At 70.7% G+C, this 57,671-nt stretch carries 38 protein-coding genes and 3 pseudogenes (1 of these 41 cut by a window edge); 25 read left to right on the top strand and 16 right to left on the bottom strand.

Features of this window, described 5'->3' with window-relative positions; all coding sequences use genetic code 11:
* On the bottom strand, positions 1-1,772 hold the 5' portion of the coding sequence (gene kstD / locus AQJ27_RS42065) for a 3-oxosteroid 1-dehydrogenase (RefSeq protein ID WP_079065663.1). 55 nt of this gene lie to the left of the window's left edge; the window shows 1,772 of its 1,827 coding nt (coding positions 1-1,772); its start codon is at positions 1,770-1,772; the stop codon falls past the left edge of the window.
* A gap of 434 nt (positions 1,773-2,206) precedes the next feature.
* Here kstD and AQJ27_RS42060 point away from each other — a divergent pair, with 434 nt between their 5' ends.
* The 3 genes from AQJ27_RS42060 (at position 2,207) to AQJ27_RS56820 (ending at position 5,551) form a co-directional block, all read left to right on the top strand.
* Positions 2,207-3,082, top strand: coding sequence for a carbohydrate kinase family protein (locus AQJ27_RS42060; RefSeq protein WP_067381477.1), 876 nt, complete (start codon positions 2,207-2,209; stop codon positions 3,080-3,082).
* Positions 3,083-3,369: 287 nt separating this feature from the next.
* Positions 3,370-5,271 (top strand): AMP-dependent synthetase/ligase, encoded by a 1,902-nt coding sequence (locus tag AQJ27_RS42055; RefSeq protein WP_067381353.1) that lies wholly within the window; start codon positions 3,370-3,372, stop codon positions 5,269-5,271.
* 112 nt (positions 5,272-5,383) lie between these two features.
* Positions 5,384-5,551 carry a hypothetical protein gene (locus AQJ27_RS56820; protein WP_159064542.1) on the top strand — a complete coding sequence of 56 codons (168 nt, stop codon included), beginning with the start codon at positions 5,384-5,386 and terminating at the stop codon, positions 5,549-5,551.
* Between the two features lie 213 nt (positions 5,552-5,764).
* Here AQJ27_RS56820 and AQJ27_RS42050 read toward each other — a convergent pair whose 3' ends face one another.
* Both AQJ27_RS42050 and AQJ27_RS42045 read right to left on the bottom strand, forming a co-directional pair.
* The gene (locus AQJ27_RS42050) at positions 5,765-7,633 is read right to left on the bottom strand and encodes a sensor histidine kinase (protein ID WP_096240329.1); all 1,869 of its coding nucleotides are present in this window, start codon (positions 7,631-7,633) and stop codon (positions 5,765-5,767) included.
* Complete coding sequence (locus AQJ27_RS42045) at positions 7,630-8,322, bottom strand: response regulator transcription factor (protein WP_067381350.1); 693 nt, start codon at positions 8,320-8,322, stop codon at positions 7,630-7,632. Before AQJ27_RS42045 ends, AQJ27_RS42050 begins: the two co-directional genes overlap by 4 nt.
* Positions 8,323-8,571: 249 nt before the next feature.
* Here AQJ27_RS42045 and AQJ27_RS42040 point away from each other — a divergent pair, with 249 nt between their 5' ends.
* Entirely contained in the window at positions 8,572-11,565 is a 2,994-nt protein-coding gene (locus AQJ27_RS42040) for a glycosyl hydrolase (RefSeq protein ID WP_067381347.1), read from the top strand.
* 16 nt (positions 11,566-11,581) lie between these two features.
* On the opposite strand, the gene AQJ27_RS42035 is transcribed toward AQJ27_RS42040, so the two are convergent.
* Complete coding sequence (locus AQJ27_RS42035; RefSeq protein ID WP_235613806.1) at positions 11,582-12,421, bottom strand: leucine-rich repeat domain-containing protein; 840 nt, start codon at positions 12,419-12,421, stop codon at positions 11,582-11,584.
* Between the two features lie 158 nt (positions 12,422-12,579).
* Here AQJ27_RS42035 and AQJ27_RS42030 point away from each other — a divergent pair, with 158 nt between their 5' ends.
* From AQJ27_RS42030 to AQJ27_RS42000, 7 genes are all read left to right on the top strand, one after another.
* Complete coding sequence (locus AQJ27_RS42030; RefSeq protein ID WP_067381344.1) at positions 12,580-13,116, top strand: CbrC family protein; 537 nt, start codon at positions 12,580-12,582, stop codon at positions 13,114-13,116.
* 201 nt (positions 13,117-13,317) lie between these two features.
* Positions 13,318-13,974 carry an RNA polymerase sigma factor gene (locus tag AQJ27_RS42025; protein WP_067381341.1) on the top strand — a complete coding sequence of 219 codons (657 nt, stop codon included), beginning with the start codon at positions 13,318-13,320 and terminating at the stop codon, positions 13,972-13,974.
* Positions 13,967-14,908: a CU044_5270 family protein gene (locus AQJ27_RS42020; RefSeq protein ID WP_067381338.1), complete on the top strand. Its 942-nt coding sequence runs from the start codon at positions 13,967-13,969 to the stop codon at positions 14,906-14,908. The genes AQJ27_RS42025 and AQJ27_RS42020 overlap by 8 nt, the downstream gene beginning before the upstream one ends.
* 542 nt (positions 14,909-15,450) lie before the next feature.
* Entirely contained in the window at positions 15,451-16,299 is an 849-nt protein-coding gene (locus AQJ27_RS42015; protein WP_235613811.1) for a class I SAM-dependent methyltransferase, read from the top strand.
* Between the two features lie 143 nt (positions 16,300-16,442).
* Positions 16,443-18,068, top strand: coding sequence for an FAD-dependent oxidoreductase (locus AQJ27_RS42010; protein WP_067381331.1), 1,626 nt, complete (start codon positions 16,443-16,445; stop codon positions 18,066-18,068).
* A gap of 55 nt (positions 18,069-18,123) precedes the next feature.
* The gene (locus tag AQJ27_RS42005; protein ID WP_067381326.1) at positions 18,124-19,386 is read left to right on the top strand and encodes a cytochrome P450; all 1,263 of its coding nucleotides are present in this window, start codon (positions 18,124-18,126) and stop codon (positions 19,384-19,386) included.
* A gap of 81 nt (positions 19,387-19,467) precedes the next feature.
* Complete coding sequence (locus AQJ27_RS42000; protein WP_067381323.1) at positions 19,468-20,031, top strand: cysteine hydrolase family protein; 564 nt, start codon at positions 19,468-19,470, stop codon at positions 20,029-20,031.
* Positions 20,032-20,154: 123 nt separating this feature from the next.
* Here AQJ27_RS42000 and AQJ27_RS41995 read toward each other — a convergent pair whose 3' ends face one another.
* Entirely contained in the window at positions 20,155-21,147 is a 993-nt protein-coding gene (locus AQJ27_RS41995) for a LacI family DNA-binding transcriptional regulator (protein WP_060896767.1), read from the bottom strand.
* A gap of 283 nt (positions 21,148-21,430) precedes the next feature.
* Between AQJ27_RS41995 and AQJ27_RS41990 the strand changes: the two genes are divergently transcribed.
* The 5 genes from AQJ27_RS41990 to AQJ27_RS41970 all read left to right on the top strand — a co-directional run bounded on the left by AQJ27_RS41990 (position 21,431) and on the right by AQJ27_RS41970 (position 29,107).
* Positions 21,431-22,354, top strand: a complete 924-nt coding sequence (locus AQJ27_RS41990) for a carbohydrate ABC transporter permease (protein WP_067381317.1) — start codon at positions 21,431-21,433, stop codon at positions 22,352-22,354.
* Positions 22,355-22,358: 4 nt separating this feature from the next.
* The gene (locus AQJ27_RS41985; protein WP_067381314.1) at positions 22,359-23,321 is read left to right on the top strand and encodes a carbohydrate ABC transporter permease; all 963 of its coding nucleotides are present in this window, start codon (positions 22,359-22,361) and stop codon (positions 23,319-23,321) included.
* A gap of 100 nt (positions 23,322-23,421) precedes the next feature.
* Positions 23,422-24,762: an ABC transporter substrate-binding protein gene (locus tag AQJ27_RS41980; RefSeq protein WP_067381311.1), complete on the top strand. Its 1,341-nt coding sequence runs from the start codon at positions 23,422-23,424 to the stop codon at positions 24,760-24,762.
* A 107-nt stretch (positions 24,763-24,869) separates the two neighbouring features.
* Positions 24,870-26,930 carry a beta-galactosidase gene (locus tag AQJ27_RS41975; RefSeq protein ID WP_067381308.1) on the top strand — a complete coding sequence of 687 codons (2,061 nt, stop codon included), beginning with the start codon at positions 24,870-24,872 and terminating at the stop codon, positions 26,928-26,930.
* Positions 26,931-27,040: 110 nt separating this feature from the next.
* On the top strand, positions 27,041-29,107 hold the full coding sequence (locus AQJ27_RS41970) for an RICIN domain-containing protein (RefSeq protein WP_067381305.1): 2,067 nt from the start codon (positions 27,041-27,043) through the stop codon (positions 29,105-29,107).
* Between the two features lie 69 nt (positions 29,108-29,176).
* Here AQJ27_RS41970 and AQJ27_RS55085 read toward each other — a convergent pair.
* The 3 genes and pseudogenes from AQJ27_RS55085 to AQJ27_RS41960 form a co-directional block, all read right to left on the bottom strand.
* A pseudogene (locus tag AQJ27_RS55085) lies at positions 29,177-29,287 on the bottom strand (LuxR C-terminal-related transcriptional regulator); the annotation flags it as partial.
* A gap of 3 nt (positions 29,288-29,290) precedes the next feature.
* Positions 29,291-29,693 (bottom strand): annotated as a pseudogene (locus tag AQJ27_RS59310) (ABC transporter substrate-binding protein); the annotation flags it as partial.
* Positions 29,694-29,843: 150 nt separating this feature from the next.
* A complete protein-coding gene (locus tag AQJ27_RS41960; protein WP_067381299.1) occupies positions 29,844-30,473 on the bottom strand; it encodes a DUF6629 family protein in 630 nt (209 codons plus the stop codon).
* Positions 30,474-30,659: 186 nt separating this feature from the next.
* On the opposite strand from AQJ27_RS41960, the gene AQJ27_RS41955 reads away from it, so the two are divergent.
* Positions 30,660-31,028 carry a VOC family protein gene (locus AQJ27_RS41955; protein WP_067381296.1) on the top strand — a complete coding sequence of 123 codons (369 nt, stop codon included), beginning with the start codon at positions 30,660-30,662 and terminating at the stop codon, positions 31,026-31,028.
* Positions 31,029-31,059: 31 nt separating this feature from the next.
* Here the strand turns inward: AQJ27_RS41955 and AQJ27_RS41950 are convergent, their stop codons facing one another.
* The gene (locus tag AQJ27_RS41950) at positions 31,060-33,450 is read right to left on the bottom strand and encodes an ATP-binding cassette domain-containing protein (protein ID WP_067381293.1); all 2,391 of its coding nucleotides are present in this window, start codon (positions 33,448-33,450) and stop codon (positions 31,060-31,062) included.
* Between the two features lie 210 nt (positions 33,451-33,660).
* Positions 33,661-34,581 carry a LysR family transcriptional regulator gene (locus AQJ27_RS41945; RefSeq protein WP_067381290.1) on the bottom strand — a complete coding sequence of 307 codons (921 nt, stop codon included), beginning with the start codon at positions 34,579-34,581 and terminating at the stop codon, positions 33,661-33,663.
* An 80-nt stretch (positions 34,582-34,661) separates the two neighbouring features.
* Between AQJ27_RS41945 and AQJ27_RS41940 the strand changes: the two genes are divergently transcribed.
* From AQJ27_RS41940 to AQJ27_RS41925, 4 genes are all read left to right on the top strand, one after another.
* Positions 34,662-35,588, top strand: a complete 927-nt coding sequence (locus AQJ27_RS41940) for a DMT family transporter (protein WP_096240331.1) — start codon at positions 34,662-34,664, stop codon at positions 35,586-35,588.
* Positions 35,558-36,055: a YbaK/EbsC family protein gene (locus AQJ27_RS41935; RefSeq protein ID WP_067381279.1), complete on the top strand. Its 498-nt coding sequence runs from the start codon at positions 35,558-35,560 to the stop codon at positions 36,053-36,055. The genes AQJ27_RS41940 and AQJ27_RS41935 overlap by 31 nt, the downstream gene beginning before the upstream one ends.
* Before the next feature lie 148 nt (positions 36,056-36,203).
* Positions 36,204-44,213 carry a type I polyketide synthase gene (locus AQJ27_RS41930; RefSeq protein WP_067381275.1) on the top strand — a complete coding sequence of 2,670 codons (8,010 nt, stop codon included), beginning with the start codon at positions 36,204-36,206 and terminating at the stop codon, positions 44,211-44,213.
* Between the two features lie 110 nt (positions 44,214-44,323).
* Complete coding sequence (locus AQJ27_RS41925) at positions 44,324-45,424, top strand: M23 family metallopeptidase (RefSeq protein WP_079065670.1); 1,101 nt, start codon at positions 44,324-44,326, stop codon at positions 45,422-45,424.
* 60 nt (positions 45,425-45,484) lie between these two features.
* Here AQJ27_RS41925 and AQJ27_RS41920 read toward each other — a convergent pair whose 3' ends face one another.
* From AQJ27_RS41920 to AQJ27_RS41900, 5 genes are all read right to left on the bottom strand, one after another.
* Positions 45,485-46,882, bottom strand: coding sequence for an FAD-dependent oxidoreductase (locus AQJ27_RS41920; protein WP_067381268.1), 1,398 nt, complete (start codon positions 46,880-46,882; stop codon positions 45,485-45,487).
* A 35-nt stretch (positions 46,883-46,917) separates the two neighbouring features.
* On the bottom strand, positions 46,918-48,123 hold the full coding sequence (locus tag AQJ27_RS41915; protein WP_079065661.1) for a DUF6545 domain-containing protein: 1,206 nt from the start codon (positions 48,121-48,123) through the stop codon (positions 46,918-46,920).
* A 124-nt stretch (positions 48,124-48,247) separates the two neighbouring features.
* Positions 48,248-49,441, bottom strand: a complete 1,194-nt coding sequence (locus AQJ27_RS41910; RefSeq protein ID WP_067381265.1) for an MAB_1171c family putative transporter — start codon at positions 49,439-49,441, stop codon at positions 48,248-48,250.
* Between the two features lie 3 nt (positions 49,442-49,444).
* Positions 49,445-49,999 (bottom strand): toxin-antitoxin system, toxin component, encoded by a 555-nt coding sequence (locus AQJ27_RS41905; RefSeq protein ID WP_235613808.1) that lies wholly within the window; start codon positions 49,997-49,999, stop codon positions 49,445-49,447.
* 347 nt (positions 50,000-50,346) lie between these two features.
* Positions 50,347-51,090, bottom strand: coding sequence for a hypothetical protein (locus tag AQJ27_RS41900; RefSeq protein WP_067381259.1), 744 nt, complete (start codon positions 51,088-51,090; stop codon positions 50,347-50,349).
* A gap of 439 nt (positions 51,091-51,529) precedes the next feature.
* On the opposite strand from AQJ27_RS41900, the pseudogene AQJ27_RS41895 reads away from it, so the two are divergent.
* Both AQJ27_RS41895 and AQJ27_RS41890 read left to right on the top strand, forming a co-directional pair.
* Positions 51,530-53,331: pseudogene (locus tag AQJ27_RS41895) on the top strand (acyltransferase).
* An 82-nt stretch (positions 53,332-53,413) separates the two neighbouring features.
* Entirely contained in the window at positions 53,414-55,120 is a 1,707-nt protein-coding gene (locus AQJ27_RS41890; RefSeq protein WP_079065660.1) for an ATP-binding cassette domain-containing protein, read from the top strand.
* A gap of 24 nt (positions 55,121-55,144) precedes the next feature.
* Here the strand turns inward: AQJ27_RS41890 and AQJ27_RS41885 are convergent, their stop codons facing one another.
* Positions 55,145-56,677 (bottom strand): aminotransferase class V-fold PLP-dependent enzyme, encoded by a 1,533-nt coding sequence (locus tag AQJ27_RS41885; RefSeq protein ID WP_067381255.1) that lies wholly within the window; start codon positions 56,675-56,677, stop codon positions 55,145-55,147.
* A gap of 165 nt (positions 56,678-56,842) precedes the next feature.
* Between AQJ27_RS41885 and AQJ27_RS41880 the strand changes: the two genes are divergently transcribed.
* Both AQJ27_RS41880 and AQJ27_RS41875 read left to right on the top strand, forming a co-directional pair.
* Entirely contained in the window at positions 56,843-57,058 is a 216-nt protein-coding gene (locus tag AQJ27_RS41880; RefSeq protein ID WP_067381461.1) for a DUF4177 domain-containing protein, read from the top strand.
* Between the two features lie 229 nt (positions 57,059-57,287).
* Positions 57,288-57,671 (top strand): VOC family protein (locus AQJ27_RS41875; RefSeq protein WP_167552145.1); only part of this gene is annotated, 384 nt, incomplete at its 3' end.

Here is a 57,671-nt window from a genome sequence, read left to right as displayed (position 1 = left end):
GCCGGGCCGATCGTCGAACCCGCGCCCGCGTAGCTGTGGCCCATGACCGCCGCGCTGGCGTTTCCGGCGGCATACAGGCCCGGGATGACGGATCCGTCCGGCCGCAGTACCCGCGCCCTGGCGTCCGTGCGCAGGCCGCCCTTCGTGCCCAGATCACCCGGAACGATCTTGAAGGCGTAGAAGGGGGCGAGCCACAGGGGCGCCAGGCAGGAGTTGGGGAGGATCGCGGGGTCGGTGTAGTAGTGGTCGTAGGCGCTGTCGCCGCGGTGGAAGTCGGGGTCGTTGCCGCTCAGGGCAAGGCTGTTGAAGCGGTTGACGCTGGTGCGGAGCGCGGCGGCGGGCATGCCGATCTGCCCGGCGAGGGCGTCGAGGGTCCACGCCTTGTGCGCGGCGCCGGACGTGTACCACGCGTCGGGGAACGTGAAGGTGGGCAGCACGTCCTTGAAGAGGTAGCGGTTGCGGTAGTTCTGATCGACGATCAGCCACGCCGGAATGTCGGGCGCGCCGCTGTCACGGTCGTACATGATGTGCACGACGTCGCTGTAGGGGGCCGCTTCGTTGACGAAGCGCGCGCCGGCGGCGCTGACGAGGAGCCCGCCGGGCAGGGTGCGTTCGGCGAGGCAGAAGTACGGCTGGTCGGGCAGCGGGATCGCCGGGCCCCACCATGCGTCGTCCATCAGGTCGAGCGCCGCGCCGGCCCGCTGACCCGCCTGGATGCCGTCGCCGGTGTTCTCCTTGGCTCCGACCGTCCACTCGGTGCCGATGGGCTGTCGCTGGTACTGGTCGCGCATGGCCGCGTTGTGCTCGAAGCCGCCGGATCCGACGATCACCCCGTGCCGGGCTCTGATCAGGCCCGGGGTGCCGTTCCTGGTGACCACGGCTCCCGTGGCGGTGCCGTTCTCCAGGTACAGGTCGGAGAGCGGGGTGTTCAGCCACACCGGAACCTGGGCCGCGAGCAGTCCGGCACGCAGGCCGGCCGCCAGCGACTGGCCCATGGTGAGGGGCTTCTGGCCGAGCAGGGCCGCCTGGGTTCCGCGGGCCAGGCAGGTGGCGGCGACGGCGGCACCCTTCGCGCTGACCGCGGCCAGCGTCAGCCACTTGTAGTCGGAGCTGAAAACCACCATGCCGGTCGGCACGGTCATGTACGACGGGTTCAGATGGGCGAGTTCGGCACCGAGGATGTTGCCGTCGAGCTGGTCGGGTTCGATGGAGCGGCCGCCGGGCAGTCCGCCGGGGAGTTCGGGGTAGTAGTCGCTGTACCCCTCCATCCAGCGGAAGCGGAGCGGGCTGTTCGCCATGACGAAGGAGATCATGGCGGGGCCACTGCCGAGGAAGGCCTGCTGGCGTGCGGCGGAGACGTCGGGGCCGACCACCGCCGCGAGGTAGGTGGCGGCCTTCGCCGGGGTGTCCGGCACCCCCGCGGCGAGGATCACCCGGTTGTTCGGGATCCAGACGCCCGCGCCGGAACGCGCCGCCGATCCTCCGAACGTGGGCGCCTTCTCGACGACGACGCAGCTCAGCCCCTGTTTCGCAGCCGTCAGCGCGGCGGTCATCCCCGCCGCTCCCGAGCCGATCACCACCACGTCGTACGTGCCGAGCAGAGGCAGGTCGGCCGCGTCCGCGGCACCTGGCAGACCGGCCGCGAGCGCGAGCCCGGCTCCCGTCGCCGCGCCGAGCACCCGGCGACGCGACGGGCCGGGTCCGGTGGTGGAAGCGGTGGAGTACGCAGAGGGGGATTCGGTACGTCTCACAGGGTCCGCGTTGGTGGACATGGCAGGGCGCTCCAGCCGGGCGAAGGAATGGGCGAGCGTGCTGTGCCCCGGGAAGCAACGGGTCTTCCGCGTCCCGGTTCTGATGCGGAGTCAGGAATGTCGCGCGGTGGTCTTGTGAAGTCAAGGGCCACGCCGGGCGGTCGGCTGCCGTTCCCTCGGTCACGGCAAGAGGATCCGCTGCCGCAGTCACCTCGTTCACCCCCTTTCAAGGAAACCCCACTCCCATCAAGACCGACGCGGACTCCCGCCGTTCCCGCCGCGGCATGAACCGACCGACTGTCCGCCGCGTTGTGGGATGGCCCGCCATACTGGGGGCGGCGGGGAAGGAGAGGGCAGATGGATCTGTGATCCCACAGCACGCGGACAACAACCCGAACAGCGACCACGACCACGACCCGTACAGCGCATACGACCAGTACGGGACATACGACGTCCTGGTGATCGGAGGCAGCGGCGTGGACACCATCGTCCGCGTCGACTCCCTGCCGGTCCCGCTCGCCGACTCCGTCCATGTCGGCCCGATCGAGGAGTGGCCCGGTCACACCGGAGGGAACGTCGCCCTCGGCGCACGGGCGTTGGGCCTCAAGGTCGGGTTGCTCGACTGCATCGGTGACGACTGGATCGGCGCACAGGTGCGTGAGCGGATGGCCAAGGGCGGTGTCGACTTCCTCCCGCTGATCTCCCCCGCCGGAACGCGGCGCGCGGTCAACCTGGTGGACGCGTCCGGCCGTCGGATGTCCTTCTACGACGGCCGCGACCCGGCGGATCTGCGGATGCCCCGGGACTTCTACCTACCGCGACTGCGGCGCGCCCGCCACGTCCACCTCTCCATCATGAACTTCGGGCGCTTCCTCTACGACGACATCGAGGACCTCGGCGTCCCCGTCTCCACCGATCTGCACGACTGGGACGGCCTCGCGGACCACCATCGGGAGTTCGCCCTCCGCTCCGATCTCGTCTTCTTCAGCGCGGCGGGCGTGGGCGACGAAGCCCCCGCGCTGATGCGGGAGATCCTCCGCGCCGGGCGCGCACGCACGGTGGTCGCCACTGCGGACGCGGACGGCTCCTACGTCCTCACCAAAGACGGCGGCCCCGATCCGCGGCACATTCCGGCGGCCGTCCCGTCCGCTCCGGTGGTGGACTCCAACGGCGCGGGCGACGCGTACGTGTGCGGCTTCCTGTACGGCAGGCTCGCCGGCCGGGACGTAAGGGAGTGCGCCCGGCTCGGGGCGATCGCGGGTGCCCACGCCTGTACGGCACCGGGTTCCACCGCCCTCATCTCCCGGGAGACGCTCCTGAGCCGCGCATGACCGGAAGCCGTCCCTGCTCGGTGGGTCGCGGACCAGTGGTGGGCGGTCGTCCTCGCCGGGCTCGGGTGCGCCGGGACGGCCTGATCTCAACCTCTGCCCGGCCGCGCACGGAGTTCACCCATGACCGACTCCCGAGCGTGGCAAGTCCCTGATACGACCGTAACCTCATCGGTAGACGAACTGCTGCCTGAATCCGACACAGTCGTGGTCGGTCTGGGCTAGATTCGTGAATCCTCGGCACCGGAGCCTCTCGGTGGGGTCATGCCGCGGAGAATTCTGGAGCGGCGATGCACGCGTTCGAAAATCCTTCACCGGCTGCGACAGTGATGCAGGGTGGACTCGCCGACAGTCTCTTCGAAACGGCTCGCCGCGAGCCGGATCTGCCGCAGATCGCACGCCGTCTCGACGCCGATCCCGGCATCTGGACGACGGTGACCGCGGCCGAGCTGTGGGACGAAGTGGTCGATCTGGCCCGGGGGTTGGTCGTGTCCGGCCTGCGCCCTGGGAACCGGGTGGCCGTCATGGCACGTACGCGCTACGAGTGGACCGTCCTCAGCTACGCGCTGTGGGCGGTCGGCGCCGAGGTCGTGCCGATCTACCCGACCTCGTCGCACGAACAGGTCGCGTGGATCCTCCAGGACGCGGGCTGCGTCGCCGTGGTCGTCGAGGACGAGCAGGGGATCATGACGGTCGGCTCGGCCTGCGCGTCGCTCCCGTCGCTGCGCCACGTCTGGCAGTTGGACACGGGGGCCCTGGCACAACTGGTCGAACGGGGCCGGGCGATCCCGACGACGACGGTGGACTCGCTGCGCCGCATCGTGCTGCCCGACTCGACCGCGGTCATCGCCTACACCTCCGGGACAACGGGTCACCCCAAGGGCTGTGCCCTCACCCACCGTAACCTCGCGAGCCCCTGCGACACCCTCCTCGCGGGCTGGAGACACACGGCTGCTCCCCCTGGTGAGCAGCCCGCCGTCCTCGCCTTCCTGCCCTTCTCGCACGTGTACGGCATCATGGTCCAAGGGCTCTGTCTGCGGGGCGGCATCCTGCTGGGACACGAGCCCGATGTCAGTGAGGAGACGCTCTCCGCGGCGCTCCTCTCCTTCCGCCCGACCTATCTCTACGCCGTTCCGTTCGTCTTCGAGAAGCTCTACAAGAACTTCCTGCGTACGGCGCAACGGACGGGCCGCGGAGCCCTGTTCGAGCGTGCCGTCCAGACGGCGAAGGACTTCGCCGCGGCCACCGAACGCCAGCGACTGGGCACGGGTTCCGGCCCCGGCTTCGACCTGCGCCTGCAGCACACCCTCTACGAGAAGACCGTCTACCGGAAGCTGCGGGCCGCCCTGGGAGGACGCGTGTGCGGCGCGGTGTCGGGCGGCTCACCGCTCAACCGTGAACTCGCCCTCTTCTACGCGGGCATCGGGATCGTCATCCACGACGGGTACGGGCTCACCGAGACGAGCGGCGGCATCACGGCCCAGCCCGTGGGGCGCGAGAAGTTCGGAACGGTCGGCCGCGCCCTGCCCGGTACGGACATCCGGGTGGCCGAGGACGGGGAGATCCTGGTGTGGGGGCCCTCGGTGTTCCAGGGCTACGTCAACGATCCCCCGTCCACGTACGCCGCGTTCCAGGACGGCTGGCTGGCGACGGGCGACCTCGGGCGCCTCGACGCCGAGGGGTATCTGGCCATCACCGGCCGCAAGAAGGACGTCATCATCACGAGCGGCGGCAAGAGCGTGGCTCCCGCGGCCCTCGAAGAGCGGCTACGCGTCCACCCGTTGATCCATCAGGCGGTCGTCGTGGGCGACAACCGACCGTGTGTGGGAGCCCTCATCACCCTTGATCCCGACTTCCTCGCGCACTGGCGCGGGGCCTGGTCCAAGGGGGGCGCGTCGGCACGGGACGCACGGGAGGAGAACGAGCTGCGGGAAGAGGTCAGACGCGCCGTGGCCGCGGCCAACAGCACCGTGTCCCGCTCCGAGTCCATCCGGGTGTTCCGTGTTCTCCCCGAACCCTTCGACCAGACCAACGGCCTGCTGACCCCGTCGATGAAGCTTCGCCGGGACGCCATCTCACGGCGTTTCGCCGCCGAGATCGACGCGATGTACCAGACCTCGTCGAGGGTCCCGCGGGAGTACACGCCGAGCGAGCCCTCGATCTGGGACGACTCCGACAACGTCTTCCGGTGAGGAACTCAGCATGGGCCACTTCCCGCGGTCGGGAAGTGGCCCGTTTCCGTCGACCTCGCCCACGACTTCATCGGCGGCCAGGTCATCGGCCTGACCCGCCGGAGAGGCACTGGTGAAGGACTTCGCCCGGGACACCGGCACGGAGCCGCACGCGATCCACACGGTCGACGCCCCGGCACTCCCCGCCGACGGCACCTGGAGGCTCCACGTCATGGAGAACACCCCCGGCATCTTCACCGTCGACCCCGGCTGCCTGGACGGCCGGAGCCTGACTTTCTGACCCTCGTGACCTCTCTGCGCCCCTTCCGCTTCCTCCGCGGCGCGGGACATAGGTGCGTCCCGCGAGTGACCGCAGGGGCGTGACACGAATTCCGGCCCCCGGCATCCTGGTGGTGTTCATGTGACCACAGTGCTCCCAGGACGCCGGCGCAACCAGATCCCTCCCGTACGGGGGAACGCGGATCCTGGTACCGGCACCACCACCCTGCGCAGGTCAGCGCACCTCGTCCGCGTCAACCGGAGGGTCGGTGGCGGGCAGCCTCAGGGTGAAGAGCGAACCGGCGCCGAGTTCACTCGCCACCGCGACGGTACCGCTGTGGGCCGTCACGAGCTGGCGGACGATGGACAGGCCGAGCCCGCTGCCGCCGGTGCGTCGGCTGCGGGACTTCTCGGCCCGCCAGAACCGGTCGAAGACGCTGGGCAGATCCTCCGCGGCGATACCGCTGCCTGTGTCGGCCACCTCGATGACGACCTGGTCTTCCTCCTTCCGGGCCGAGAGGGTGATCCTGCCGCCGTCCGGTGTGTGCCGGATCGCGTTGGACACCAGATTGCCTAGTGCCTGCCGCATCCGGACCGGATCCGCGTCGATCCACGCAGTCCCGCTCCCCGTCGGCGCGGACGTCCCGTCCGTCCCCGTCCGCAGCCCGATGCCCGCAGCCTCCGCTCCCACCCGGTGCGCCGCGGCGACCTGTTCGAGCAGCTCGTCGGCGCGGACGGCCTCGCGGTGCAGCGCGAGAGTGCCCGCGTCGGCCGCCGCGAGGTCCTGGAGGTCGTCGATGACCCGCTGGAGGAGTACCGCCTCCTCATGCAGGGAGGCGAGCAGTTCCGGGTCGGGGTCGACGATGCCGTCGCGGGTCACCTCCAGCCAGCCACGGATGTTGGTGAGCGGGGTGCGCAGTTCATGCGCGATGTCGCTGACCATCGCCTTGCGCTGGGCCTCCATCCGTTCCCGGCGCTCGGTCAGCTCGTTGAACGCGAGCGCCAGGATGCCCGTCTCGTCGCGGGTGGTGACGGGCACCCGTACATGCTGTTCCAACGGCTGCTGGGCGGCCTGCGTCAGCGCGCGCAGCGGGCGTACGAGGCGGGTGGCGACCAGCGCGGTCACGGCCACGGTGAGGGCCAGGACGAGACCGGTGACTCCGACGATCTTGGCCTTGTTGGCGTTCGACATGTCGAAGTGCGGGAGGGCGCTGTCCCCCGTGCCCAGGAACAGCTCGGCGACGGGCGCGACATCGGGGTCGAGCTGCTCCCGGCGCGCTTCGGCGACACACTCGCTCCCCTTCGCCCCGATCGCCGTGGGACGCCCACCCACGCCCTTCCCACCCAGGGCGAACTGCGGCTGTGGGGCCTGGCTGGAGAACTCCAGCGAGATGAACCCCTTCGCGGGCAGAGCAACGTCCTTGCGCCGCAGGCACGCCTCGGCGAGGCTCGTCAGCCGAGTCAGCGCCGTCTCCTCGGTGTGGGTCAGCGTGTTGAGCTGTCCGTCCGCGCACACCTCGGGCACGGTCGAGTTCGGGAGGATCCCGTTCTCGTCCGACAGGACGGGCCTACCGCTCGGCGTCCAGGTGATCGTGGTGTCGACGCCGTTGCGCGCGGCGCACTTCTGCCGCAGAGTCGCCAGCTTGCCCAGCCGTGCCCGCTCCAGGGGCGTCAGCCGGTAGGGGCCCACCGCGCGCGGGTCGACGCCGCTGAGCTGTGCCCCCGGCTCCGAGTAGGTGTCGGTGTGCAGGGGGTCGACGGTGGCGGCGGCCCCGGGCGGCAGGGCGGTGCGGGACTTGGCGGAGTCGGCGATCGGCGTACGGTCCGCCGTCGTCAGCGCGATCCGTCGCCCCGTGGCGGCCGACAGCCGGCGCACGGTGTCCTGGACGCCCGCCCAGCTCGGGTGGGTGGCGGCGTATCCGCTGAGCTGCCGGAGGATGTCCGTGTCGTCGGCGAGGACCTGTCCCTGCTCCTCCTGGATGGCGCGGGTCGTCGTCTGCACCGCCAGCCACGCCGTCGCCGCCACCGAGCAGAGGGCGACGAGCACCGAAGTGATCATCAGCCGTACGAGCAGCCTCTTGCGCAGCGGTATGCCGGAGCTCACCCGCGCCCACCGCTGAGCTTGTACCCGACGCCGAACACGGTCAGCAGCCGCACCGGCCGGCGGGGATCGGGCTCGATCTTCTTGCGCAGGTTCATGATGTGCACGTCGATGGCCCGTTCGGTGGAGGCCCGGTCGATACCGCGGGTGCACTGGAGCAACTGCCGCCGGGAGAAGACCCGTTCCGGTTCCGCGGTCATGGCGCGCAGGATCTCGTACTCGCCGGGGGTGCACTCCACGCGCGCGCCGTCGCAGTGCACCTCGTGCCGGACCGGGTCGACGGTGATTCCGGCGGCCCGTACGGCCCGGTCCTGATCATCGGCCGGGCGCCCGCTGCGCCGCAGGACCGTGCGGATACGGGCCATCAGTTCACGCGGGCTGTACGGCTTGGTCATGTAGTCGTCGGCGCCGAGTTCCAGTCCGAGCAGGACGTCTTCCTCGGCGGAGCGGGCGGTGAGCATGAGGACGGGGATGTCGTCGTCCCGGCGCAGTACCCGGCATACGCCGAAGCCGTCGACCACGGGCAGCATCAGGTCGAGGACGACGAGGTCGGGCTTGTGCCTCCGCACCTCGTCGAGCGCGGCCTCGCCGTCGTGGACCACGGTCGCGGTGTGTCCCTCCTGAAGCAGTGAGCGGCGTATCAGCTCCGCCTGTTTCTCGTCGTCCTCCGCGACCAGCACATGTGCGCACACGTGGCCGATAGTAAGCGTCTGCGCTCGGGAAAAGGGGAGGCGAGAGGGTCTTCCCACACCCTGACAACTTCCTGATATCCGCCTGCGAAGCTCACGCACGCCACCTGACGCGACTGTGGTCGAAGGTGTGCACGGATCTTGACGCTCTCCGATCCGGGGCCGTAGCTTCCCCAAGGATTTAAACGATTCAAAGGCGTGGGCCCGAAGGGGTCCTCTTTGTGCTGCCCTCCGAGAGAGTGGACGAGATCCATGAGCAACGTCACCCCGGCCCACCGCTCGGGGCTTCCCCGCCGCGCTCTCCTCGGAGCCGCCGTCGCCACGGCCGCGGCCGGTGCGTTCGACTGGAGCCTGCCCTCGGTGGCGGGGGCCTCGACCGCCGTCGGCCCGCCCTTCGCGACGCCTGGTCACGCCGTACGGCCGAAGTTCCGCTGGTGGTGGCCCGACGGCCTCGTGCAGCCCGACGAGATCAGACGCGAGATCGACCAGATCGCCGACGCCGGCTTCGGCGGGGCCGAGATAGCTGCGGTCCATCACAGCGTCACGGACTCCTCGGTCCTGGACACCGCGCGGCACGGCTGGGGCAGCGCCGCATGGGTGGCGGGTGTGGAGGCGGCACTCGGCCAGGCGGCCCGGCGCGGCCTCACCGTCGATCTGACCATCGGTCCCAGCTGGCCGGCGGCGGTCCCCGGCATCACACCGGACAGCGAGGCGGCGGTCAAGGAACTCTCCTACGGAACAGCCTCGTTGACGGCGGGAACCGTCTACTCCGGCCCCGTGCCGCCCCCGGTCTACGCCGCCGCCTCGGGCGTGACCCGGCAGCAGTTGCTCCTGGTCCAGGCCGCCCGGGTGAACACCGCGAACTCCACCCGCAAGGAGACGGGGCTCGACCTGGACTCCGTCCGGGACCTCACCGGCGCCGTCACCGACGGCACGCTCACCTGGACCGCGCCCGACGACGGCAGCTGGGTGATCGTGTCCTACTGGGTTCGCGGTTCCGGGCAGACTCCGGAGGGCGGCCCGCACACCGCCCCGGCCGCGTACGTGGTCGACCACTTCAGCGCGGCCGGCACACGCGCGGTGACCGACTTCTGGGAGGCCCACCTCCTCTCCCCCACCGTCCGGCGCCTGCTCAAGGTCTCCGGCGGGGCGCTCTTCGAGGACTCCATCGAGCTGGAGACCGACGGCCTCCAGTGGACGCCCGGCCTCCCGGACGCGTTCCTCGCCCACACCGGCCGCTCCCTGCTGCCGCTGCTGCCCGCCGTGGTCCTCAACCACGGCAGCCAGGTCTTCGCGTTCGAAGCCGCCGTCACCCGGCAGATCCGGCACGACTTCTGGGAAACGGTGTCCGTCCTCTTCAACCGGCACCATGTGACGGCCCTGCGCGCCTGGGCCCATTCCCTCGGCCTCGAACTGCGTTCCCAGCCCTACGGTCTGCAGACCGACGCGATCGCCTCGGCCGCACTCCTGGACATCCCCGAGGGCGAGTCCCTCGGGTTCAAGAACCTCGACGACTACCGCTGCCTGGCGGGCGGCCGAGACATGGCGGGGCACACCGTACTGTCCTGCGAGGCGGGCGCCTATGCCGGCGGCGCGTACAACACCACCTGGCAGAAGTTCCTGCGCACCATGGGCGGCGCCTATGCGGCAGGGGTCAACCAGACGGTCGTCCACGGCTTCTCCTACGCCGAGCTGCCGGGCGTGAACTGGCCCGGATACGCCGCCTTCACCCCGTACAAGGGGACGGTCGGCTACGGAGAGTCCTGGGGCCCGCGGCATCCGACCTGGCGGCACGTCGCGGACGTGTCGGGGTACCTGGGCCGGGTTCACCAGGTGTTGCAGACCGGCCGCCCGCGCGTCGACGTCGCGGTGTTCCGGCAGACCGGGTACACCGCGACCGGCATCGGCGCCTCCTGGTTCACCGCGACGGGCATCCCCCTGGGCTGGACCCACCAGTTCCTCAGCGGGCCGCTGCTCGACCTGCCCGCCGCCACCGTGCGCCACGGGCGCCTCGCACCCGAAGGCCCGGCGTACAAGGCCCTGTTCGTCGAGGGCGACTTCTTCTACGGCTCCACGGTCACCCTGGCACTGTCCGACGCCCGCGCCCTGCTGCGCCTCACCCGCGCCGGACTGCCCGTCGTGCTGCTCGGCGCCTGGGACACCGTCGTGCCACCCGGCGTCCCGGACAGCGGCGAGAGCGACGAACTGCGCTCCGTGGTGGCCGAGTTGCTGGCCCAGCCGCTGGTCCGCCAAGTCACCGACAAGTCGGCCGTCCCCACCGCTCTCGCCGACCTCGGGGTGGCACCCGACGTCCGCTACGCGACCTCTTCCACCCTGCTCAACGCCCACCGCACGGCCGACGGCGTGGACTACTACTACCTCTGCAACGGCAAGCACGCCGAGACCGTCAAACCACCGGTGGCGGCGATCGACCACGAGGTCACCCTGCGCCGCACGACCGCGGGTGCCGTGCCCTACCTCCTCGACCCGTGGACCGGAAAGGCCGAGCGCCTCGCCCGCTACACCGAGGACGGCGACGCCGTCACCGCTCGCGTCACCCTCCAGCCCGCCGAGACCCTGATCCTGGCCCTCGGCCGCCCCGGGCTCTTCGGCGCCCGTCCCGGCCGCCGGCCGCACGCGGTCGACAGCGAGGCGGACGAGGTGCGCCTCACCGACGCCGGACTCACCGTCCGGGCGACCACGGCAGGCACGTACAGCACCGTCCTGTCCTCAGGCCGCACCGTGCGGACGACACTCAAGACCGTCCCCGCGCCGATCGATCTCGCCTCCTGGCAGCTGCACGTCCAGGACTGGCGGCCCGGCGACACGCCCTACCGCACCACCGTCGTCGAGCACGACCTCACCCTCGACGCGCTGCTGCCCTGGTCGCAGATCAGCGAGCTCGCGGACGTCTCTGGAATCGGCCGCTACCGCACCACGGTCACCCTCGACGACGGCTGGACCGGCGGCCACGGCGCCCGTCTGGAACTGGGCACCGTGACCGACACCTGCCGAGTCACCGTGAACGGCCACCGCCTCGACCCCGTGGACCAGATCCATCCCGTCGTGGACCTGGGCGACGTACTCGGGCGCGGGGTCAATGTCATCGAGGTCGAGGTCGCCACCCCGCTCTCCAACCGGCTGCGGGTCAGCGACCCCGCGGTCTACGGCGGCACGGCGCGTCAGGCGTACGGACTGCTCGGGCCGGTGCGGCTGGTCCCGTACGGCGAGGCGCGGATCGACTGACCGGGCCGTGTGCCGGTCAGTCCCAGTCGGCCGAGGATTGGCCGACCCGGCCGCCCGTGTGCGCGGACTGGACGTAACCCTCGGGTGGCGGGGGAAGTGCGGCCACGCACTGCGCCGAACATGCGTTGACCAGCAGGGGCAGAACGTCCGTGGCCACCCGCAGGGAGATCCAGACCGGGTGGAGCCCGCCGAGCTCGACGGCTCGGTCGCAGACGCTGCATGAGGAGATGGCTGTCGTGCCCCAGCGGCGTGGGTCCAGGTCGCCGATATCGAGTCCGGCGACCGAACTCTCGGCAGGCTGAAGCCGCGGAAAGGGGGGCCGCAGCTTGTAGTTGCCGAACAGAGTGCGCGTACTCACCGTGCTCTCGGTGAGCCTCGTGCATCTGGTGATCTCGTACGGGAACCAGTGCAGTCGGTAGGAGGTGTACGGGGTGAACTCCTCCAGGCTGGTCATCGCCCCGATCTCGGGTGGGATGCGGACGAGGTTGCTGCCGTAGATCATGAGGTGCTTGACCGCCGTCAGCTTGGCGATGGTCGGCGGCAGAGTGACGATCTGCCGCCGTTCCTGGGGGTTGAGCTCGACGAGCGGACGGAACTCCTCCCGGCCGTCGGCGGCCGCCTCGTCGATGAGCTCGAGCAGATGCTGCCAGCCGGGCGCCGAGGTGTCCTGCCGTTCGGTGTGGAAGCCGACGCGAGCGCGCGGCTGGGAGCGGATTTGGTCGAAGCAGCGGCAGATGCCCCGGGAGGACTCACGTCCAACCGGGCTCGAATTCGGATTCGGCTCCGGGCTCGGATTCGGCTCCGGGCTCGGGTTCGGCTCCGGCTCCGGGCTCGATGTATCGATCCAACGGTTCACGAAGACCTCCCGCTCCGCCTCATTCGTGATGGCGCCAACATACGGGCGCTTCCCTGGACTTACCCAGCGAATTTTCCGGTCGGCAGCTCAAACCCCCAGCTGAGCTTGGGCTTTGCCTTCTGCCCGGGTGGCGGCGGCAGCTGTTACCGTCGCTGGTTGTGACGCAGCCGCTGCCGGAATTCCCCTACCATCCTGATCCCATCGCCACGGGCGCGGTCGTACCGTCCGACACGACGTGCGTCTGTTGCGGGCAGGCACGCGGGTACATCTACACAGGCCCCGTCTACTCCGTCGACGACCTCGCCGATCGGCTCTGCCCATGGTGCATCGCAGATGGAACAGCTGCCGGCCGCTACGAGGCCACCTTTACGGGAGGCGCTGTCGGCGACGACGTACCGATCGAGGTCTTCGTGGCGGTGGCCGGCCGTACGCCGGGTTTTCCCGGATGGCAGGAACCTCAGTGGTACTTCCACTGCGGTGACGGCACGGCATTCCTCGGCGCGGTCGGAGCCGCCGAACTCGCCCCCCATCCCGACGCGATCGAGACGCTCCGCCAGGAGGCCGGCGGCTGGGGATGGCCTCCGGACGAAGTGGAGCAACACCTCAGCACTCTGGACAAGGACGGCGGGCCCACCGCCTACCTCTTCCGATGCCGCGTCTGCGCAACTCACCTCGCGTACTCGGACTTTACGTAGGCCTGTAGACGACGGTCGGAGCGAGGGCGAACCAGGCGGACGGCGTCAGTGCCACTCCCACGGTCTGGTGCCGACTTCGTGACCGTGTCCCGTGTGGTTCACGTCACATCGCTGATGTGGAACTCGTGCGAGGTCATCGGCGAACCACTGATGTCCACGCGAACGACTTCAAGGGAAGTACATGAACCGAAGAGGCAACCGGTGACGCTCTCACCGGGCATCGGTGTTCGGCACGGCACCCGGGACGACAACGAGCCGGCCTCCGACGCCTCGGTCGTCAAGGATTCCTGGGAGACGCCGGACGTCTTCGCCGTACTGTTCGACCGCTACGCCGGCGACATCCACCGCTACGTGGCCAGACGGCTGGGTGTCGATGCGGCCGATGACCTGATGGCCGAGACGTTCGTGATCGCGTTCCAGCAGCGCCGTCGCTACGACCTCTCTCAGGCCCAAGCCCGTCCATGGCTGTACGGCATAGCGACCAACCTCGTCGGACGCCACCGGCGAGCCGAGGCCCGGCGCTTGCGTGCGATGTCACGTGCGGTCTCCCTGGCATCCAGCGGAGAGAGCGAAGGAGGCGAGCCCATGGAGGACCGAGTCGCCGAGAGAGTCAGCGCCGAACGCTCCTCGGGAGTGCTGGCGGGCGCGCTCGCCAAGTTGCCCGCCCGTCACCGTGACGTGCTGCTCCTCGTCGCCTGGGGTGACCTCGACTACGCGGAGACCGCGGAGTCCCTGGGCATTCCCATCGGCACCGTGCGCTCACGCCTGCACCGGGCGCGTGCCCAGCTACGCAAAACGGTGGGCGCCCAGGATGTCCCCTCCGCGGCTGCACTCCAAAAGGAGCACGATCATGGATGACCTCACTGAGCTGCGGGAATGGGAAGCCGGCAACCTCCAGCTCACCCCACAGGCTCGCGCTGCGGCTCGGGCCCGCCTTTTCCGCGCCATCGACCATGAAGCGCGCCAGGGCACGAGAGGCCGACTGTCCCGGCGCCTCGTTCTGCGCGGCGCCTTCGTCGGCGCTGCCACCGCGGCCGCGGCAGGTATCGCCGTCGCCGTCACGAGAGACGGCGACAGTGCGAGCACGCCGAACCTCACCACGCTCAGCGCGGCCCAGATCCTCCAGAAGGCCGCGGACGCCTCGAGAGCCGACCACAGCCGGCTGCCCATCCCGCGCGACGACCAGTACTTCTACACCAAGACCTACATCGAACGGACACCCCTGAAGGGCGGCAGGACGCGCACCTGGACGGACGAGAGTTGGATGTCGGTCGACGGCTCCAAGCCCTCGCTCCGGCATGAGTACGGGAAAGTCCACCACGACCCGCCGCTCGGCAAGCATGAAGTGCGGTGGCCGCCCACCGTCTACGCCAAGCTAAAGAAGCTGCCCACAGACCCTGACGAACTCCTCGAAACGCTCCGCCACGGACAGCAGAGCACTCCGCAGACGGACCAAGGCGCGTTTTTCGACGCGTGTCTGCTCATGCAGGGACCGCGGGTGATGCCACCAGGGCTTCAGGCTGCTGCGTTCGAGGCGCTCGCCGACATCCCGCGGGTGCGCGTCGACCGAGATGATGTGGACATCCTCGGCCGACCGGGAGTCGGGGTGTCCTACCCGGGCATCGACTTCACTTTCCTCTTCGACCGCGACACCTATGTCTATCTGGGCATGCGGTTGAAAGGCTGCACAACGAAGCTGGTGAACGGTCAGTGGCGGGACACCAACCCGTATTTCGAAACGAAGGGCCTCCAGCAGATCGCTGTGGTCGACGGCATTGGCCGGCGCCCCTAGGAGTCGCCGTCAGAAGGGCCGGGCCACACCAGGAGGGCCGTGGGGGCGATGGCGGCCCGAACGAGAATGGGTCAGGGGTCTGTGACCGCGGCCTGGCGGTGCGGGAGATCGACACCGTCAGGTGAAGGTGTCCAGGCACAGGACCCCCAGCGCGACGAGGAACAGGGCGGCAAAGGCTCCGGCCACGAGCACCCCGGCGACGGGTCCCGCAAGCAACCCCGAGCGAGCTGTCGCACTCGCTCGATGAGTACGAAGTACCGGCATGGTCGCTGCTTCGGTGCGCCGGGAATTCTGCGTTCCGCGGTCGTGTAGTCGATGACACCCCCTACCGGCAGCACACCATCCACACGCTCGCTCTCCAGCCGGACTGAGCCGCATCGCCGTACGCCTGGCCCTGGAGCGCGAGGAGCGCCTGACCGGCGATGACCACGTGGTCCTCGGCACGAAATTGGTCGTCCGGCAATCCGTGCGTTCGCTATCTTGGCCGGTGCGGCGACCGCCGTCGGGCAATCCTGTGTTTCTGTGAAGGGTGGCGGGTGGCGGTGGTCGCCGGCTGGGAGTGGGACGACACGCTGTTCTCGGGGACGGCCCCCTACTACCGACGAGGAAGGCTCCCGTACGCACCCGGTCTCGCGGATGTGCTCGCCGAGGTTCTGCGACTCGACGGTCGGGGGCGCCTGATCGACGTGGGATGCGGACCGGGCACCCTGGCACTGAGTCTGGCGCACCTGTTCGGTGAGATCGTCGGTGTGGATCCGGACAGCGGGATGCTCTCCGAAGCTCGAAGGGGAGCCGCCGAGGCGGGGGTGAGCGGAAAGTCGCGGTGGGTGCGGGTCCGGGCCGAGGACCTGCCCGCAGGCCTTGGGACGTTCACCGTGGCGACCTTCGCCCAGTCCTTCCACTGGATGGATCGGGATCTGGTGGCGGCGACCATCAGGGACATGCTCCTGCCCGGCGGGGCGTTCGTGCACATCTCGGATCTGAAAACGGAGCGTCGGTCCGTCGACGATCTTCCGTATCCGGCGGTGCCCTATCCCGCGATGGACGAGTTGGTCAGGCACTATCTCGGACCGGTACGACGCGCCAGGCGCGGGGTGCTGCCGCAGGGCACGCCCGGCGGCGAGGCGGCGGTGCTCACGCGCGCGGGATTCTCCGGTCCTCGGCGTCATGTCGTTCCCGGCGGGCAGGCGCTTGAGCGCACGTGCGATGACGTCGTCGCGGGGGTGTTCTCGATGTCGTTCTCTGCTCCGCACCTGTTCGGCGCGCGCCGTGACTCCTTCGAGTCGGACGTGCGTCTCCTGCTGCGGGAGGTGTCCCCGTCGGGCCGATTCTCCGAGCGCCTTCCGAGCACCGAGGTCTTCGTCTGGGGAAAGAACCCCGCCGAGCCGTGATCCGGCCGGCCTGCTGTCGGCCCGCAGCGGGATGCGGGCCCGGGCCTACCGTGATCCACTGAAAGAGCAGACATCACGACGTCCGTGCGGTGCGCGGGCGGGGACGAAACGGCCGATCCGCAGGGCTCGGAAGGGGCGTCCACATGAAGGTTGTCGTGGATCTCACTCGGTGCCAGGGGTACGCGCAGTGCGCTTTCGCCGCGCCGGATGTGTTTGTCATCCAGGGGGACGAGGCGCTGCTGTACGACACCGAACCGGACGACGCGCAGCGGGAGAAGATCGTGCGGGCCGCGGCGGCCTGCCCGGTCCAGGCCATCTTCCTCGACCGTGACGACACCCGTGACGACACCCGGATCCAGGAGCCCGCGCCCGAGACGCACGTGGCCGCCCCCGGCCCTGGGGAGGCGTTCAAGCGTACGGGGCGCATCGTCATCGTCGGGGCGTCCCTGGCCGGCCTGCGGGCTGGTCGGACGCTGCGCCAGGAGGGCTTCACCGGCTCGCTGACCGTGATCGGGGACGAGCCTCACGCACCCTACGACCGGCCGCCGTTGTCCAAGCAGGTCCTCATGGGCCAGGTTCCTGCGCGGCGGACCGGACTGCCCCGCCGCGACGAACTCGACGCGCACTGGCGGTTCGGGGTCGCGGCCACGGGGCTCGACCTGAGCGGCAAGCAGGTGCTGCTGGCCGATGGCGAGAAGGTGGAATTCGACCGGTTGCTCATCGCCACCGGAGTACGGGCGCGCCCGTGGCCGAACGAGGCGGAGGCCGCTCTCGACGGGCTGTTCGCGCTGCGTACGCCGGAAGACGCGGAAGGGCTGCGGCAACGGCTGGCGGCCGGGCCCGGCCGGGTGCTGGTCATCGGTGCCGGGTTCACCGGCTGTGAAGTCGCCTCCGCCTGCCGCGAGTTGGATCTGCGGGTGACCGTACTCGAGCGCGGCCCGGCCCCGTTGGCCGGGGCGCTGGGCGCGGTGATCGGCGGGGTCGCGGCGCAGATGCAGCGCGACAACGGCGTCGACCTGCGGTGCGGCGTCAGAGTCGAGTCACTGGAAGGCGACGACAGTGGGAGGCTGCGGCGCGCCCGTCTGTCCGACGGCAGCACTCTGGACGTCGAAGTGGCGGTGGCCGCTCTTGGCAGCATCCGCAACGTGGAGTGGTTGGAAGGCTCGGGGCTGGCGGCAGGGGCCTGGGGCGTGGCGTGCGATGCGGGGTGCCGCGCCGTCGACGTCAACGGCCTCGTGACCGACGATGTGTTCGTCGCGGGCGACGTGGCCCGCTGCCCACACCCCGTCTACGACTACCAGTACCTGGCCCTGGAGCACTGGGGCAACGCCGTCGCCCAGGCGGGGATCGCCGCGCACAACATGATCAGCACCCAGAGTGAGCGCTGGCCGCATCTGGCGCTGCCGGAGTTCTGGTCCACCCAGTTCGGCACCGAGATCAAGTCCGTCGGCGTCCCGACCCACGCCGATCACGTCGTCATCGCCCAGGGATCGGTGGCCGAGCGCCGCTTCGTCGCCGTCTACGGCTACCGCGGGCGGATCACCGCGGCGGTCGCCTTCAACCAGGCCAAGTGGCTGGAGTTCTATGCAGGACTGATCGACCGGGCGGCGCCGTTCCCGCCGTCCTTCCGCACCGTCGACCGGCCCACCGACGGGCACCCGGTCGCGGCCGAGGTCCCGGAACGGCCCACCCCTCAGGCCACGGTCGTGGTGACCGGGCACGGACCCAGTGAACGGCGGGCCACGTTGGTCCGCAGAACGTACCTGTGACCCCTGCCCAGGCCACCGCACGTCCCTGATCCCCGAGTTGCGGGAGATGCCCTCCATGACCCGGACCAGCACCTGGCAGCAGATCCTGGATCCCTCCCACCGTGCCGACCCGTACCCGCTCTACACCGAGCTGCGCAAGACACCCGTGGTACGGGTGGAGGACGGGACCTACGTCGTGAGCACCTACCGCGAGATCGTCTCCCTGCTCCACGACCCACGGCTCAGCTCGGATGCGCGCAACCTTCCCGAGGTCGGCGCCGATGTCGCGGCGCAGTACGAAGAGGGCCTTCCCGGGCTGCCGCCCAACTTCATCCGGACCGACCCGCCCGAGCACGACCGCCTTCGGCGCCTGCTGACGCGGAACTTCGGCCCGCCCCACCGTCCGGAACGTATCGACGGCATGATGTCCGACCTGCTCGGGATCGTGACGAGACTGATCGACGACTTCACAGGGGAGGACGGGTCCGGCACGGTCCGGGTCGACATCGTCGACGACTTCGCCTATCCGTTCCCGGTCACGGTGATCTGCGAGCTGCTGGGAGTACCCCGCGAGGACGAACCGCGCTTCCAGGTGATGTCCGGCGCGGTCATCGAAACCGCCGATCCGACCACCGGCGGGATCGTGGAGCGGCAGCGCCGACGTGCGAAGGCCGTCGCCGACCTCGGCCAGTACTTCGCCCAGCTCCTCGACGCCCGCCATGGCCGACGGGGCGACGACCTGCTCTCCGGACTGCTCAGCGGTGACAGCGACGAGGCGCCGATGTCACGCGAAGAGATACTGAGCAACGCGGCCCTGCTGCTCGTCGCCGGTCACGAGACGACCGTCAACCTCGTCACCAACGGCATGCTCACCCTCCTGCGCCACCCCGAGGTGCTCGACCGGCTACGTCGCGGCGACGAACCCGATCTGGCCGCCCACGTGGTCGAGGAACTCCTGCGCTACGAGCCACCGGTGCAGTTTCTGTCCAGCGGCCGGAACACCCTCGACGACATCGAGATCGCCGGCACCACCATCCCCAAGGGCTCACCGGTCGCCCTCGTGCTCGCCTCCGGCAGCCGCGACCCCGGCTTCGTCACGGACCCCGACCGCTTCGATCCCGATCGAGAGCACAACGAGCACCTCGGCTTCGGCGGCGGCATCCACTACTGCTTCGGTGCCCCGTTGGCCCGTCCCGAGACACAGATCGCTCTCACCCAGCTGGCACACCGGCTGAAGAACCCCCGACTCGTCGCCGACCCACCGCCCTACCGTACGAGCCCCAGCCTGCGCGGCCCCCGCCACCTTCTGATCGAGATCGACGGCGTCGATCCCGCATGAGGATCTCCGCGATTCCCCGGCGTGGCTCGGTCGATCCCCCCAGACTTGCCCTTGTTTCCCCGTGCCGAAGGGACGGCAAGTATGGCGAACCGCGCGCTCCTCGTGATGGACGTCCAACGGGACATCGTGAGCATCGCCGACGACGGCTCCGGATATCTGCCGCGCCTGGGCAGGGCGATCGACGGTGCCCGCGCGGCGGGCATCCCCGTGATCTACGTGGTCATCGCGTTACGGCCGGGCGATCCGGAGGTCAGCCCCCGCAACAGGGTGCTCACCGCCGCCGTGCGGGCCGGCCTGTTCACCGAGGGTGCCCCCGGCACCGAGATCCACCACGACGTCGCGCCCAGGCAGGGCGACGTCGTGGTCACCAAGAGGCGAGGGAGCGCGTTCTCGGGCAGCGACTTCGACCTGGTACTCAGGGCTCGTGACATCGACAGCCTTGTCCTCACCGGCATCGCCACCAGCGGTGTGGTGCTGTCCACCCTGTGCCACGCCATCGACCTGGACTTCGACCTCACCGTCCTGGCGGATGCCTGCCTCGACACCGACCCTGAGGTGCACCGGCTCCTCACCGAGAAGCTGTTCCCGCAATGGGCGGATGTCGTCACCGTAGAGGACTGGCTCAAAACCCTCGCACCGCGATAGCGCGAGGCTGAAACGGCCACGGCATCCCTGCCGCTCAGCGTCGCTCGCCTCTCGCCTCACCACTCTCAGCTCTCAGCTCTCTGCTCTCTGCTCTCTGCACGGGAACCTCACGCGTCTGGAACCTCACGCATCCCCGGCCGGCGGAGCCGTGCTCCCCCGCACCACCAGCTTCGTGGGGACGAGCGTGGTGCCGTGTTCCGGCCCGCCGTGGCGCATCCGCCGCAGGACACCCTCGACGCACAGGCGTCCCACCTCGGCGAAGTCCTGGTGGACCGTGGTCAGCGGCGGCAGGAAGGAGCCGGCCTCGGGGATGTCGTCGAAGCCGATGACGCTGACGTCGTCGGGGATCTTCCGGCCGCGTTCGTGCAGGGCCCGCAGGAGGCCCAGTGCCATCTGGTCGTTGGCGGCGAACACCGCCGTACAGTCGCGCTCGTCGGCGAGCCGCAGGCCCGCGCGGTAGCCGGACTCCGCCGACCAGTCGCCGCGTACGAGGGGCGGCGGAACGCGGCCCGCCTCGGTCAGGGCGGCGTGCCAGGCATCGGTGCGTCGCTGTGCCGCGAAGGACTCCTCGGGGCCGGCCAGATGCCAGACCGTGCTGTGGCCTAGGTCCAGAAGGTGGCGTACGGCGGCCCGGGCTCCCCCGGCCTGGTCGGTGTCGACCACCGCGTAGCGGTCGCCCGCGTCCGAGTCGGCGACGACGACCTGCACGTGCGGGGGCAGGGAGATGGTCGCCGCGTCGAGCAGGTGCACCTCCATGATGGCGATGACGGCGTCGACGGCGAGTTCCCCGAGCCGGGAGAAGGCGCCGCGCACCTCGTCCTGGGTGGGCACGGCGACCGGCAGCAGCGTGACGGCGTAGCCCTCCTGCGCCGCGGAGGTGGCGATCGCCTCCAGGGTGCGCATGTTGCCCGTGGTGGAGAGGTTGAAGGTGATGACGCCGATGGTGCGGAACTCGCCGCGCTTGAGGGCCCGGGCGGCGCTGTTGGGCCGGTAGCCCAGTTCCTTCATCGCCGCCAGCACCTGTTCACGGGTTTCCTCGTTCACACCCGCGTAACCATTGGACACGCGGGAAACCGTCTGCGAGGAGACCCCGGCCAGGCGTGCGACATCCGCCATGGACGCGGTCTGCGTGCGACGCACCGCCCGTTTTCCCTTGCGCCCGCGGGACCGTTCCGTCCCCGTCGAGGCGCTGTCCGCAGTGTCCACCCGTCTCCTTTGTTACCCGGGTCGTCGTTTCGTCAGACGACCCTTGACCACCGACATTGGCGCAGTGTAGACATGCCGCCATCAGATGTTTACGTAAACATAACAGCCCTCGACGCAAAGGGGGACGGCATGTTTACGTAAACATCGCGACGGCGTGAGACGCCGGTTCCGAGATGGACGAGCGAGGAACGACATGACGACGCTTCAACCCCCTGCGGGCGTGGCACGGCGCCCGGACCGGCCTCCGAAAAGGGACCGCCGCTCCTGGACAGGATGGGGGTTCATCGGCCCCTTCGCGGTGGTCTTCGCCTTCGTCTTCCTGGCTCCGATCGCCTATTCGATCTACCTCAGCCTCTTCCGCGACAAGCTCATCGGGGGCACGTCCTTCGTCGGCCTGGACAACTACAAGCAGGCTCTCCAGGACGACCAGTTCTGGTCCTCCTTGGAGCGGGTCTCGCTGTTCCTGCTGATCCAGGTGCCGATCATGCTGGGGATCGCCCTGCTCGTCGCACTCGCGCTGGACAGCGGCCGTCTGTACGGCAGGAACTTCTTCCGGATCTCGATCTTCCTGCCGTACGCGGTGCCCGCCGTGGTCGCCACCCTGATGTGGGGCTTCATGTACGGCACCCGGTTCGGTCTGGTGGGTGACATCAACAGCGCCTTCGACGTCACCCTGCCGGACCCGCTCTCCGCGGACCTGGTCCTGGCGTCGATCGGCAACATCGTCACCTGGGAGTTCGTGGGCTACAACATGCTGATCTTCTACTCCGCGCTGCGGGTCATCCCGAACTCGCTGTACGAGGCCGCGGAGATCGACGGCGCCGGGCAGATCCGCATCATCTCGGCCATCAAGCTCCCCGCCATCCGCGGCGCCCTGGTCATCGCGACGATCTTCTCGATCATCGGCAGCTTCCAGCTCTTCAACGAGCCGAGCATCCTGCGGCCGCTGGCCCGCAACGCCATCACGACGGACTACACCCCGAACTACTACACGTACTCACTGTCCTTCAACGGACAGCAGCACAACTACTCCGCGGCGGTCGCCATCATCATGGGGCTGATCACCATGGTCATCGCCTATGTCGTGCAGCTCCGCGGCATGCGCAAGGGAGCGTGACCCGATGAGCAGCACGAGCAGCCCCGTCACCACCGCCTCCCAGCCCCCGTCCGCTCAGTCCGGTCAGTCCGGCGGTTCCAAGAACACACCCCGACTGCGCACGCGGCGCAAGCACACTCCCGGACGCCCCAAGCGCAGCGTCCTGCTGACCGTGCTCACCGGCCTGATCATGCTCTACACCGTGGTGCCCCTGGTGTGGCTGGTCATCAGCGCCACCAAGACCCAGGAAGGGCTCGCCAACTCGTCGGGCCTGTGGTTCAGCCACGACTTCGCCCTCTGGGACAACATCAGCAAGACGTTCACGTACCACGACGGCATCTTCGTCCGCTGGCTGCTGAACACCCTGCTGTACGTCGGGCTCGGCGCCGGCGGCGCGACCCTCCTGGCGATCCTAGGCGGCTACGCGCTGGCGAAGTTCAACTTCCCCGGGAAGCGCGCCGTCTTCGCCGTGGTCATCGGTGCCGTCGCCGTCCCGGGCACCGCCCTGGCAGTGCCCACGTTCCTGATGTTCAGCAAGATGGGGCTGACGGACACACCGTGGGCGGTGATCATCCCCTCGCTCGTCTCGCCCTTCGGCCTGTATCTGATGTGGGTCTTCGCCACCGAGGCCATCCCCACCGAACTGATGGAGGCCGCCCGCATCGACGGAGCGGGCGAGATCCGCACCTTCTTCCAGGTCGCCATGCCGCTGCTCGCTCCTGGCACCGTGACCGTCCTGCTGTTCACCACGGTCGCGACCTGGAACAACTACTTCCTGCCGCTGATCATGCTCAAGGACCCGAACTGGTACCCCCTGACCCTCGGCCTGGACTCCTGGAACTCCCAGGCCCAGACGATCGGTGGCGACGTGATCTTCAACCTGGTGATCACCGGTTCGCTGCTCACCATCGTGCCGCTGATCGCCGCGTTCCTGCTGCTGCAGAAGTACTGGCAGTCCGGACTTGCCGCCGGAAGCGTCAAGGAATAGCCCGCCCTCAGGCCCCCACCCCCCGCAGCCTCACCTCTTTCACCCTCACTCTGTCCCACCCATGAAGAAGTCCCGCCCACGAAGAAGTGGAAGCACCTCCATGCGCAGAACCTCCGGCCGCCTGCTGCGCGGCTTGACCCTCCTCTCCGTCCTCGCCCTGGGGGCGACCGCCTGCGGAGGCTCCGACGACGACAGCTCCGGCCAGAAGGCGGTCTCCGCCACGGACATCCAGGCGGCCCTCAAGAAGGGCGGCACGGTCAACGTCTGGGCCTGGGAGCCCACGCTGAAGACGGTCGCCGCCGACTTCCAGAAGAAGTACCCCAAGGTCAAGATCAACCTCGTCAGCGAGCGGTCCGGCGACAAGCACTACACCGCGCTGTCGAACGCCATCTCGGCCGGGAAGGGCGTCCCCGACGTCGCGCAGGTCGAGTACTTCGCGCTGAGCCAGTACTCCCTCACCAAGGGCCTCAGCGACCTGGCCCCCTACGGCGCCGACAAGCTCGCCGCCAAGTACACCCCGGGTCCGTGGAACGCCGTGAGCGAGGGTGACAAGGTCTACGGCCTGCCGATGGACTCCGGCCCCATGGCGATGTTCTACAACAAGAAGGTCTTCGACAAGTACAAGATCGCGGTCCCGACCACCTGGGACGAGTACGTCGACGCGGCCCGCAAGCTGCACAAGGCCGACCCCAAGGTCTACATCGCCAACGACGCCGGCGACGCGGGCTTCACCACCAGCATGCTGTGGCAGGCCGGTTCGCGCCCCTACAAGGTCGACGGCACCAAGGTGACGGTCAACTTCGAGGACGCGGGCGCCAAGAAGTACACCGACACCTGGCAGAAGCTCATCGACGAGAAGCTCGTCTCGCCCATCAACGGCTGGACCGACGACTGGTACAAGGGCCTGGGCGACGGCACCATCGCCACCCTGACCACCGGCGCCTGGATGCCCGCCAACTTCGTCTCCGGCGTTCCGAACGCCTCCGGTGACTGGCGAGCGGCCCCGATGCCGCAGTGGACCAAGGGCGACAAGGCGAGCGCGGAGAACGGCGGCAGCTCCCTCGCCCTGCCCGCGCTCGGCAAGAACAAGGAACTCGCCTACGCGTTCGTCGAGTACGCCAACTCCGGTGACGGCGTGCAGACCCGCATCAAGCAGGGCGCCTTCCCGGCGACCAAGGCCGAACTCCAGTCCACCGAGTTCCAGAACACCAAGTTCGACTACTTCGGCGGCCAGGAAGCCAACAAGATCTTCGCCGAGTCCGCCGCCAACGTCGCCAGCGACTGGTCGTACCTGCCCTTCCAGCAGTACGCCAACTCGATCTTCAACGACACCGTCGGCAAGGCCTACATCTCCGGCACCAAGCTGGCCGCCGGCCTGAAGTCCTGGCAGGACGCCTCCATCAAGTACGGCAACGAGCAGGGCTTCACCGTCTCGAAGTAGCCGGCATTCCCCTCGGGAGCCGCCGCTGAGCAGCAGGCGCTCGGCGGCGGCCGCCCGGAAACAACCACGCACCTCGCGCCACCCGTGCAGTAACCGGAAGGACCACCATGATCTCCACCCTCCTGTCCCAGTTGCGGCACGGGCCGGACGGTGATCCCACCCCCCGCCTCGCCTACGGCGCCGACTACAACCCGGAGCAGTGGCCACGCGAGGTGTGGGAGGAGGACATCCGGCTCATGCAGGAGGCGGGCGTCAACATCGTCTCCGTGGCGATCTTCTCCTGGGCCCGCATCCAGCCCACCGAGAACGAGTGGGACTTCGGCTGGCTCGACGAGATCATGGACCTGCTGCACGCGGGGGGCATCGGGGTCGACCTGGCCACCGCCACCGCCTCCCCGCCGCCCTGGCTCAGCACGGCGCAGCCGGAGATCCTTCCGGTCACCGCCTCCGGCGAGACGCTGTGGCCCGGGGCGCGCCAGCACTGGCGTCCCACCTCCCCCGTCTTCCGCGAGCACGCGCTGCGCCTGGTGCGCAAGATGGCCGAGCGGTACGCGAACCACCCCGCGCTGGTCGCCTGGCACGTCTCCAACGAGCTGGGCTGCCACAACGTCTACGACTACTCCGACGACGCCGCCCGCGCCTTCCGCGACTGGCTGCGCGCCCGCTACACGACGCTCGACGCCCTCAACCACGCCTGGGGCACGGCGTTCTGGTCCCAGCGCTACAGCGACTGGGAGCAGATCCTGCCGCCCCGGCTGGCCGCCTCCCACCCGAACCCCACCCAGCAGCTGGACTTCAAGCGTTTCTCCTCCGACGTGCTGAAGGACCATCTGCGCGCGGAGCGGGACGTCCTGCGCGAGCTCACGCCCGGTGTTCCGGTCACCACCAACTTCATGGTGATGGGCAACACCAAGGGCATGAACTACGCGGACTGGGCCGCCGAGATCGACTTCGTCTCCAACGACCACTACGTGGTGCCCGGCCCGCAGGACCGCGACGAGCTGTCCTTCTCCGCCAACCTCGTCAGCGGCATCGCCGGTGGCCGTCCGTGGTTCCTCATGGAGCACTCCACCAGCGCCGTCAACTGGCAGCCGATCAACGTGGCCAAGCGGCCGGGCGACCTCGCCCGTGACTCGCTGGTGCACGTCGCCCACGGCGCCGACGCGGTGTGCTTCTTCCAGTGGCGCCAGTCGGCGGCAGGCGCCGAGAAGTACCACTCGGCGATGGTCCCGCACGCCGGAGCCGACAGCGAGCTCTTCCGCGCGGTGGCCGGCCTCGGACAGACCCTCAAGACGCTCGCTCCGGTCGCCGGGACCGAGCGTGAGCCGGCCCGGGTCGGCATCGTCTTCGACTGGGACTCGTGGTGGGCGAGCGAGCAGGACTCCCACCCCACCGCCCAGCTCAGCTACCGGCAGGAGGCGCTGGACTGGTACTCCGCGCTCCTCGCCCTCGGCATCCGGGCCGACGTCGTCACCACGCAGACCGAACTCGACCGCTACCAGGTCCTGATCACGCCGGTGCTGCACGTCATGCCGGCCCCGCTCGCCAAGGAGCTCACCCGGTACGCCGAGAACGGCGGCCACCTGATCACCACGTACTTCTCCGGTGTCGTCGACGAGAACGACCACATCTGGCTCGGCGGCTACCCGGGCGCCCTGCGCGAGCTGCTCGGCATCCGCATCGAGGAGTTCGGCCCGCTGCTCGACGGCGAGACGGCCGACGTCGACCTGGACGGCGTGGACGGCGCCGCCACGGGCACCTTGTGGACCGACCGGATCAGCGTCACCGACCCGGCGGTGGAGGTGCTGGCGCACTACCGCGGCGGCACGTACGCCGACCGCCCCGCCGTCACCCGGCGCCCGACGGGCCAGGGCTCGGCCGCATACGTCTCCACCCGGCTCGGCACGGACGGTCTCACCGCGCTGCTGCCGAAGCTGCTCGCCCCGGCCGGTGTGCACAGTGAACTGCCGGACGGCGCGCGGGGAAGCGTCGAGCTGATCGTGCGCCGGAGCGCGGACAGCCGCTATCTGTTCCTGGTCAACCGGACCGACGAGACGGTGCCGCTGGCCGGAGTCTCCGGAGACCTGCTGGTCGGCCGGACGGACGACGACGGCACCGTCGTCCTCGCCCCCCGGGACGTCGCCGTACTGCGGCAGCCCGCCCTTTGACAGCCCTCGAACAGCGAGCACGGCCCCCCGTTCGAGGGTGACGCCGGCGTGTCCCCACCCGGGGGCACGCCGGTCCATCGCAGCGACCACACACGAGTTGGGAGCACACGTTGGCACGCCGTACCCGCACAAGACGGCTTCTGGGAACCATCGCAGGCACCGCACTGGCCACCGGGGCAGCCCTGGTCACGGCCCCGCCGACGAGCGCGGAGACCGCGCCGACGGCCGCCGCGTCCGTGACCGTCCGGCCGGATCCCTCGTACAAGGAGCAGAGCTTCGAGGGCTGGGGCACCAGTCTGGTCTGGTTCGCCAACGCCACCGGCAACTACCCGGCCCCGATCCGCGAGAAGCTCGCCAAGCTCCTGTTCGGCAACGACGGCCTCAATCTGAACATCGCCCGCTACAACATCGGCGGCGGCAACGCCCCCGACGTCAAGAACTACCTGCGGGCCGGCGGAGCGGTCGAGGGCTGGTGGAAGGCCCCGGACGGCACCACCCGTACGGACACCGACTGGTGGAGCGCAGGCGACGCGGCCGACTGGAACCCGAACGCCGACGCCACCCAGCGCTGGTGGGTGGACCGGATCAAGAAGGACATCACCCACTGGGAGACGTTCAGCAACTCGCCGCCCTGGTTCATGACCAACAGCGGCTATGTCTCCGGCGGCTTCAACTCCTCCGCCGACCAGCTCAAGTCCGACTCCGTCGACGACTTCGCCGCCTATCTGGCGGGCGCGACCAAGCGGCTGGAGAAGGCACACGGCATCAAGGTCGACACCCTCGACCCGTTCAACGAGCCGAACACGAACTACTGGGGTACGCGCCTGGGCGCGGACGGGCAGCCGGTCGGCGGCCGCCAGGAGGGGGCGCACATCGGCCCCGAGCTCCAGCAGCAGGTCATCCGCGCGCTGGCCCCCGCCCTCGAGAAGGCGAAGACCGGCACGAAGATCTCCGCGATGGACGAGACCAACCCGAGCATCTTCACGCAGAACTGGAACGCCTACCCCCAGGACGTCCGGGACCTCGTCGGCCAGTTGAACGTCCACACCTACGGCACCGGCGGCCGAACCAGCGTGCGCGACCTGGCCAAGGCGGCGAACAAGCCGCTGTGGATGAGCGAGGTCGAGGGCGACTGGGGCGACGGCCAGAGCTTCACGGACATGCGGCCGGGCCTGGGCCTGGCCCAGCAGATGGTCGACGACCTGCGCGAACTCGAGCCCAAGGCCTGGGTGTTCTGGCAGCCGGTCGAGGACTACGACAACATGAAGCCGGGCGGTGAGTCCGCCAAGGGCGGCAACTGGGGCAGCATCCAGCTCCCGTTCAGCTGCACCTCCGCGGACACCCTCGCGACCTGCCCCATCCACACGAACACGAAGTTCGACACCGCCCGGAACTTCACCCACTACATCAAGCCGGGCGACCGACTGATCAAGACCGACAACACGTCCAGCGCGGCCGCGGTCTCCAAGAGCGGCAACGGGGCGACCGTCGTCCACGTCAACAGCACCACCAGCGCGCGTACGGTCACCATCGACCTGTCCAAGTTCGGCCACATCGCTCGGGGCGCGACGGTGACTCCCGTGGTGACCAGCGCCGACGGCAAGCTGGCACGCCAGACCCCCGTCCCGGTCACCGACCGCCAAGCCACCTTCACCGTGCCCGCCCAGTCCGTGACCTCCTTCGTCGTCAAGGGCGTGTCGGGCGTGGCCAAGGACGCCGCTCTGCTGAAGAAGGGCCACACCTACTCCCTGACCGGCGTCCAGAGCGGCAAGGCACTCACCGTCGCGGACGACGGCGGCAAGCTCGTCATCAAGACGGCGAGCACGGACGCGGCCACGGTCGCCGGCCAGCGGTGGCAGCTGCGAGAGATCAGCGGCGGGACCGGCAACCGGCAGCGGTACGTGTTCACCAACCCGGTGGAGGGCAAGCGGCTGGCCGTGCGCGACGGCGCCCCGGTCCTGGAGGCGGACACCGGGCCGCGTGACACGGCCACGCAGTGGATCATGTCGACGACCGGTGACGGCACCTGGACCCTCGTCAACGCCGCCACCGGAAGGCTCCTGGAGGTGGGCGGCCAGGCCACCGCCGACGGATCCGCCGTCACGATCTGGACGCCGAACTCCGGCTCCAACCAACGGTGGACGGTGTCCGACGTGACCGCCGGGGCCGGTTCCTAGCCCTACGGCGCCATCCCTCTCCGCGCCCGTCCGTGACGGTCGGCACGGGCGCGGAGGGGTCTTGACCGTGGCCTCGCTGAGGTACAGCGCCTCGGCGATGGCCCGGTTGCTGCGCCCCTCGGCCAGCAACCGGACGACCTCGATCTCGCGATGGCTCAAGTCCTGCTCCGGGTCGACCACTTGGCCGACGCGTTCGCCGACGACCTCTGCGTCGACGGCCTTGTGCCCTGCTCTGACCGCGTCCCCCGGGGAGTTGCTGCCCCGGGCGAAGCGCACGTCCTGCCGGGCGAGCGCGGCCACCCAGTCCCAGCCGTACTTCCGCGCGTACAGGCTGTAGAGGTAGAGGACCGCGTCGTCGTCGTGCGGGTACGACGAGGCGATCTTCCCCTTCCACTTCGGGTCGATCAGGTCGAGCGGGGTCTTCGGGGCGCCCGCGCCGGCCGCGGCGACGTCGTACAGGAAGCTGAAGCCGATCGCGCCGATGGCGACCCAGGCGCCGTGCGACGAGCTTCAGGTCGATGTCCGAGAAGCGCTCGAGGAACGCGGCCTTGGTGCCGTGCTGCTGTGTCGGGGTGTCTCCGCCGGCACGGCGCCATGGTCAGTGGCGATTCTGGCGCCGTGGCGTGCGGTCGCGCGTCATCCGTGCGGAGCGTGGGACGCGCGGGCGGTGGAACCCGCGTTCAACCGATCGGTTGAACGACGTCGACGGCCGTGCGGGCCGCGCAGGACGTGCCCGTCAGCGCCCCGCGTCCGGCCCTGCCGGGCGCCGACGCACCCAGCCGAACAGCGCCACCGAACCCACCGCCGCGAACGCGCACCAGGTCGACACGAACTCCAGCTCCCACAGCGCCCAGCAGATCAGCGCGCCCGCGCCCATCAGCACGCCGAGCAGCAGAAGTCCACGGTCACCGGAGAGCAGGAGGGAGCCGACGGTGGCCAGGAGATAGCCGGCGACGAGCAGTTCGGGATGGTTCAGATGCACGAAGTAGCCGAGGGTGTGGCCGCGGACCTCCGCTCGTACGGGGCGGGTCACGAGGGCGTACGCGAGCGCGGCGCCCGTCACGAGGCCGATCGCCAGGGGGACCGTCAGCCCGCGCCGGGCGTGCGGGGGCGCCGCGCACATCACACCGGCCGGGACCCACACCGCGAGCAGAGGCAGCGCGATGACGGCCCAGGCGACGGTCGCCGGGCCCGTACCCCCGCCGGAGTCCCACACCACGGACTCCACGATCTGATGCGCCCCGAGGATCAACGGCAGCGCGGCCAGCGGCAGAACACGGACCCGCCGCACCCGCGCCACACAGACCACGCCGACCGCGCCGATCCCGACACCGGCGGCCAGGTCGGCCGTCGCACTCCAGCACATCGCGCCACCCGGGGGTCGGCCGTCATGTGATGACACCCTTACGCCGACCACCGTAGTGCCGCCGCCGCGCGAACTCATGCAGGCCACCCGCCGGTGCGGGGTCGAACGGGACCGGCGGCACCGGAATGCGTTCTGTTGCAGGGGTGATCGAGGCGCTTCGTCAGGGGGCCTGTAGCGTCGGTTGCCATGCCCCCGCAGATGAAGCTCACGGCGATCACGCTCGACTGCGCCGATCCAGAGACACTGGCCGCGTTCTATCACCAAGCCACCGGGCTCGAGCTTCACCCCGAATCCAACGGTGACTTCGCCGGCGTCACCCGCGAGGACGGGCTTGCGATCGGTTTTCAACGCGTCGACGACTACCAGGCTCCGCGTTGGCCGGACCAGGCCGCGCCCCAGCAGAGCCACCTCGACTTCGCGGTCGATGACCTCGACGAGGCGGAGGCCCTGCTGCTGCGGTTGGGCGCGACCAAACCGGAGTACCAACCGGGTGGCGACAGATGGCGGGTCTTCGCCGATCCGGCCGGGCATCCCTTCTGCCTGATCAGGGGCTGACGTCAAGAGCACCGTCGAGCGGGGGCCCGCGTCAGGTGCCGACGTAGGCCGCGAGGTGCTCGCCGGTGAGGGTGGAACGGGCTGCGACGAGGTCGGCGGGGGTGCCCTCGAAGACGAGTCGGCCGCCGTCGTGGCCGGCGCCGGGGCCGAGGTCGATGATCCAGTCGGCGTGCGCCATGACCGCCTGGTGGTGCTCGACGACGATGACCGACTTGCCGGCGTCGACGAGCCGGTCGAGCAGGCCGAGCAGCTGCTCGACGTCGGCGAGGTGGAGGCCGGCGGTGGGCTCGTCGAGGACGTAGACGCCGCCCTTCTCCGCCATGTGGGTGGCCAGCTTGAGGCGCTGGCGCTCGCCGCCGGAGAGGGTGGTGAGGGGCTGGCCGAGGGTCAGGTAGCCGAGGCCGACGTCGGAGAGTCGGGTGAGGACGCGGTGAGCGGCGGGCGTGTGCGCCTCACCGGCGCCGAAGAACTCCTCGGCCTCGGTCACCGACATCGCGAGCACCTCGCTGATGTCGCGGCCGCCGAGGTGGTACTCCAGCACCGATGCCTGGAACCGCTTCCCCTCGCACTCCTCGCAGGTGGTGGCGACGCCGGCCATCATCGCCAGGTCGGTGTAGATGACGCCGGCGCCGTTGCAGGTGGGGCAGGCGCCCTCGGAGTTGGCGCTGAACAGGGCCGGCTTCACGCCGTTGACCTTGGCGAACGCCTTGCGGATCGGGTCGAGCAGTCCGGTGTACGTCGCCGGGTTGCTGCGCCTGGAGCCGCGGATCGCGGCCTGGTCGACCGACACCACGCCCTCGCCGGCCGGGATCGAGCCGTGCACGAGTGAGCTTTTCCCGGATCCGGCCACACCGGTGACGACGGCAAGCACCCCGAGCGGGATGTCGACGTCGACACCCTGCAGGTTGTGCGTCCTCGCGCCGCGGATCTCCAGCGTGCCGGTGGGCTTGCGCACCGTCTCCTTGACGGCGGCCCGGTCGTCGAAATGGCGGCCGGTGATGGTGCCACCGGTCCGCAGCCCCTCGACGGTGCCTTCGAAGCAGACGGTGCCGCCCGCCGTACCGGCACCGGGGCCGAGGTCGACGACATGGTCGGCGATCGCGATCGTCTCCGGCTTGTGCTCCACGACGAGCACCGTGTTGCCCTTGTCCCGCAGCCGCAGCAGCAGGTCGTTCATCCGCTGGATGTCATGCGGGTGCAGGCCGATGGTGGGCTCGTCGAAGACGTAGGTGACGTCGGTGAGCGAGGAGCCGAGGTGGCGGATCATCTTGACGCGCTGGGCCTCGCCGCCGGACAGCGTGCCCGCCGGCCGGTCGAGCGAGAGGTAGCCGAGCCCGATCTCCACGAACGAGTCGAGGGTCTGCTGCAGCGCGGTGAGCAGCGGCGCCACCGACGGTTCGTCGAGACCGCGGACCCACTCGGCCAGGTCGCTGATCTGCATCGCGCAGGCGTCGGCGATGCTGATCCGCTTGATCTTCGACGACCGGGCCCCTTCGCTCAGCCGGGTGCCGTCGCACTCGGGGCAGGTGGTGAAGGTGACCGCCCGGTCCACGAACTCCCGGATGTGCGGCTGCATGCCCTCCCGGTCCTTGGCGAGCATCGACCTCTGGATCCGCGGGATCAGCCCCTCGTAGGTCATGTTGATGCCCGCGATCTTCATCCGGGTCGGCTCGCGGCGCAGGAAGTCGTGCAGTTCCTTCTTGGTGAACTTGCGGATCGGCTTGTCCGGGTCGAAGAAACCCGACTCGCTGTAGAGCCGTGAGTTCCAGCCGCCCCCCGTGTAGCCGGGGACGGTGATCGCGCCCTCGGAGAGCGACTTGGAGTCGTCGTAGAGCTGGGTGAGGTCGAGGTCGGAGACCGAGCCTCGGCCCTCGCAGCGCGGGCACATGCCGCCGGTGATGCTGAAGCTGCGGCGCTCCTTCACGGTCTGTCCGCCGCGCTCCATGGTGACCGCGCCGGCTCCGCTGATCGAGGCGACGTTGAAGGAGAACGCCTTGGGCGATCCGATGTGCGGCTTGCCGAGTCGGCTGAAGAGGATGCGCAGCATCGCGTTGGCGTCGGTGGCGGTGCCGACCGTGGAGCGGGGATCGGCGCCCAGCCGCTGCTGGTCGACGGTGATCACGGTGGTCAGCCCGTCGAGGACGTCGACCTCGGGCCGCGCCAGTGTCGGCATGAAGCCCTGCACGAAGGCGCTGTACGTCTCGTTGATCAGTCGCTGCGACTCAGCGGCGATCGTGTCGAACACCAGCGAGCTCTTGCCCGAGCCGGACACGCCCGTGAACACCGTCAGCCGGCGCTTCGGGATCTCGATGCTGACGTCCTTGAGATTGTTCTCGCGCGCACCGTGCACGCGGATCAGATCGTGGCTGTCGGCAACGTGCGGCGCAGGCGACTGCGGGTCCGTCCTCGGGGCCATGCTCATCGTGTCTCCATCTGTCGAGTGGGGCCGCCTGCGCGGACTCCGTCGGCGTCGCCTGGCTGGATCCGACCAGCCCCGAGGGTAACGTCAGGTCTTCCTGTGTCGGGGCGTGGATCGCGATGTCCATGGCCGTCACGGTAGCCGCGGCTCACTCACCGGCGCTTCTCGAATCCTGACCGTTCTGGTCACCTGCTCCGACGCGCACGACGGCGTTCACGCCGGAACCGCGCCGCCGTCCCGCCGCTGGATCGTCGCCGCTGCCCGGTGGAGTTCGGTGAGCACCGTGCGTACGGCGCTCCGGGCGGCGCGTTCGGGGCGGTGGAGCACGTCGATGTGGCGCCGGGTGTGCACGCCGCTGAGAGGTCTGAGGACGAGTGCGGGGTGTGGACGCGTGGTCCAGCGGGGCATGAGGGCCAGGCCGCCCCCGGCGGCGACGGCCTCGGCGACGACCGAGAATTCGTTGATGCGATGGACGACGTCGAGCCGTCGGTTCGCGGCGCTCGCGATGGCGTCGATCGTGGCCATCAGCGGGAACCCGTCGTGAACGGTGATCCAGGGTTGGTCCGCGACGTCGCGCGGGGTCAGACGTCGTTTCGCGGTCAGGGGGTGGTCGGCCGGCAGGGCGACGTCCAGCGGTTCACGCAGCAGCGTGTCGGCGGTGACCGTGGCCGGCCACGGCGGCGCTTGGTCGAGACGGTGGGCGAGTACGAGGTCGTAGTCCCGGGTCAGTCCGGGGAAGTGGTCCTGCGCGACATCCTCGTCGGCGAGCGAGAGCCGCGGGCGTCCAGGTCCTGCCTGGCCGAGCAGCAGGAGCGGGAAGAACGCGGAGGCCGCGCTGTGGAAGGCCGCCACCGACACGCCCGCGTCCGGCTGGTCGACGAACTCGTCGATCGCGTGCCGTGCCGTGGCCATGGCGGTCTCCACCTCGATCGCGGCACGGGCCAGTGCCTGCCCGGCATCGGTGAGCACGAGCCGTCGGCCGTCACGTTCGGTGAGAGGGACCGGGATCGAGCGTTGCAGCAGCCGCAACTGCTGGGAGATGGCCGAGGGCGTCATCAACAGCGCCTCAGCGGTGGCGGTGACGCTTCCCGACTCGCCGAGCTCCCGCAAGATCTGCAACTGCCGCTCATTCACCTGCTCAGTGTAGTGATCCTTCAGGTTCGCTGAAGAATCTCGCTCTTGGCTTCAGAGTGGAAGCAGTGCAGCGTAGGGGCGTGTTCCACACCCGCCGCACTGACGCAGTGCTTCTCCTTGTCGCCATCGTCTGGGGCTCCAGCTACCTGGCCGCGAAGACGGCCACCCATGCCCTGCCGGTCCTGGTGGTGCTGTTCGCGCGGTACGCGATCTCCGCGATCGCCTGCCTCGCCCTCGTCGCCGCCCGCCGCCGGAAGGAGCGCTGCACGCGGGACGAAGTACGGGTCGGGACTGTGCTGGGGGTCACTCAGGCCGCTGTCCTGGTTCTGGAGACGTACGGTGTCGCGCACACCAGCGCGGCCAACGCCGGACTGATCATCAGCCTGACCATCGTGCTCACCCCGCTCCTGGACCGTACGACGGACAATGGACGGCTGCCTCCGCGGTTCTTCGCCGCCACGGGTGTGTGTCTGGTGGCCGTCGCCCTGCTCATGTCCGGCAGCGGCTTCCACACTCCCGGGATCGGCGACCTGTTGATGCTCGCCGCCGCGGTGGTGCGCGCGGCGCATGTCGCGCTCGTGGGACGGCTCACCAAGGGCCGCGTCGTGCGGCCGTTGCAGCTCACGGCCGTCCAGACGGGTGTCGGCTCGGCGCTGTTCCTCGTACCCGCCGCGAGCGCGCTGCCGACGCTGACCCGGGTCGATGCCGCGGTCTGGGGTCAGCTCGTGTATCTCGCCCTGTTCTGCAGCGTGTTCGCCTTCCTCGCCCAGACCTGGGCGGTGCAGAAGAGCTCTGCCAGCCGAGCCAGTCTGCTGCTGGGCACCGAACCGGTCTGGGCGGTCGTGGTCGGCGTCTGCCTCGGCGGCGAAGGGTTCACCGTCCTCGCCGCCCTGGGCGCCGCGCTCATGGTCACCGGGACGTACTGGGGACAGCACATCGAACGTACTCACCGCGCCACCCACATCGAGGAGTCCCCTTGCCGGGCAACGGCACCTACGAGCGTCTGATCAGCCTGCTCGACAGCACCGCGACCGCGTACGAACTCATCGACCACGAACCGGAGGGCACCACCGAGACGGTCAGCGCACTGCGCGGGCATCCGGTGTCCGAGGCCGCGAAGTGCCTCGTCCTGATGGTCAAGATCGACCGGCGGGTCACTCGCCACGTGCTCGCGGTCGTCCCCGGGGACCGGCGTGTGGACCTCGACGCCATCCGCACGCTGTTCGCGGCCCGCTACGTCGGATTCTGCGACGCTGCCACGGCGGAGCGACTGGCCCGGGCCGTCCCCGGCACCGTGCTGCCCTTCAGCTTCGACCCCGCACTCGAACTCGTCGCGGATCCGGACGTCGTCGCGCGGCCGTGCCTCTACTTCAACGCCGCCCGCCTCGATCGTTCACTGGCCATGTCCGGGGCGGACTACGCCAGGCTCGCCGAGCCGCGTGTCGAGCGCATCGCCGGTCCGCGCTCGGACTGAACGAGAAGGCCCCGCCTCCGGAATGTCGGAGGCGGGACGGTGTGGAGCCGTGGCCGACGCGCCGCCAGGTCGCAGCGCTGATGAACGGGGATCCGGCTGACGTACGGTTACGCCGAGTGGTCTGCGGTCGAAGTCGTAGGGGTGGGAAATGGCCGAGTTCCAGGGCGAGTTGATGCGTGCGTTGGCCGTCACCCTGAGGGAGCACTCGGCTCGGCGGGGAGGCAGGACCGCCTACGTGGACGGCCGCCGCGCCGTCACCTACCGGGAGTTGGAGGAGCGCACCGGTCGGCTGGCGGGGCATCTGGCGCGGCTCGGGGTGCGGCGCGGGGAGCGGGTCGCGATCCATCTGGGCAATCGGGTGGAGCTCGTGGAGAGCTGTCTCGGGGTGCTGCGGGCCGGGGCCATCGGCGTGCTGCTGAACCCCGGTGCGTCGGACGAGGAGCTGGGGTATTTCCTCGACGACAGTGGCGCGGTCCTGGTGATCACCGAGGAGTCGCTCGCCCCCCGGGTCGCCCGACTGGCCGCTGAGCGAACCGAGTTACGGATGGCCGTCGTCGGCCGGGGCGACCTGCCCGTCGACGAGCTCCACTTCGAGGATCTGGACGAGCTCCGCTTCCAGGATCTGCACGCCGACGCGCTCGCCTTCGAGGACCTGGCCGGGACGGATCCTGATGTGGCGCCCCGGGACGACCTCGGTCTCGACGATCCGGCGTGGATTCTCTACACCTCGGGCACGACCGGGGAGAGCAAGGGAGTGGTCTCCACCCAGCGTGCCGCCCTGTGGTCGGTGGCGGCGGCCTACGTGCCGGCGCACGGACTGCGGGAGGAGGACCGGCTGCTGTGGCCCCTGCCCATGTTCCATGCCTTCGCGCACTCGCTGTGCCTGATGGGAGTGATCGCGGTCGGTGCGAGCGCTCGCCTCCTCGCCCCGGGTGCGAGCGTCGCTCAGGCACTGGCCGCCGAGCCGTTCACCATTCTGGCCGGGGTGCCCGCCACCTATCGCCTCCTGCTGGAGTCGCTGCGGGAGACGGCGGCCCCGGTGTCCTCGTCACTGCGCCTGTGCGTCACCGGGGGCGCACCCTGTCCCCTTGAGCTGAAGGCGGAGGTCGGCCGTGTCCTGGCCGCTCCCCTGCTCGACGGCTACGGCTCCACGGAGACCTGCGGGAAGATCGCGGTCCAGCGCCTCGACGGACCCCGTGACGACGCCTCCAGCGGGCCTCCCCTGCCGGGGCTCTCGGTGCGGCTGACCGATCCGTCCACCGGTGCCGAGGTCACCGGCGGGGCCGACGGGGCCGACGGGGAGATCTGGGTCCGCGGCCCCGGGCTGATGAGGGGCTATCACAACCGTCCGGACGCCACCGCGAAGGCGTTCTCCGACGGTTGGTACCGCACCGGGGACCTGGGCCGGCTCGGCGCGAACGGCCATCTCCATGTCACCGGCCGGGTCAAGGAACTCATCATCCGGGGCGGGGAGAACATCAACCCGTCCGAGGTCGAACAGGTACTGCTGGCCCGTCCCGACATCGCCGACGCCGCTGTCGTCGGCCGACGGCACGACGTGCTGGGCGAGGTGCCGGTCGCCTTCGTCGTCCCGGGACCTGACGGGTTCGACACGGCGCGGGCGCTCGCCGACTGCCGGGAGCGGCTGTCCGGGTTCAAGGTGCCGGACGAGATCTACCCGACCCCCGCCATCCCCCGTACGCCCTCCGGCAAGATCCTCCGGTCCGCGCTCGCCGAGCAGTTGACGGAGCGGCTCGCCGCCGAACGCGCGGCCGCGTCCTCGGCGCTGCGTGAGCGGCTGACGGCCGCGTCCGACGCCGTACTGGACCTGGTACTCGACGAGACCGCCCGCACGCTCGACGTCCCCGCGCAGTGGCTCGATCCCGAACTGCCCTTCACGGCACAGGGACTCACCTCGCTCGGCGGTGTGCTGTTGCGCGACCGACTGGGCACGGCGACCGGTCTCGATCTGCCGGCGACGCTGGTGTTCGACCATCCCACGCCGGCCGCCGCAGCGGTCCTGGTGCGCGACGCGCTGCACGGCGACCGTCAGCCCGCCGCCGCGCGGACGTCCAGCGGCGGACCCCGCGTCGGGCCCAGGGAGCCCATCGCCATCGTGGCCATGGCGTGCCGCTACCCGGGGGGCGTGGAGTCCCCGGAGGATCTGTGGCGGCTCGTCGCGGACGGCACCGACGCGACCTCGGACTTCCCCACCGACCGTGGCTGGAACACGGCCGACCTGTACGACCCCGACCCCGACCGGCCGGGCACCTCCCTCACCCGCAGGGGCGGCTTCCTGCACCGGGCGGCCGACTTCGACGCGGCCTTCTTCAACATGTCGCCGCGCGAGGCGCTGGCCACCGATCCGCAGCAACGACTGCTGCTGGAGACCGGCTGGGAGCTGCTGGAACGGGCGGGCCTCGACCCGTCGGGTCTACGCGGCAGCGACACCGGTGTCTTCGTCGGCGTGATGCACGCCGACTACGGGCCCCGCCTCCTGCATCGCGGCGGACACGAACTGGAGGCCCATCTCGCCCTCGGTTCGGCGGGCAGCGTCGCCTCCGGCCGGATCGCCTACACGCTGGGGCTGCGCGGGCCCGCCGTGACCGTGGACACCGCGTGTTCGTCGTCGCTGGTGGCGATGCACTCGGCCGTACGGTCCCTGCGCGACGGCGAGTGCTCGCTGGCCGTCGCCGGCGGGGTCACGGTCATGGCCTCGCCCGGCCCGTTCGTCGCGTTCAGCAGGCTGCGCGGGCTGGCACCGGACGGGCGTTGCAAACCCTTCTCCGCGGCGGCCGACGGCACCGCCTGGGGCGAAGGCGTCGGCTTGGTCCTGCTGGAACGGCTGTCCGACGCGCGGCGCAACGGTCATCCGGTCCTGGCCATACTGCGCGGCTCTGCCGTCAACTCCGACGGCGCGTCCAACGGGCTGACCGCCCCCAACGGGCCCGCACAGCAACGGGTGATCCACGCGGCCCTCGCCGACGCGGGACTGTCTCCGGCGGACGTCGACACGGTGGAGGCGCACGGCACGGGCACCGCGCTCGGCGATCCGATCGAGGCGCAGGCGCTGCTGGCCACGTACGGGCAGGGCCGGGGCGCCCAACGGCCGCTGTGGCTCGGTTCGTTGAAGTCGAACGTCGGGCACACCCAGGCGGCGGCCGGGGTGGGCGGTGTCATCAAGACCGTCCTGGCGATGCACCACGAACGGCTCCCACGCACGCTGCACGCCGACGAGCCGTCGCCTCGGGTGGACTGGTCGTCGGGCGCCGTACGGCTGCTGACCCGGGACGAGGAGTGGCGGCCCCCGCCGGGGCGGCCCCGACGGGCTGCGGTGTCGGCGTTCGGCATCGGCGGGACCAACGCGCACGTGATCCTGGAAGAGGCCGAGACGACCACGGTTGCCGCGGTACCTTCCCGGCGCGGCGCGTCGACGCCGCCTCTGCTCCTGTCCGCCGCGAGCCCGGCCGCGCTGCGGGCACAGGCCGCGCGGACCGCGGTGGCACTGCGGGAACGGCCCGAACTCGCCCTGATCGACGTGGCGTTCACCCATGCCACCGGCCGGGCCGCACTCCCCCACCGAGCCGCCGTCGCCGCCGACGACCGCGCGGGGACGCTGAGCGCCCTGGACGCCCTGGCGTCGACCGCCGCTGCGCGCACGGCGGACTCCGCCGGTCGGTCGGCCCTGCTGTTCACCGGCCAGGGAGCCCAACACTCAGGCATGGGTCGCGAGTTGTGCGAGTCCTTCCCGGTCTTCGCCGACAGCTTCAACGCCTTGTGCGACCTCTTCGACGCGCACCTGGAACGCCCGTTGCGCTCGGTGCTCTGGGACACCGCCGAGAGCGCGCTGCTGGATCGTACGGACTTCGCCCAGGCGGCCCTGTTCACCTTCGAGGTGTCCGCCTTCCGACTGCTGGAGTCCTGGGGCGTACGGCCGGACTTCCTGGCCGGTCACTCGATCGGCGAGGCGGCGGCGGCGCACGCCGCGGGCATCCTGTCGGAGCGGGACGCCGTCGAACTGGTCGCGGCCCGGGGTCGGTTGATGCGGGAGCTGCCTGAGGGCGGCGCCATGGTGGCGCTCGACGCCACCGAGGTGGAGGTGACCCGCGAGCTGACCGACGGGGCCGTGATCGCTGCCGTGAACGGCCCGCGCGCGGTCGTGGTCTCGGGCGTGGAGGAACCCGTCCTCGCGCTCGCCCGGCGCTTCGCGGCGCTCGGGCGCCGTACGGTCCGGCTGCGGGTCAGCCATGCCTTCCACTCCCCGCTGATGGACCCGATGCTCGCCGAATTCAGCCGTGTCGTCGGCGGATTGACGTACGGTCCTGCCCGCGTTCCGGTGCTGTCGGGGCTGACGGGACGCCCGGCCGCCGGAGACGAGCTGCGGTCGGCCGAGTACTGGGTACGGCACGCCCGCGAGGCCGTGCGGTTCGGGGACGCCGTGCGCTGGCTGGCGTACGACGGGCGGGTGACCGCGTTCGCCGAGATCGGGCCGGACGCGCACCTCACGGCCCAGGCCACGACGGCTCTTTCCGAGAGCGGCGAGGACCCGCTGTTCACGGCCGCCACCCGGCGGGGCGCCCCGGAGCCGCGGACGCTGTTCGACGCGCTCGGTCGACTCCATGTCCACGGTGTGCCGGTGGACTGGCGCCGGGTGTACGCGGCCGGCGGCGCCCGACGGGTCGACCTGCCGACCTATCCCTTCCAGCGGCAGCGCTACTGGCTGTCCGAACCCGCCAACAACGCGGCAGCCGGTTCGGGCCATCCGCTGCTCACGCAGACGGTCACCGTGCCGGGCACGGAGCGTGTGCTGTGCGGTGGCCGGTTGTCCGGCGCGGCCCAGCCGTGGCTGCGCGACCATGTCGTGGGCGGCCACACCTTGGTGCCCGGGGCCGCGTTCGCCGACCTGATGCTCCATGCAGGTGACGCGTGTGGTGTCGCCGTACTGGAGGATCTCGCCCTTCTCACCCCGCTGTTCCTCCCCGCCGCCGACGACGAGTGGATCCAGGTCCAGGTGGCCCTGGGAGAGCCGGACGGCGCCGGGCGGCGCACGGCGGACGTGTACGCGCGGCCGGAGGAGTCGGGTGCGCTCGGCGCCTGGACGCACCATGCGACCGGTCGGCTCGGTCCGGCGGTGGCGGGTGTCCTGGAGCGCCCGGCCTCGCTCGGCGCGTGGCCGCCGCCGGATGCCACGGCCGTGGATCTCACCGGCGCCTACGAACGGCTGGCCACCACCGGTCTCACGTACGGGTCGGCGTTCCAGGGCGTCACGGCCCTGTGGCGGCGAGGCGAGGAGTTGTTCGCCGAAGTCGGCCCGGTGCCTCTCCCGGAGGCCCGGCGTCACGCTCTCCACCCGGCGCTGCTGGACGCCGCCCTGCATGCGGGACTGCTTGCCGAACCGCCCAGCGGACCGGCCCGGCTTCCGTTCGCGTGGCAGGGCCTGACACTGCACGCGACCGGGGCCACGGCGCTGCGCGTACGCATCAGGAACACCGGCCCGGACATGGTCGGCCTCGACCTCGCCACGCCCTCGGGTGCGCCCGTCGCCCGACTGGAGTCGATGACGACCCGACCGGTGCCGACGGCGGGGGTCGCCCCGGTCGGAGAGCTGTACAGACTGCGGTGGACCGGCGTTCCGGCTGTCGGCGAAGGACCCGTCGTCGCGGTGGCGGAACCCGACGACCTGGGGCTGGCCGCGTTCCTGCCACAGCGGGACTCGGAGTCCGGGTCCGCGGACGCTCCGGAGGTGGTCGTGGTGTCCTTGTCCGCGCACGCCGACGAGGGGACCGACCCCGCCGCCGCGGCCCACGCGCTGACCGTACGGGCGCTGGATCAGTTGCGTGCGCGGCTCGCCGGTGCCGGGCGGCTGGCCGTCGTCACGCGTGGCGCCGCCGATGCGGCACCGGACCTGCCCGCCGCGACGGTCTGGGGGTTGCTGCGGGCCGCGCAGGCCGAGTACCCCGGGCGCCTCACGCTCGTGGATGTGGACGGCCGGCCCGAGTCGCTACGGCTGCTGCCCGCCGCCCTCGGCACGGGCGAGCCCCAACTGGCCATCCGGGACGGCCTGCTGAGTGTCCCTCGGCTCGCGGCCACTCCCGGGGCGGCGGCGGACGGCTCCCTCGGCCGGGGTACCGTCCTGATCACCGGTGGCACCGGCTCCCTGGGCGCGCTGCTGGCCCGGCATCTGGTCGATAGGCACGGCGTACGGCACCTCGTGCTCGTCAGCCGACGGGGAGAGCGGGCGCCGGGGGCGCAGACGCTGCGCTCCGCGCTCGAAGGAGCGGGCGCGCGGGTGGACCTGGTGGCCTGCGACATCACCGAGCGAGATCAACTGACGTCCCTCATCAAGGAGTTCGGGCCCGACCTCACCACCGTGGTGCACACGGCCGGGGTCCTGGACGACGGCGTGCTGGAAGCGATGACCCCCGAGCGGCTGACGGCCGTACTGCGGCCGAAGGCCGACGCGGCCTGGCAGCTGCACGAGCTCACGAAGGACCTGCCGCTGTCGCAGTTCGTACTGTTCTCCTCGGCCGCCGGACTGCTGGGCAATCCCGGTCAGGCCAACTACGCGGCGGCGAACTCCTTCCTGGACGCACTCGCCCGTCACCGCAGCGCCCTCGGTCTCCCCGCGCTGTCCCTGGCCTGGGGGCCTTGGGCCGACGACGACGGGATGGCGGCGCGCGCGGGCCGGGTGCACGGCGGGGTGGTGCGCGCGGTCTCTCCGGAACAGGCGCTGGCACTGTTCGACGCCGCGCTCGGCGGCCGGGAGCCGGTCCTCGCACCGCTGCCGCTGGACCGCTCGCCGGGAGCGCTGCCCGCCGGGACCCCGGTTCCGCCGCCGTTGCGGGGGCTGCTGCGCCCTGCCCGGCCGACGGCCACGGCGATGGACGGAGTGGTGAGCGCCCTGGAGGAGGGGGTGGTGGAGTCGGAGGGTGTCGCCGGGGCCTGGCGGGAGCGCCTGGCGGCACTGCCGCCGTCCGAGCGGGCGCCCGCCCTGGTGGAACTGGTCCGCGCCGAGGTCGCCGCGGTGCTCGGTCATACGCAGGTCGATGCCGTCGACCGGGACTTCCCGGAGCTGGGTCTCGACTCGCTGATGAGCGTCCTGCTGCGCAACCGGCTGAGCCTGCTCGCGGGGATCCCGCTGGCGGCCACCGTCGCGTACGACTGGCCGAGCGCGGAGCGGCTCGCGGAGCACGTGTACGCCGAACTGAGCGGCGCCCTGGCCGACGATGCCACTGCCGCCGGGCCGCCGGAGAGCGATCGGCGTCATGAAGCGACCCGCCCCGCGCTCCCGACGGTCGAGCGCCGGCGCGGAACCGGCAGGTCGCTGCCGACCCTCTATCGGCAGGTCTGCGAAACGGGCGATGTCGTCTCCGCGATGCACCTCCTCGTGAGCGCGTCCCTCGCCGCACCCACCTTCGGCCACGACGAGGGTGCCCGGCACGCGACAGCGCCGCTGCGACTGGCCTCGGGGGCGGGCGGTCCGGCACTCGTCTGCGTTCCCGGCTTCGCCACCAACCTCGGTCGGCCCTGGTACGCGGGGCTCGCCGGCCCCTTCGACGGCGAGCGGGACGTCTTCGAACTGCGCCACCCCGGCGTCGACACCGGAGTCGCCGTGGCGCGGGACCTGGAGACGCTGGCCGAACTGCACGCCACGACCGTCCGGCGGCACCTGGGCGATCGCCCCTACGTCGTCGTGGGCCACTCCATGGGCGGTTCGGCCGCCCACGCGGTCACCGCCCGGCTGGCAGCCGGTGGCGCGCCCCCGGTCGGACTCGTGCTGGTGGACTCGTACCACGTCACCCCCGATCGGGAGGCCGAGCCCTGGCTGCTGGCGATGCCCGCCCGGATCCCCGCGGCCGTCGGCGAGCGGTTCGACGGCGCGGTGGACGATCTGACCTTGCTGGCGCTGGGCGCGTACACCCGTATGTTCCGCGGCTGGGACCCTCAACCCACCCCGGTTCCCACCCTGTTGGTGCGCGCCTGCGAGCCACTGCCGGACATGCCGGAACGGTGGCGGTCGTCGTGGCCGCTCCCCCACGACACGGTGGACACCCCCGGCAGCCATCTCGGTGTGCTGGAGGAGAACGCCCCGACGACGGCCCGGGCCGTGCGCGAGTGGATCGACGCGCTCGCTCCGGGCCGAGGAAGGACCACATGAACGCCGCGACGGGTTTCGCCGCCCGCCGCGGTGTGCCCGAACGGGCACGTGACCTTGCCTCTACTCCTCCTGAAGTCCGGCGGACGAAACGCTAGCGTCCCCTGGTGAGTATCACGACCCCCGAGTCGCCACCCGAGCCCGGGGCCGCGCGCACCCGGCGCAGACGCCGCCCCGGACCGTTCACACTGCTGGTCCTGCCGGGACTGACCGCCGTGGTGGGGTTCGCTGTGTTCATGACGGCGACGGGCCGGTTGACCACTCTTGTGTCGCCGGACCCGGGTACGAACAGCGCGGTGGTCGCGGACGGCGCGGTCGCCGAGCATGTCGAGGATGCCTACGTGCCTTGGCTGCGTGTGGCGGCCAGGACGTGCACGGTCCTGAAGCCGTCCGTCCTCGCGGCCCAGATCGAACAACGTTCCAGCTGGGACAGCGACTTCGCCACGCTCTCGGGTGAGACGGGGATCGCCGGGTTCACCGACGCGCAGTGGCGGACCTGGGGCAAGGACGAGGACGGCAACAAACGGTCCTCGCCCCGCGACCCGGTGGACGCCATCGTGGCGCTCGCCCGCGAGGACTGCGCTCTCGCCGAGAAGGCCACCCGTCTCAAGAACCGCGGAACGGTCACCGGACAGCTCCTCGACCTCACCCTCGCCGCCTACACGGTGGGCACGGACGCGGTGACCCGGGCGGGGCAGGTCCCCACGAAGGCACGGTCCTACGTCACCGAGGTCAAGGCGCTCTTCCCGCGCTACAAGACGTACGACCGGGTGGAGAGCGGGAGTTCCGGCGGCGGGACGGCGAGCGCGGTACTGGCACCGCCGCTCACCTCTCTCGTGGTCACCTCACCCTTCGGCACGCGCCAGCACCCGCTCACCGGTGTGACCAAGCTGCACACCGGCGTCGACTTCGCGGCGCCCCAGGGGGCACCGATATCCGCCGCACGACAGGGACAGGTCGTGTTCGCGGCGATGACCAAGGCCTACGGCAACCGCATCGTGATCGATCACGGCACCATCGGCGGGAAACGGGTGGAGACGACGTACAACCATCTGTCGGCCCTTCAGGTCACCTCGGGCCAGAGCGTCGACGCCGGAACGGTCATCGGGTTCGTCGGCTCGACCGGCCTGTCGACCGGCCCACACCTCCACTTCGAGGTACTCGTCGACGGCACGTACACCGACCCGATGCCATGGCTCGCCGCCGGCTCGTGACATCTCCTTGGGCCGGTCGTCGCCTGCGCGGGCAATCCCGCGCAGGAAGCGGCTGACACATCACGAGGTGGCTTTGCGCTCCTGCTCTGTCAGGGGCGGGCCTTCCAGGGGCGGCGTCTTTCGGCCGAGGTAGACCAGCGCGAGCATGTCGGGCATGAGCAGTCGGGCGGGCGGCTTCTCCATACTCATCACGTCCAGGAGGATGCGCAGCGCGTGGGGGTTGCGCGAGCCGGCGTCGACGGCCTTGTCCACGAAGGCAGCGAGGGTCCGTTCGAGCCGGGTGGGCGGCTGGTCGCTGGCGTCCGGATAGAACACGTCCTGCCCCACGGCCAGGCTCCAGGCGTTCTCGACCGGCCGCGCCGCGGCCTTTTGGACGCGCCGGGCGGTACCGGGTGCGCCGAGATCCTGTCGCCGCAGGACGTGGCGCAGGGCGATCACGCTCTGCGCGGCCGCGCTGAGCCCGTGGCCGTAGACGGGGTTGTAGCCGGCGACGGCGTCGCCGAGCACGGCGAAGCCTTCGGGCCAGCGGGCGGCTCTCTCGTAGTACCGCCGCTTGTTGGCGGTACTACGAGTGGTGATGACGTCGGTCTCTGGTTCGGCGTTCGCGAGCAGTTCACCGATGACGGGGTGCGGCAGGCTCAGGGCGAAGGGCATGAACTCGTCGTTGTCGCTGCTGGGCTGCCCGCCGCGGGATCCGGCGAGCGTCACGAGCCATCGGCCGCCCTCTATCGGGACGATGATGCCGCCCCGGCCGGGGATCCGGCGGGGATCGGCCTGGACGTTGACGATGGGAAAGCCGTCCGCGGCGCTGCCGGGCGCACGGTAGATCCTGCTGGCGTAGCCGATACCGGCGTCGACCGTGCGCTCCTGGACCGGAGGAAGTCCGAGTTCCCGCAGCCAGACGGGGGCGCGGCTGGCGCGTCCGCTCGCGTCGACCACCAGGTCGGCCGAGAGGGATGTTTCGGACTGATCCGCGCGTACACGGACGCCGGTCACCCGGTCCCCGTCGCCGAGCAGGGCGAGCAGTTCGGTCTGCTGGAGGAGGGTGATGCGGTGGTCCCGCAGAACCCTGGCGCGGATCACCGCGTCGAGGAGGTCACGGCTGCACAGGAGGCTGATGTGGCGGGCGTGGGTGAATCTGCGGAACCACTGCCCCGAGGGGGCCTTGGACACCAGGTCGGTCATGATGCGCGGTGTGTGGGCGCCTTGGTCGACGAGTTGGTCGACGATGCCGGGCAGGAGGTCATCGAGGGCTTTCACGCCGCCGGACCACAACACGTGGGCATGGCGGGCCTGTGGCAGTCCCTTGCGGGGATGTGGGCCGTCGGGCAGCACATCGCGTTCGATGATCCGCACGTCTGCGAAGTCGGCGAGCACGGCCGCGGCGAGCATGCCCGTCATCCCCCCTCCGATGACCACCGCGGTACGGCGGGAGGCAGTTCTGGCAGACGACGACATAGGGTGCACTCTTTTCTGTTGCGGGAGCGGGAGGCTCAGTCACGGCCGGCGGCCGTACGGGCGGCGGCCTGCCGTCGGGCTCGGGCGACGATCGGGGACGAGGACAGCGCGCGCGACAGCAGAACCATCCGCTGCGGTCTGGAAATGGACTCCAGGGTTCCCGCTCTCGCCGGTACCTCCGCGCGACCGTCGTGCAAGACCTGTACACGGGCCGCGGCCAGCATGGCCGCCTCGGCCACCACCGTGGCCTGGTCCGGTGATCGGACTCCGGAGGTGCCATCGGCGGCGAGTGAGGCCACGGCCTCGGCGTACGCGGTCGCGCGCACCTGGTCGTCGAGACAGGGCGCGCAGGCCAGAACGCCGTCCCAGATCCCGATCTCCTGGCGGGCCAGGCGCACGACCGGCGGATCCCACCAGCGGATGATCCCCTCGGTCGGCGCGCGCAGCGTCTGCAGCTCCGCCCAGAGGGGCTTCAGCTGTCGGTAGCGCTTCCACGCGCGCAGATTGTCGACCGCCGGCGGACCGACCCGGGGGACGGCGAAGCCGGCCGCGGTGGTGATGCCGGCGAGCATGACGAGCGGTGGGGACACGTCGGTGGAGAGGAAATCCCAGTCCACCCCGTTCCAGCGGGCGGCGATGGCCGCGTACTTGGCGATCTGGTAGCCCGCGTCGAACGTCAGGCCGACGATGAGCAGGATCAGACCGACGCGGGTCACACCGCGCACCTCTCGCAACCAGCTCACGCTCATGACGGCGAGAGCGACGGTGGCGGCCGTGTGCGCGACCATGTACAGCACGATCATTTCCCGCATGCAGGGGGTGTTGGCGTAGTACGTGTCCAGGTCCTGGGTCCGCTCCACGGGGACCTCGGCCAGGACGAACAGGACCCAGATTCCCGCGATGACCAGTGCGTAGACGCCCAGTACGAGCCGGGCGGCGCGCTGTTGTGTCTCAGGGGGTCCGCCCTTCCACCGGATCATGAGGACGAGGTAGCTCGCACTGAGCGCCGTCATGCCGGCGTACACCAGCGGGGCGCTGAAGTTCGCGACGCCGGTCGCGTCATTGACGTACCGGATCGTGGGCGGGGCGGCCAGCACGCACACGGCGGAGCCGACCAGCAGGATCGCGTTGCTCGGCGCGACCAGGGAATCCCGCCAGAGGCCCGTGCCCGCCGACAGCTTCAGTCCCGCGGCGACCAGGAGAAGAACGCCGGGTATGTAGAAGACGATGCCGCTGTCCACTAGGCCTGCCTGCCTTCCGGGGATGTATGTGGGACCGGTCGATCGGACGGCGGAATGGGCGCCGTGGCCCGCCGGGGCGTGTCCGGTGCAGGGACGGGCCGGCGCGAGGCCACGCCGTGCGGGCTCATGACGGGGTTCTTTCGTCGGCGGGGGCCGCGGCGGCCACCGCGGCCGCGCGGGCCTCCGCGACGACGCGGGACGTACGCAACGCATGCGCCACACCCATCAAGGTGGCGCGCGCCATGAGGCCCGCGGAGTGGTCGAGTACGGCGGTTTCGGCGGGCGCGCCCTCGGGGTGGACCCGAACGGCGGCGGCGATCATCGCGGCGAGTCCGATGCGGGAGGCGTCCTCGTCGCCGTGTCCCGCGGACCGGGCCGCTGCCTGCGCCCGGGCGCGGATCCGCTCGTCGAGATGCGGGCGAAGGAGGTTCAGTCCGTCCTGAATGCCGGCCTCGCGCCTGGTGAGCCGCACGGCGTACGACGAATACCAGGGGATCGGAGCGGCGAGCGGACTCCCGGGGGAGGCGGCGTTGAGTTCGTGCCACAGCGGGCCGAGCCGCCGCCAGGTCACCACGGTGTGCCAGAGCAGGCCCAGCCGCGGCCCGAACAGCGGCACCGTGAAGCCGACGGTGGCGACGGTGGCGGCCAGGCTCGCCATGCCGGGCGCCAGGCTGGTGCTCAGCACGTCCCAGTCCCCGCCGGTCCACCGCGCCGCCACCGCGGTCAGCTTCAGGGTGCTGAAGGACAGGTTCAGCAGCCATCCGGCCACGAGGAGCCACAGCCCGGCCCGCAGCCATCCGCGCACCTCCAGCGCCCAGCGCCAGCACAGCGCCGTGGTGGCCACCGCCGCGGTGATGTGACCGAGCAGGTACAGCGCGATCATCTGCCCGATCCAGGGCGTGGTGGCGTAGTAGGTGTCGAGATCCGTACGGCGCTCGACGGGGGCGTCCCCGGCCACGAACAGGACGATGATCAAGGTGATCAGCACGCTGTAGCCGATCTGCCAGAGTCGGGCGAGTCGGCGTACGTGGTCGGCCGGGCCGCCGCGCCAGTGAAGGATCAGCAGCAGGCAGGCGGCGCTGTAGGCGCTGACGATGACGTAGTCCAGCGGGGCGGCGAGGTTCGGGATGCCGCTCGCTCTGTTCACGGCGGCGACCGTGGGCGGGGCGGCGAAGAGGAATCCGGCGCCTCCGAGGAAGATCACCCAGCAGACCGAGCGGACCAGGGGGTCGCGCCGGGTTCGGATCAGATCCGGCAGTTTCACTCCGAGGCCGGCCCACAGGGCCAGCGCGGGTATGTAGTAGCGCGAGGCGTTCACGTCTCAGACCTGGGACCGGCGCTGTCCCAGTGAGGCGCCGATCCGGCCGGCGATCTGGGACCGGTCCGTGGCGAGGCTGCCCGGTTCTCCTTCCAGCCAGATCCGCAGATGCGTCACCGCTCGCAGGGCGAAGGTCTCGGCCTCCTGCTCCGACCGCTCGTGGAACTCGGTTCGCGCGGCCACGGCCCTCACCGTCCGCTGCACATCGGCCCGGTCGCTCAACACGCGTGCGGCGACGGGGACCCCGGCGGCGTGGTGGCCACAGTCGCCCTTGATCATGTGCCAGATCTCGTGGCAGAGAATGGCCAGTTGGTGGACGGGCGCTGCCCGCTTGTCGATGAGGACGATGTCGTGGTCCGGCATGTCGAGCCACAGTCCCGTGGCGGTGCGGTGCGGGAACTCCTCTTTGAGGAGGACGACCTCACGGCCTCGGATGTCGGCGACCACGGCGATCAGCGCGTCGAACAGCGCGTCAGGAGCGGCGGGTACGGGCAGACTCACTCCGTCGGCCAACTGGCCGATCAGGTTCCGCATCTCCTTGGCTCTGCCTGTGCGCACCGCTCTCCCCCGCGAACTTCAGCATGGGCCACCGTCGCACGGCGCCCACCGATCCCACCCTGCCTGCACCCACCCGGCCGAAGGTACGCCCAACTCGGCCTGTCAATATGCCAAACAAGGTGCCTTGTCGGCCACGCCAGGCTCTGCGGTGTGCAGCAAGCTGAGGGGGATCAAATACCGATCAAACGGGATACACACGCATCCGGTCCTGGCGCATCCGATGCGTTCCGGACGCGCTCCGGCCCGCGCACAGGACGCCTGCCGGTGGCCGCGCCCGGCGGACGGCGCGGCGTGGGGTTCCCGCCCAGGGCGGCGACGCGCCTGCGTACGACCGTGTACCCCCATGATCAGTGCCCTTCGGTGTGCGAACTGTCCGACCCCGAACCCCGTACCTGCTGAGCGTTTCTGCGCTGCAGGATGGTGTCGATCCAGTCAGTCACCAACTGAAGCTCTTCTTCGGCCAATTGCGGGGCGCGCGCGGCCAACTCCCGCAGCCCGTGCGTACTGCGCAGCCGAGCCATCGGATCGTCCGCCTCTCCCTCCAGGCCGCGCAGGACGGGCTGGAGGGCGTTGTCGAGCGAGGCCTGCGGTTCGGCGGAGAGCCAGCCGTTGGGCTGGCCGAAGAAGAACGACTCGATGCCGGCCTGGGTGGATGCCAACGGGCCACCGGAGCGGGCCGGGCGCCGCTCCCCCGTCTGTCGCGAGGGCACCTGCTCCGAGGGCACCTGCGGCGAGAGCGCCTGGCGCGAAGGCATCTGCGGCGAGGGCGTCTTCCGGCGGCTGTTGACGAGGTTCGACAGGGATGCCCTGGAGGCCCCGTAGGAGGCGGCGATCTCGTCGTAGGAGTGGCGGGTCCCGTCGGGGCGCAGGCGTGTCTCGCGCAGGTGCACGATGCGGCGGACGATCCGGTCGGTGATGTCCTCGACGGGTGGCTCCTCGCCGTCTAGGAGCATCCGGACGACGTCTCGCGGGACGCCGCTTTCGTTCGAGAGCTGTTCCACGTCGAGCACGTCGTCGCGGCTCTGCCCGTCCCCGATCAGCGAGCCGATACGGCTGAGGGTCTCGGCGAGCGCTCGGCGCGTCTGTCTCACCGGCAGGTCTCCTGGTGTCGGACGGGGGGAACTGCACGTTGACTTCCGAGACTTTAGCCGCTGCCGAGCCCGGCCGGCCAGAGCGGAAGATACTCCAATAGCCGTACTCGGCTAGAACAGTTGACATGAATGACGGGGGATTGCAGGATCACGACACGACGTGCGGACCGGTCGTCGCGCCGCGGGGATGGGGGAGCCCGCGTGCGCTCCGACGCGGGTCCCACGGAGTGTTCCGGGCTGCGGCGGTACACCATCACGGGGTGTGCGGTCGCAGCCCGGGCCAATTTCCCGCCGACGTCGGCCGCGTCGCGCCGAAGAGCCGCGTCGCGCGGATGAACCGAGTCGCGCGGATAAACCGAGTCGCGAGGAGGCGGCAGCGCGCGCAGGCGGCATCGGCGGGCGTTGCCCGGACAGCAAGCGCTCTCTAGACTCTCGTGCGATGGACGCGGAAACCGCTCTCGATGACGCCTACTTCGACTACTGCCCCTGGGACTTCGTGGACCGTGCCTCCGCCGGGCAGCGGGCCGCGCAGGACGCGCACCAGCAACGGCTTTCGGAATCAGGCGTGCGCCTCGGGCCGCGTTGCTACGTCTCTCCGGCCGCCGGGGTCTTCACCGACACACTGCGCCTGGGCGCCGACTCCTACATCGCCGGGCACGCCTACGTCACCGGTGAGGTGACCGCGGGCGACGACTGCACGGTCAACCCGTATGCCACCGTCCGGGGCCGGATCACGCTCGGCGACGGGGTCCGGATCGGCGCGCACAGTTCGCTGCTCGGCTTCAACCACGGCTTCGCCCCCGACCGGCCGGTGCACCGGCAGCCCCTCACCGGCAAGGGCATCACCGTCGGCGACGACGTGTGGATCGGCTCGCACGTGGTCGTAGTGGACGGGGTGACGATCGGCGACCACTGCGTCGTGGGCGCGGGCGCGGTCGTCACCAAGGATCTGGCGCCGTGGACGGTCGCGGCGGGCAACCCGGCCCGCCCCCTGCGCGATCGCCGCTCCCAGAGCGGACCACGACGGGATGGAGCGGTCTCGGGCGATCTGCCGGGCGGATTCTCGGGCGATCTGCCGGGCGGACTCTCGGACGACCTGTCGGGCGGCCGCCCGGGTGACCCGTCAGGCGACTTGGGGGACGCCGTCGCCCGGTTCGCCGACCGGGCCCGGGCGCAGGCCGCCGATCTCGTCGCCCGGTGCTGGAACCCCGACACCGGCCGTTACGCCGACCGGCCGGGCGCTCCCGCGACCGTTCGAGCGCACTGCGACGCCGTCGAGATCGCCGATCTGCTGCTGGACTCCCCTCCGGAGCAGTTGGCCACCGACGAACACGCCGCGCGGCTGCGCGCCCTTCAGGATCCGGGCAGCGGGCTGGTACCCGAGTTCGCTCCGGACGGCGGTCCGGGGGTGCTTCCCGCCCCGGCCGCCGACGGCTGGATCGATGACGGCACCGCCGAGTACCACGTGCTGGCCGTGGGCTACGCCCTGGACCTGCTGGGCTCCGCCTCACCCAACCCGTGCACGTGGTGCGCCGCATGACGGCCGGTCAGCTGCTCGCCCGGCTGGAGTCACTGCCGTGGCGGACGCGGACCTGGTCGGCCGGCGCGTGGGTGGACTGCTGGGCGACCGGCGCCCATCGCAATCTGGAGCTCGGCGTCCAGGACGGGGAGCCGGGCGCGCTGGAGGCGCTGTTCGGCTGGCTCACCACACGGGTGGACCCGTGGACGGGGATGTGGGGCACCGCCGGGTCGCCCGCCGCGGATCGGCTGCAGCTGGTCAACGGCTACTACCGGCTCACCCGGGGCTCCTACGCCCAGTTCGGGCTCGAAGTGCCGTACGCGGAGCGGGTCGTGGACACCGTACTGGCCCATGGCCGCGATCAGCGCTGGTTCGCGGCCGGCCGGGAGAACGCCTGCAACGTGCTGGACGTGGCCCATCCCCTGTGGCTCGCGGGACGGCGCAGCGGGCATCGGGCGGCCGAGGTGCGGTCGTGGGCCGAGGAACAGCTGGCGCGGGCGCTGGGGCGCTGGCGGGACGGCGCCGGATTCGGTTTCGGTCCCGCGGGCGAGGGCGGTGGGGGTCCGGGCCGCGAGCCGGGGCTTCAGGGCACCGAGATGTGGCTCGCGATCGTATGGCTGCTCGCGGATCTGGCGGGCGTGGCGGACCGGCTCGCGTACCGGCCGCGCGGCGTCCATCGCCCGGAGCCGGCCCGGTCGCCGGGGTTCGCGACGCCTCGGTAGCCCGCGCGGAACGCCGCGTCCTTTGGGGGCGTGCGCCTACGGTTGGGCCGCGCGGTGCGCCACCCCCTGGCATGCTGCTCCCATGCCGACGCCCACACAGCCGTCCTCGTCCGCCGAAGCCTCCGCCACCTCGGTCGACGGCCTGCGCATACAGGCACGTTCGGTGGGCCAGCGCATACACGGCGCCGGGAACGTCCTGCACGACGTGTCCCTCGACGTCGCGCCCGGTCGGCTCACCGTGATCGCCGGGAGCAGCGGAGCGGGCAAGACGATCCTGTTGCAGACGCTCGCCGGGCTGCGCGCGCCGACGGCGGGGACGGTCCTGCACGACGGGGCGCAACCCGGCCCACCGGGGCCGGAGTTCGGGTTCGTTCCGCAGGAGGACATCATCCACCGCGAGCTGCCGCTGCGCCGGACGCTGGTGTACGCGGCGGGCCTGCGCATGCCGCCGGGCACGACGCCCGAGTCCGTCGCGGCGGGCGTGGACCGGGTCCTGGAGGCTCTCGGTCTCTCCTCCCGGGCGGCGACGCCCGTACGTGCGCTGAGCGGCGGGGAGCGCAAACGGGCCAGTATCGCCGTCGAGTTGCTCACCCGCCCCCGCGTGCTCTTCCTCGACGAGCCCACCTCCGGGCTCGACCCGGTGACCGGTGCCGCCCTGCTGCGGACCCTGCGCGCGCTGGCCGAGGACGGCACCACCGTCGTCCTCACCACGCACACGCTCGCCGATCTGCTCCGCGGCGACCAGGTGGTGTTCCTCTCCCCCGACGGCGAGGTCGCGTACGCCGGTGAACCGGGCTCGCTGTCCGGGGCGTTCGGGGTGGGCACGGTCGAGGAGGTGTACGAGGCGGTGGCCCAGGGTGTACGCGTCGAGCGCGCCGTGCCGCCGGACGACGTACGCCAGGCCGACACACCGTCACCTCCCGTTCCCCTCCGGCGTGTCGGCGCCCTGCGCCAATGGGCGCTGCTCACCCGTCGCGGTACCGCACTCCTCCTGCACAACCGGCTTTCGGTCGCCGTCCTTGCCGGTTCGCCGGTGATGATCGTGGCGATGTTCGCGGTGCTGTTCCGGGCGGGCGCTTTCGATCGCGCGGCGCCCGACCCCGGATCGACCGCGATGATCATGTTCTGGATCGCGTTCGGCGCGTTCTTCTTCGGCCTGACGTACGGGCTGCTGCAGATCTGCACGGAGCTGCCCGTGCTGCGCCGGGAATGGCTGGCCGGGCTGCGGATCGGCCCCTACGTCGCCTCGAAGCTGACCACCATGCTGCCGGTGCTCGCGGTCGCCGACGTGCTGCTGCTGGTGGTGCTGCGGGCGCTGGACCGGCTGCCCGCGGCCGGATGGGGCACGTACGGTTCGCTGTTCGTGTCGAGCGTGCTGGCCTCGGCGGCGGCCCTCGCGCTGGGTCTGCTGGCCTCGGCAGCGGTGACGGAGCCGGGTCAGGCGACGCTGATGCTGCCGCTGCTGTGCTTCCCGCAGGTGCTGTTCTCGGGGGCGTTCGTGCCGGTGCCGCGGATGACCGGTGCCGGGGAGGCGATCAGCTGGGCGATGACCAACCGGTGGGCGTTCGAGGCACTGGGCAGCGGGGTCGGCCTGGAGTCGCTGTGGCGCACGGGCGCGTCGCCCCTGGGACCGCCGCTGCTGGACTCGTACGGGGACTCGTTCGGTCATCCGGCGAGCCGCGGCTGGCTGATCCTCGCGGGGTTCGCCGTGCTGTTCCTCGCGGTGACGTGGGCGGTCCTGGTGCGCAAGTGCCGGGAGGGCGCGGTACGGAGCCGGGCGGGTCACTGAGCGGCTGTCACCCCCGCCAGACCCTCAGCACCCCACCCGAGCCGCCAGCCCCGTCACCCCCGGCACCCGGTCGCGGTAGGTCTGGGTCACGAACGTCAGGAACGTCTCGATGTCCCTGGGCTGGGACGACACGCCCAGGGAGATGCGGACGGCACCCGCCGAAGGCAGCCGCAGCAGGTCCAAGTACTCCTCCATCGAACCGAGTTGCCTGCCCGCGGCCGAGCGCAGCCGGCGCAGCGGCAGTGCGAACGCCGCCTCTCCGGCACCCGGGTTGCAGAAGCAGCCGGTCCGCAGCGAGATGCCGCGCGCTGCGCTGTCACGGGTGACGACGCGCTCGTCGACTATCCGGCCGTCCGCACCCAACAGGTTGAGCGCGACCGTGCCGCCACGGGCCGCCCCGGCGTCCAAGGGGCCGTACACGCGGGCCATCGGGGAACCGTCGCTGTGGCGCAACGCCCTCAGGCCGGTGAGCAGTTGGCCGGTGAGGCCGGTGACGTGGGCGTGCACCCGGTCCATGCCGAGGCGGTCGATCCACTCCAGCCCGGCGGTGACGTCCGGGACGGACAGGAAGTTCACCGTGCCGTCCTCGAAGGCCGCCTCGTCGTCGGCGAGGACGTGCCACTGCGCCTGCGCGCTGACCGCGTAGATCGTGCCACCCGAGAACCAGGGCCGGCGCAGCTTGGCGAGGGCCTCCCGGCGGGCGATCAGACTGCCGATGCCGGTGGGGTGGCCGAAGACCTTGTACCAGCTGACCACGGTGAAGTCCGGGTGGAACCGGCCGAGGTCGAGCGGGTTCGTCGGCACGAAGGCGGCCGCGTCCAGCAGGACGTCGTAGCCCTGCTCCTGCGCCCGCGCGATCCACTCCAGCGGATGCTGGACGCCGGTGAAGTTGCTCTGGGCCGGGTAGGCCAGCAGCCCGCGCGGTCCCACGCCGTCGCGCCGCCCCCGGCGGCTCAGGCGGCTCAGGCGGCTCAGACGGCTCAGATGACGCCCGGGACCGCGTCCGCGCGCGGTCAGCGCGTCCCACAGCCGTTCCTCCTCGATCCGCAGGCCGGGCCCGCTCACGGGGACGTACGCCGCCGCGGCTCCTCTGGCCCGCGCGTACTCGCGCAGACCGTTGACCGAGTTGTGGTTGTCCAGCGACATCACCAGCCTGCTGCCGCGCACGAACGGATACGCCTCGCCTACCAGGCGCAGCGCGCCCGTGGCGTTGGGCGTGAAGATCACGGCGTACTCGGCGGGGTCCGCGCCGAAGTGCCGGAGCACCGCGCGGCGGGCCTCCGCGAGCAGCAGTCCCGAGGCGCGGGAGGCCGGGCTCTCGGAGTGCGGGTTGCCGAATAACCCGCCGGTGATCCGTTCGGCACTCCCCGTGACGAGCGAGCGTGGCGGAAGCCCGGCGCCCGTGTGGTCGAGGTAGGTGTGGCCGCCCTCGTCGAGGTAGCCGAAGTCGCGCGCCCGCAGCCCGGCGAAGACGTCCGTGCCCCCGTCGCCGGCGGCAGTGCCTCCGGAAGCCTTTTCGGTCGCGCGTATGTGGCCGCTGCCCGGTGCTTTGTCCATGAGTTCCCTCCGCCCGGCCGGTCCTTCCCCACGCCCCGGACCGACCCTCCATGAAGCTTCACCAAAGGTATCCGTACGGACGGGCCTCTCCCCTGTGCCACGCCATCGAACAGTGATTGGGTGGGCGCGGCCATACCGTTCGAACCGCAGGAGAACCCCGCAGTCATGAGCAACGCTTACACGTACGAGTACAAGGTCGTCACCTTCCGGGAGTCGCTCATCGGCGACGCGCTGGACAGCGACAAGCTGGAGAAGGTTCTGAACAAGCACGCCGGGGACGGCTGGGCGCTCAAAGCGATCACGTCCGCCGATGTCAAGGGCCGCATAGGCCCCGGCGCGGTGGAGGGGTTGCTCCTGACCTTCGAGCGACCCCGAGCATAAATCCGTTTATGCCCGTTCATGTCTTTGTATGGTGCGTAGGAGGCCGAGGCGGGGGATGCTGGAGCTGATGAGACAGCGGATCCGCGGGTACTCCTGAGCCGTCGGAGGCCTTCCGGTGCGGAAGGCCTCCCCGGGCTGGGCGGGTGCCGGTCGCGTGCCGTACGCCACCGACGTCCCGGAGTACTCGCGTCCAGCCGCTGCAGACCAGTGAGGTCAGGACGGTACAGCGATGAAGAGCGACGGAACACTCGACCGCGCGGTTGTCTCCAGCCACTCGGTGTTCGGAGCGCCCTGCTGGGTCAGCCTGGCCACCCGCGATCTGCGGGCCGCGCAGGATTTCTACCACGCCGTACTGGGCTGGGAGTGGCACGCGGGGAAGCTGGGCAGGGAGTACCGGTTCGCCCGGGTCAACGGGGTGCCGGTCGCCGGCGTCTCGGCGATGTCCGGCTTCGGAGGGAGGGTGGCCACGTGGACCCCGTACTTCGCGGTGGCGAGTGCGGACGAGACGGTGTCCCGTAGTCAGGAGCGCGGGGGTACGACCGCGGTGGGGCCCATCTCGTTCCCGCCGGGCCGGGCGGCCCTGCTGGCCGACCGGGACGGAGCGGTGTTCGGC

It is taken from the genome of Streptomyces olivochromogenes, from assembly GCF_001514115.1.
In the GTDB taxonomy this organism is placed as follows: Bacteria; Actinomycetota; Actinomycetes; order Streptomycetales; family Streptomycetaceae; genus Streptomyces; species Streptomyces olivochromogenes.
Note: the sequence above shows the minus strand (reverse complement) of the source record. Positions and strands in the feature narration are given on the sequence as shown.

What these genes read in the sequence shown, in the direction of transcription:
- AQJ27_RS41960 (WP_067381299.1), bottom strand. Translation starts at nt 30,473, where the DNA reads ATGTGCTGGAGTGCGACGGCCGACCTGGCCGCCGGTGTCGGGATCGGC.
- AQJ27_RS41885 (WP_067381255.1), bottom strand. Translation starts at nt 56,677, where the DNA reads ATGGACAAAGCACCGGGCAGCGGCCACATACGCGCGACCGAAAAGGCT.
- AQJ27_RS41955 (WP_067381296.1), top strand. Translation starts at nt 30,660, where the DNA reads ATGCCCCCGCAGATGAAGCTCACGGCGATCACGCTCGACTGCGCCGAT.
- AQJ27_RS41880 (WP_067381461.1), top strand. Translation starts at nt 56,843, where the DNA reads ATGAGCAACGCTTACACGTACGAGTACAAGGTCGTCACCTTCCGGGAG.
- AQJ27_RS42040 (WP_067381347.1), top strand. Translation starts at nt 8,572, where the DNA reads ATGAGCAACGTCACCCCGGCCCACCGCTCGGGGCTTCCCCGCCGCGCT.
- AQJ27_RS41995 (WP_060896767.1), bottom strand. Translation starts at nt 21,147, where the DNA reads ATGGCGGATGTCGCACGCCTGGCCGGGGTCTCCTCGCAGACGGTTTCC.
- AQJ27_RS41890 (WP_079065660.1), top strand. Translation starts at nt 53,414, where the DNA reads ATGCCGACGCCCACACAGCCGTCCTCGTCCGCCGAAGCCTCCGCCACC.
- AQJ27_RS42020 (WP_067381338.1), top strand. Translation starts at nt 13,967, where the DNA reads ATGGATGACCTCACTGAGCTGCGGGAATGGGAAGCCGGCAACCTCCAG.
- AQJ27_RS42005 (WP_067381326.1), top strand. Translation starts at nt 18,124, where the DNA reads ATGACCCGGACCAGCACCTGGCAGCAGATCCTGGATCCCTCCCACCGT.
- AQJ27_RS41985 (WP_067381314.1), top strand. Translation starts at nt 22,359, where the DNA reads ATGAGCAGCACGAGCAGCCCCGTCACCACCGCCTCCCAGCCCCCGTCC.
- AQJ27_RS41950 (WP_067381293.1), bottom strand. Translation starts at nt 33,450, where the DNA reads ATGAGCATGGCCCCGAGGACGGACCCGCAGTCGCCTGCGCCGCACGTT.
- AQJ27_RS41975 (WP_067381308.1), top strand. Translation starts at nt 24,870, where the DNA reads ATGATCTCCACCCTCCTGTCCCAGTTGCGGCACGGGCCGGACGGTGAT.
- AQJ27_RS41990 (WP_067381317.1), top strand. Translation starts at nt 21,431, where the DNA reads ATGACGACGCTTCAACCCCCTGCGGGCGTGGCACGGCGCCCGGACCGG.
- AQJ27_RS41930 (WP_067381275.1), top strand. Translation starts at nt 36,204, where the DNA reads ATGGCCGAGTTCCAGGGCGAGTTGATGCGTGCGTTGGCCGTCACCCTG.
- AQJ27_RS41980 (WP_067381311.1), top strand. Translation starts at nt 23,422, where the DNA reads ATGCGCAGAACCTCCGGCCGCCTGCTGCGCGGCTTGACCCTCCTCTCC.
- AQJ27_RS41920 (WP_067381268.1), bottom strand. Translation starts at nt 46,882, where the DNA reads ATGTCGTCGTCTGCCAGAACTGCCTCCCGCCGTACCGCGGTGGTCATC.
- AQJ27_RS42055 (WP_067381353.1), top strand. Translation starts at nt 3,370, where the DNA reads ATGCACGCGTTCGAAAATCCTTCACCGGCTGCGACAGTGATGCAGGGT.
- AQJ27_RS42010 (WP_067381331.1), top strand. Translation starts at nt 16,443, where the DNA reads ATGAAGGTTGTCGTGGATCTCACTCGGTGCCAGGGGTACGCGCAGTGC.
- AQJ27_RS42000 (WP_067381323.1), top strand. Translation starts at nt 19,468, where the DNA reads ATGGCGAACCGCGCGCTCCTCGTGATGGACGTCCAACGGGACATCGTG.